Source organism: Brevibacillus sp. SIMBA_040, assembly GCF_046535075.1.
Classification (GTDB): Bacteria; Bacillota; Bacilli; order Brevibacillales; family Brevibacillaceae; genus Brevibacillus.
In genome coordinates, this window is the sequence record NZ_JAWRXI010000003.1 from 230,687 (window position 1) to 288,357 (window position 57,671).

General features: G+C 46.2%; 47 protein-coding genes, 2 riboswitches and 1 other annotated feature (2 of these 50 running past the window's edge). Of the genes, 36 read left to right on the forward strand and 11 right to left on the reverse strand.

Features of this window, described 5'->3' with window-relative positions; genetic code table 11:
* The 5 genes from SB752_RS06780 to SB752_RS06800 all read left to right on the forward strand — a co-directional run.
* Nucleotides 1-161, forward strand: partial view of a GNAT family N-acetyltransferase gene (locus tag SB752_RS06780; protein ID WP_410714926.1) — the 3' portion only. Its footprint begins 316 nt before the window's first position; only the last 161 of its 477 coding nucleotides appear in the window; its start codon lies beyond the left edge, outside the window; the stop codon is at nt 159-161.
* A 135-nt stretch (nt 162-296) separates the two neighbouring features.
* On the forward strand, nt 297-803 hold the full coding sequence (locus SB752_RS06785; protein ID WP_410714927.1) for a phage tail protein: 507 nt from the start codon (nt 297-299) through the stop codon (nt 801-803).
* A 47-nt stretch (nt 804-850) separates the two neighbouring features.
* On the forward strand, nt 851-1,351 hold the full coding sequence (locus SB752_RS06790) for a phage tail protein (RefSeq protein ID WP_410714928.1): 501 nt from the start codon (nt 851-853) through the stop codon (nt 1,349-1,351).
* Nucleotides 1,352-1,365: 14 nt separating this feature from the next.
* Complete coding sequence (locus SB752_RS06795; RefSeq protein ID WP_410714929.1) at nt 1,366-1,902, forward strand: phage tail protein; 537 nt, start codon at nt 1,366-1,368, stop codon at nt 1,900-1,902.
* 733 nt (nt 1,903-2,635) lie between these two features.
* On the forward strand, nt 2,636-7,846 hold the full coding sequence (locus SB752_RS06800; protein ID WP_410714930.1) for an InlB B-repeat-containing protein: 5,211 nt from the start codon (nt 2,636-2,638) through the stop codon (nt 7,844-7,846).
* Between the two features lie 184 nt (nt 7,847-8,030).
* Here SB752_RS06800 and SB752_RS06805 read toward each other — a convergent pair whose 3' ends face one another.
* On the reverse strand, nt 8,031-9,104 hold the full coding sequence (locus SB752_RS06805) for a hypothetical protein (protein ID WP_410714931.1): 1,074 nt from the start codon (nt 9,102-9,104) through the stop codon (nt 8,031-8,033).
* Nucleotides 9,088-9,612 (reverse strand): RNA polymerase sigma factor, encoded by a 525-nt coding sequence (locus SB752_RS06810; RefSeq protein WP_410714932.1) that lies wholly within the window; start codon nt 9,610-9,612, stop codon nt 9,088-9,090. The genes SB752_RS06805 and SB752_RS06810 overlap by 17 nt, the downstream gene beginning before the upstream one ends.
* Before the next feature lie 240 nt (nt 9,613-9,852).
* Between SB752_RS06810 and SB752_RS06815 the strand changes: the two genes are divergently transcribed.
* The 8 genes from SB752_RS06815 to SB752_RS06850 all read left to right on the forward strand — a co-directional run bounded on the left by SB752_RS06815 (nt 9,853) and on the right by SB752_RS06850 (nt 22,169).
* Entirely contained in the window at nt 9,853-10,296 is a 444-nt protein-coding gene (locus tag SB752_RS06815) for a MarR family transcriptional regulator (protein WP_410714933.1), read from the forward strand.
* On the forward strand, nt 10,274-10,519 hold the full coding sequence (locus tag SB752_RS06820) for a DUF2798 domain-containing protein (protein WP_410714934.1): 246 nt from the start codon (nt 10,274-10,276) through the stop codon (nt 10,517-10,519). Before SB752_RS06815 ends, SB752_RS06820 begins: the two co-directional genes overlap by 23 nt.
* A gap of 179 nt (nt 10,520-10,698) precedes the next feature.
* Nucleotides 10,699-13,797: an ATP-binding protein gene (locus SB752_RS06825; RefSeq protein ID WP_410714935.1), complete on the forward strand. Its 3,099-nt coding sequence runs from the start codon at nt 10,699-10,701 to the stop codon at nt 13,795-13,797.
* Between the two features lie 4 nt (nt 13,798-13,801).
* Nucleotides 13,802-14,905 carry a response regulator gene (locus SB752_RS06830; RefSeq protein ID WP_410714936.1) on the forward strand — a complete coding sequence of 368 codons (1,104 nt, stop codon included), beginning with the start codon at nt 13,802-13,804 and terminating at the stop codon, nt 14,903-14,905.
* Between the two features lie 372 nt (nt 14,906-15,277).
* Nucleotides 15,278-15,967 (forward strand): phage tail protein, encoded by a 690-nt coding sequence (locus SB752_RS06835; RefSeq protein WP_410714937.1) that lies wholly within the window; start codon nt 15,278-15,280, stop codon nt 15,965-15,967.
* Between the two features lie 195 nt (nt 15,968-16,162).
* Complete coding sequence (locus tag SB752_RS06840) at nt 16,163-20,254, forward strand: S-layer homology domain-containing protein (RefSeq protein ID WP_410715135.1); 4,092 nt, start codon at nt 16,163-16,165, stop codon at nt 20,252-20,254.
* A gap of 326 nt (nt 20,255-20,580) precedes the next feature.
* Entirely contained in the window at nt 20,581-21,588 is a 1,008-nt protein-coding gene (locus SB752_RS06845; protein WP_410714938.1) for a Gfo/Idh/MocA family protein, read from the forward strand.
* A gap of 38 nt (nt 21,589-21,626) precedes the next feature.
* Nucleotides 21,627-22,169: an RNA 2'-phosphotransferase gene (locus SB752_RS06850; RefSeq protein ID WP_410714939.1), complete on the forward strand. Its 543-nt coding sequence runs from the start codon at nt 21,627-21,629 to the stop codon at nt 22,167-22,169.
* 69 nt (nt 22,170-22,238) lie between these two features.
* On the opposite strand, the gene SB752_RS06855 is transcribed toward SB752_RS06850, so the two are convergent.
* Entirely contained in the window at nt 22,239-22,439 is a 201-nt protein-coding gene (locus tag SB752_RS06855; RefSeq protein WP_103105508.1) for a cold-shock protein, read from the reverse strand.
* A gap of 219 nt (nt 22,440-22,658) precedes the next feature.
* Between SB752_RS06855 and SB752_RS06860 the strand changes: the two genes are divergently transcribed.
* From SB752_RS06860 to SB752_RS06880, 5 genes are all read left to right on the forward strand, one after another.
* Nucleotides 22,659-23,540 carry an aminoglycoside 6-adenylyltransferase gene (locus SB752_RS06860; protein ID WP_410714940.1) on the forward strand — a complete coding sequence of 294 codons (882 nt, stop codon included), beginning with the start codon at nt 22,659-22,661 and terminating at the stop codon, nt 23,538-23,540.
* An 85-nt stretch (nt 23,541-23,625) separates the two neighbouring features.
* On the forward strand, nt 23,626-24,039 hold the full coding sequence (locus SB752_RS06865; RefSeq protein ID WP_410714941.1) for a VOC family protein: 414 nt from the start codon (nt 23,626-23,628) through the stop codon (nt 24,037-24,039).
* A gap of 180 nt (nt 24,040-24,219) precedes the next feature.
* A complete protein-coding gene (locus SB752_RS06870; protein WP_410714942.1) occupies nt 24,220-24,672 on the forward strand; it encodes a methyltransferase in 453 nt (150 codons plus the stop codon).
* A gap of 91 nt (nt 24,673-24,763) precedes the next feature.
* Nucleotides 24,764-24,995, forward strand: a binding site (T-box leader).
* Nucleotides 24,996-25,098: 103 nt separating this feature from the next.
* Complete coding sequence (locus tag SB752_RS06875) at nt 25,099-26,649, forward strand: 2-isopropylmalate synthase (protein ID WP_410714943.1); 1,551 nt, start codon at nt 25,099-25,101, stop codon at nt 26,647-26,649.
* 161 nt (nt 26,650-26,810) lie between these two features.
* Complete coding sequence (locus tag SB752_RS06880; protein WP_410714944.1) at nt 26,811-28,385, forward strand: catalase; 1,575 nt, start codon at nt 26,811-26,813, stop codon at nt 28,383-28,385.
* 84 nt (nt 28,386-28,469) lie between these two features.
* Here the strand turns inward: SB752_RS06880 and SB752_RS06885 are convergent, their stop codons facing one another.
* Nucleotides 28,470-29,093: a DUF5701 family protein gene (locus tag SB752_RS06885; RefSeq protein ID WP_410714945.1), complete on the reverse strand. Its 624-nt coding sequence runs from the start codon at nt 29,091-29,093 to the stop codon at nt 28,470-28,472.
* Nucleotides 29,094-29,285: 192 nt separating this feature from the next.
* Here SB752_RS06885 and SB752_RS06890 point away from each other — a divergent pair, with 192 nt between their 5' ends.
* Entirely contained in the window at nt 29,286-29,999 is a 714-nt protein-coding gene (locus SB752_RS06890; RefSeq protein WP_410714946.1) for a MerR family DNA-binding transcriptional regulator, read from the forward strand.
* A gap of 134 nt (nt 30,000-30,133) precedes the next feature.
* Complete coding sequence (gene htpG / locus SB752_RS06895) at nt 30,134-32,014, forward strand: molecular chaperone HtpG (protein WP_410714947.1); 1,881 nt, start codon at nt 30,134-30,136, stop codon at nt 32,012-32,014.
* Between the two features lie 58 nt (nt 32,015-32,072).
* On the opposite strand, the gene SB752_RS06900 is transcribed toward htpG, so the two are convergent.
* Nucleotides 32,073-32,810, reverse strand: coding sequence for a cyclase family protein (locus tag SB752_RS06900; RefSeq protein WP_410714948.1), 738 nt, complete (start codon nt 32,808-32,810; stop codon nt 32,073-32,075).
* Between the two features lie 191 nt (nt 32,811-33,001).
* On the opposite strand from SB752_RS06900, the gene SB752_RS06905 reads away from it, so the two are divergent.
* Nucleotides 33,002-33,778 carry a hypothetical protein gene (locus SB752_RS06905; RefSeq protein ID WP_410714949.1) on the forward strand — a complete coding sequence of 259 codons (777 nt, stop codon included), beginning with the start codon at nt 33,002-33,004 and terminating at the stop codon, nt 33,776-33,778.
* 69 nt (nt 33,779-33,847) lie between these two features.
* Here SB752_RS06905 and SB752_RS06910 read toward each other — a convergent pair whose 3' ends face one another.
* Nucleotides 33,848-35,929, reverse strand: coding sequence for a 5'-nucleotidase C-terminal domain-containing protein (locus tag SB752_RS06910; protein WP_410714950.1), 2,082 nt, complete (start codon nt 35,927-35,929; stop codon nt 33,848-33,850).
* A gap of 225 nt (nt 35,930-36,154) precedes the next feature.
* On the opposite strand from SB752_RS06910, the gene SB752_RS06915 reads away from it, so the two are divergent.
* Both SB752_RS06915 and SB752_RS06920 read left to right on the forward strand, forming a co-directional pair.
* Nucleotides 36,155-37,255, forward strand: coding sequence for a PstS family phosphate ABC transporter substrate-binding protein (locus SB752_RS06915; protein ID WP_410714951.1), 1,101 nt, complete (start codon nt 36,155-36,157; stop codon nt 37,253-37,255).
* A 161-nt stretch (nt 37,256-37,416) separates the two neighbouring features.
* The gene (locus SB752_RS06920; protein ID WP_410714952.1) at nt 37,417-38,187 is read left to right on the forward strand and encodes a hypothetical protein; all 771 of its coding nucleotides are present in this window, start codon (nt 37,417-37,419) and stop codon (nt 38,185-38,187) included.
* A gap of 6 nt (nt 38,188-38,193) precedes the next feature.
* On the opposite strand, the gene SB752_RS06925 is transcribed toward SB752_RS06920, so the two are convergent.
* The 4 genes from SB752_RS06925 to SB752_RS06940 all read right to left on the reverse strand — a co-directional run bounded on the left by SB752_RS06925 (nt 38,194) and on the right by SB752_RS06940 (nt 44,089).
* Nucleotides 38,194-39,075: a DMT family transporter gene (locus tag SB752_RS06925; RefSeq protein WP_410714953.1), complete on the reverse strand. Its 882-nt coding sequence runs from the start codon at nt 39,073-39,075 to the stop codon at nt 38,194-38,196.
* A 215-nt stretch (nt 39,076-39,290) separates the two neighbouring features.
* Entirely contained in the window at nt 39,291-40,682 is a 1,392-nt protein-coding gene (locus SB752_RS06930; protein WP_410714954.1) for an amino acid permease, read from the reverse strand.
* Nucleotides 40,683-41,040: 358 nt separating this feature from the next.
* Nucleotides 41,041-41,101, reverse strand: a riboswitch (glycine riboswitch).
* 2 nt (nt 41,102-41,103) lie between these two features.
* Nucleotides 41,104-41,202, reverse strand: a riboswitch (glycine riboswitch).
* A gap of 195 nt (nt 41,203-41,397) precedes the next feature.
* Nucleotides 41,398-43,227, reverse strand: coding sequence for an adenine deaminase (locus tag SB752_RS06935; RefSeq protein ID WP_410714955.1), 1,830 nt, complete (start codon nt 43,225-43,227; stop codon nt 41,398-41,400).
* Between the two features lie 85 nt (nt 43,228-43,312).
* Complete coding sequence (locus SB752_RS06940; protein ID WP_410714956.1) at nt 43,313-44,089, reverse strand: LysR substrate-binding domain-containing protein; 777 nt, start codon at nt 44,087-44,089, stop codon at nt 43,313-43,315.
* 329 nt (nt 44,090-44,418) lie between these two features.
* Here SB752_RS06940 and SB752_RS06945 point away from each other — a divergent pair, with 329 nt between their 5' ends.
* The 12 genes from SB752_RS06945 (at nt 44,419) to SB752_RS07000 (ending at nt 55,922) form a co-directional block, all read left to right on the forward strand.
* On the forward strand, nt 44,419-46,032 hold the full coding sequence (locus SB752_RS06945) for an ABC transporter substrate-binding protein (RefSeq protein WP_410714957.1): 1,614 nt from the start codon (nt 44,419-44,421) through the stop codon (nt 46,030-46,032).
* Between the two features lie 25 nt (nt 46,033-46,057).
* Entirely contained in the window at nt 46,058-47,002 is a 945-nt protein-coding gene (locus SB752_RS06950; RefSeq protein WP_410714958.1) for an ABC transporter permease, read from the forward strand.
* Between the two features lie 19 nt (nt 47,003-47,021).
* Nucleotides 47,022-47,942: an ABC transporter permease gene (locus SB752_RS06955; RefSeq protein WP_410714959.1), complete on the forward strand. Its 921-nt coding sequence runs from the start codon at nt 47,022-47,024 to the stop codon at nt 47,940-47,942.
* A 5-nt stretch (nt 47,943-47,947) separates the two neighbouring features.
* Complete coding sequence (locus tag SB752_RS06960; RefSeq protein ID WP_410714960.1) at nt 47,948-48,970, forward strand: ABC transporter ATP-binding protein; 1,023 nt, start codon at nt 47,948-47,950, stop codon at nt 48,968-48,970.
* Nucleotides 48,963-49,964, forward strand: coding sequence for an ABC transporter ATP-binding protein (locus SB752_RS06965; protein WP_410714961.1), 1,002 nt, complete (start codon nt 48,963-48,965; stop codon nt 49,962-49,964). Before SB752_RS06960 ends, SB752_RS06965 begins: the two co-directional genes overlap by 8 nt.
* Before the next feature lie 15 nt (nt 49,965-49,979).
* Nucleotides 49,980-50,822, forward strand: coding sequence for an alpha/beta hydrolase family protein (locus SB752_RS06970; RefSeq protein ID WP_410714962.1), 843 nt, complete (start codon nt 49,980-49,982; stop codon nt 50,820-50,822).
* Nucleotides 50,823-50,845: 23 nt separating this feature from the next.
* Nucleotides 50,846-51,913, forward strand: a complete 1,068-nt coding sequence (locus SB752_RS06975; protein WP_410714963.1) for a C45 family autoproteolytic acyltransferase/hydrolase — start codon at nt 50,846-50,848, stop codon at nt 51,911-51,913.
* A gap of 84 nt (nt 51,914-51,997) precedes the next feature.
* Nucleotides 51,998-52,570 carry an MOSC domain-containing protein gene (locus SB752_RS06980; protein ID WP_410714964.1) on the forward strand — a complete coding sequence of 191 codons (573 nt, stop codon included), beginning with the start codon at nt 51,998-52,000 and terminating at the stop codon, nt 52,568-52,570.
* A gap of 170 nt (nt 52,571-52,740) precedes the next feature.
* Nucleotides 52,741-53,067 carry a hypothetical protein gene (locus SB752_RS06985; RefSeq protein ID WP_410714965.1) on the forward strand — a complete coding sequence of 109 codons (327 nt, stop codon included), beginning with the start codon at nt 52,741-52,743 and terminating at the stop codon, nt 53,065-53,067.
* 294 nt (nt 53,068-53,361) lie between these two features.
* Nucleotides 53,362-54,105, forward strand: a complete 744-nt coding sequence (locus SB752_RS06990; protein ID WP_410714966.1) for a metal ABC transporter ATP-binding protein — start codon at nt 53,362-53,364, stop codon at nt 54,103-54,105.
* A complete protein-coding gene (locus tag SB752_RS06995) occupies nt 54,105-54,965 on the forward strand; it encodes a metal ABC transporter permease (protein WP_410715136.1) in 861 nt (286 codons plus the stop codon). Before SB752_RS06990 ends, SB752_RS06995 begins: the two co-directional genes overlap by 1 nt.
* A gap of 12 nt (nt 54,966-54,977) precedes the next feature.
* A complete protein-coding gene (locus tag SB752_RS07000; protein ID WP_410714967.1) occupies nt 54,978-55,922 on the forward strand; it encodes a metal ABC transporter solute-binding protein, Zn/Mn family in 945 nt (314 codons plus the stop codon).
* A 354-nt stretch (nt 55,923-56,276) separates the two neighbouring features.
* Here the strand turns inward: SB752_RS07000 and SB752_RS07005 are convergent, their stop codons facing one another.
* Complete coding sequence (locus SB752_RS07005; protein WP_410714968.1) at nt 56,277-57,230, reverse strand: ABC transporter substrate-binding protein; 954 nt, start codon at nt 57,228-57,230, stop codon at nt 56,277-56,279.
* A gap of 257 nt (nt 57,231-57,487) precedes the next feature.
* Between SB752_RS07005 and SB752_RS07010 the strand changes: the two genes are divergently transcribed.
* On the forward strand, nt 57,488-57,671 hold the start of the coding sequence (locus SB752_RS07010; protein ID WP_410714969.1) for a LysR family transcriptional regulator. It continues 683 nt past the right edge of the window; only the first 184 of its 867 coding nucleotides appear in the window; it begins with the start codon at nt 57,488-57,490; the stop codon falls past the right edge of the window.

The following is a 57,671-nucleotide window of genomic DNA, read 5'->3' on the forward strand; positions in this document are numbered from 1 at the left end:
CCATCCTTATACGTCAATTGCAGATGCAGGCGGAACAGCTTGCAAAGACGATCAGGCTTCACGTGATGATCACAAATGAGGCAAGGTATCTATACGAGAGACTTGGGTTTCAAGCAATTGGCGAAAATGCTCTTCATATTGAAATGGAATGGAAGAGTTAGACTCTTAGTCTCTTATAAAAAAATGAGACAAAGTTGAGACTCCGTGGAAAAGTCTGCATGCTACTATGTAAAAGTTGTGAGGTATCTATTAGTCACTACTATGCACAGGAACGTAATCTAGCTGAGGTGATAATAATGAGTGAAGCTTATTTAGGAGAAATTCGGATGTTTGCAGGAAATTATGCTCCGCAAGGCTGGGCTTTATGTAATGGTCAGCTCTTGAATATTTCAGAATATGACCCGCTGTATGCGCTACTTGGAACGACATATGGTGGAGACGGTCAGACAACATTCGGGTTGCCGGATTTGAGAGGGAGAATCCCGGTTCACCGCAGCTCAACAATTTCTTATGGCAGTAAGGCTGGTGTAGAAAGCGTGACATTAATTAATACGAATCTGCCAGCACATACGCACATAGCAAATGCGTCCAAGGATGGTGGAACGCTAACTTCCCCGGAGAATGCCGTTTGGGCAACCTCGACCTTGAAGAATTATTCGGATGGGACAAGCGGTTCCCTCGTCCCCATGAATGCCCAGATTGTATCTTCAGTAGGCGGGAATCAGCCGCACGATAATATGATGCCGTCATTGACAATCTCTTTTATTATTTCGCTGTACGGAGTATACCCGCAGCAACCATAGAGTTAGTTGCGAATCATATCCATTAATTTTGATAGAGGAGGATTCAAATGTCAGAACCATTCGTGGGTGAACTTCGTCTGTTTCCAATCAGCAATTATGCTCCGAGAGGCTGGGCATTTTGTGATGGACAAATTCTTCAAATAAATCAAAATCAAGCTTTGTATTCATTACTAGGAGCTACATACGGAGGAAACGGAGTTACGACATTCGCTCTTCCTGATTTACGAGGCAGGGTACCGATTCACGTTCATCAGTCAATCCCTTTGGGAACAACGGCAGGAGAAGAGAATCACACGCTTACGGTAAATGAAATTCCACAGCATACCCATCAAGTCATGGCTTCCTCTGCCCATGCGACAGCAACCAACCCGACAGGTAATACTTGGGCTCAAGTATCCGCTCCCTATGCGCAAGCAAATACACTGACTCCGATGAATTCAGCAGCGATAGGAACCGCTGGAAGCAGTCAACCCCATTCAAATATGCAACCCTATCAAGCCATGCACTTTTGTATTGCAACAACTGGCATTTATCCATCACGTAATTAAGGAGGAAATAAGAAATGGCAGATGCATATATAGGCGAGATTCGAGTATTTGCTGGAAACTTTGCTCCCAAAGGCTGGGCGCTATGCGATGGACAATTGTTGTCGATTATTCAAAATACAGCGCTTTTCTCCGTTTTAGGAGTGCAATATGGTGGTGATGGGAAAACGACTTTTGCTTTGCCAAACTTGAAGGGGTCTGCACCTATGGGACAAGGGGATGGCCCAGGATTGACACCGAGAACTGTCGGTCAGCAGGTTGGTTCATCAACCGTTACATTATTGACTTCACAAATACCAGCGCATACCCACATTCCAAACTCCTATCAAGCTCCAGGGGGGCTAAACGAGCCTGATAACCATTTTTGGGCCGAGACGCCTACAGCTGGAAGACCTGCTAGACAAACTGAGTTATATTCCTCCCCTCCAAATGTAGCAATGTCCCCTGTAGCTTTGTCTGTAGCTGGTGGTAGTCAGCCACATAATAATAGGCAGCCCTTTTTAGCGATGAATTACATCATATGTTTAAGTGGAGAATTTCCACCCAGAGGCTAGTAGTTTTACATTTACATGCATAAAAGCTGCGTACTTTCTAAATTCGCAGCTTCTATGTGTGTAAAGGAACGAAGGGAATAAAGGGTACTGACCAGATCATTTGAATAAGGATGCTGGTCATTTTGTGATAGACCAAGACAAAAGAAAGAATGGGAGATGAATCATGTGGGGGAATTGGAGTAGGTTAGAAGGAAAACGGTCGGTTGGTTTGGAATGGAATCAAATTTACTCTTTCTCACGTATATCATTCCTGCTTTTTTTAGCACTAGTGATATGTGTCAACATAGTTCCACCTAGAACCTTTGCGGCATCGAGCGGAACAACTGATGGTACGTACGATTTTGGTGGAACCTTAGGAGCAGATAACAGCGGGGGATCGGGATTTAAAAAGCTGAATGATAAATTTCTTGTATCAAACGGATTTGTCCAGGAAGGCACAGCAATATGGTCCGAAGATCAACAGGACATGAATACAACAGGACAACTTACCATTAAGGCAGAGGGAATAGATAAGTGTCGGACGTTTACATTTCAGAATTTGGGAATAAGCACTGTTGACGATGAGGGTCAAACAAATTTGGAATCACTGTCGATAGCCTTATATGATGTGAATCATAGCTTAATCAGAATCTTTTCAACTTCAGGAAAAAACATTCTATTAAATACGACCGTAACCCAAGTCGGAGCACTATTGAATAGCAATAACTCTTTCAACGTAGATGGTGTTGCATCGTTGGAGTTTTCATGGAAATTTACAAACGGGAGAGAACCCTCTAACTTAAACATTAACAATATCACCATCGCAAATGTAAAAGGAGTAAGCACGATTACTCCAACAACAGCTTCCTTTGATAAATACGTATCGGCTTCGAATTATAAAGATATTACGACAACGATGGATTTGAAAGGGAACGTGCTGAGTGGCATTAAAAACGGTAGCACACCCCTTGTGAAGGGGACAGATTATACAGTTCTAGATACCATAGCAACGATTAAAAAAGAATTCCTCGCAACATTGGCAGTTGGAACAAGCGATTTGACGTTTGTCTTTGATGGCGGTACGGAAAAAACACTGACCATTACAGTCAGCGATACATCCCCTAAGGACAGCACGATTACCCCAACGACAGCTTCTTTCGATAAGTACCAGTCATCAGTGAAGTATAAAGATGTCCAAACAACGATGACATTGAACGGGAATGCCCTGAGCTCTATTAAAAACGGAAGTACGCCTCTTGTGCAAGGAACGGATTATAGCGTATCAGGGAGCTTAGTAACGATTAAAAAAGAGTACTTGGCTACGCAAGCAGTTGGAACGACAAGCCTAGTCTTTGCGTTCAGTGCGGGTGCGACGCAGACACTGGCAATTACGATAAGTGATACAACGCCACAGAACAGCACGATTACCCCAACGACAGCCTCCTTCGATAAATATCCGTCAGCAGCAGGTTATAAAGATATTCCAACCACGATGACATTGAACGGGAATGCCCTGAGCTCTATTAAAAACGGAAGTACGCCTCTTGTGCTAGGAACAGATTATAGCCTATCGGGGAGCGTAGTAACGATCAAAAAAGAGTATTTGGCTACGCAAGCAGTTGGAACGACAAGCCTAGTCTTTGCGTTCAGTGCAGGTGCGACGCAGACGCTAACAATTACGGTTAGTGATACAACGCCGCCACCAACCTATATCGTAACGTATAATGGCAACGGAGCAACGAGCGGAACAGCACCAATAGATAGCGGCACCTATGAACAAGGAGATACCGTAACCGTACTGGGAAGTGGATCTCTCGTAAAAACGGGTCATACATTTGCAGGGTGGAACACCGCAGCAAACGGAAGCGGAACTGACTATGCAGCAGGATCGACGCTGACTATGGGTACAGCGAATGTCATCCTGTATGCACAGTGGACGACAGTTCAAGTACCGACCTACACCGTAACGTATAACGGAAATGGAGAAACGAGCGGAACAGCTCCTATAGACAACAACACCTACCAACAGGGAGATACCGTAACGGTACTGGGAAGCGGCTCTCTCGCAAAAACAGGCTATACCTTCGCAGGGTGGAACACAGCGGCAAACGGAAGCGGAACTTCTTATGCAGCAGGCTCGACGCTGACTATGGGCACAGCGAATGTCATCCTGTACGCGCAGTGGACGACAGTTCAAGCGCCGACCTACACCGTAACGTATGACGGAAACGGAGAAACCAGCGGAATAGCTCCTACTGATAGCGGTGCGTACGAACAAGGAGATACCGTAACGGTACTGGGAAGTGGAACACTTGCGAAAACAGGCCACACTTTCGCAGGCTGGAACACCGCAGCAAACGGAAGCGGAACGGCCTATGCAGCAGGCTCGACGCTGACCATGGGTACAGCGAATGTCATCCTGTACGCGCAGTGGACGCCAGTTCAAGCGCCGACCTACACCGTAACGTATAACGGAAATGACGAAACGAGCGGAACAGCACCAACAGATAGTGGCACCTACGAACAGGGTGATGCCGTAACGGTACTGGGAAGCGGCTCTCTCGTAAAAACCGGCCACACCTTCGCTGGTTGGAACACCGCAGCAAACGGAAGTGGAACAGCCTATGCAGCAGGCTCGACGCTGACTATGGGCGCGGCGAATGTCATCCTGTACGCACAGTGGACGCCAGATCAAGCGCCGACCTACACCGTAACGTATAACGGAAATGGTGAAACCAGCGGAACAGCTCCTATAGACAACAACACCTACCAACAGGGAGATACCGTAACGGTTCAGGGCAGTGGTACGATCGCAAAAACAGGCTATACCTTCGCAGGGTGGAACACAATGTCAAACGGAAGCGGAACTTCTTATGCAGCAGGCTCCACGCTGACTATGGGTACAGCGAATGTCATCCTGTATGCACAGTGGACGACAGTTCAAGCGCCGACTTTCACCGTAATGTATGACGGAAACGGAGAAACCAGCGGAACAGCTCCTACTGATAGCGGTGCGTACGAACAAGGAGATACCGTAACGGTACTGGGAAGTGGAACACTTGCGAAAACCGGCCATACGTTCGCAGGCTGGAACACCGCAGCAAACGGAAGCGGAACGGCCTATGCAGCAGGCTCGACGCTGACCATGGGTACAGCGAATGTCATCCTGTACGCGCAGTGGTCGCCAGTTCAAGCGCCGACCTACACCGTAACGTATAACGGAAATGACGAAACGAGTGGAACAGCACCAACAGATAGTGGCACCTACGAACAAGGAGATACCGTAACGGTACTGGGAAGCGGCTCTCTCGTAAAAACCGGCCATACGTTCGCAGGGTGGAACACCGCAGCAAACGGAAGCGGAACTTCTTATGCAGCAGGCTCGACGCTGACTATGGGCGCGGCGAATGTCATCCTGTACGCGCAGTGGACGCCAGTTCAAGCACCGACCTACACCGTAACGTATCACGGCAACGGAGCAACGAGCGGAACAGCCCCCACAGATAACGGCACCTACGAACAAGGCGACAGCGTAACGGTACTTGGAAGCGGCACATTGACAAAAACCGACCACACTTTCGCAGGCTGGAACACCACAGCAAACGGTAGTGGCACATCGTATGCCGCAGGCTCTACCCTCCCAATGGGTACATCCAATATCACACTATACGCCCAGTGGACCTACACACCAGTGCCTGTCTTTCATGAAATCGTGTCTGTCACACAGACGACGGAAATTACAGACATTCCAAACGGTACCGCCAAAACTTCCCCTGCTCTAGGACTGCCCTCACAAGTAGAGGCAAGCTTGTCCAATGGCAATACAATGAATCTGGATGTAAGCTGGGCGGTAGCAGAAGCAAGCTATGACCCTACGGTAAAGGAAGAGCAGCGTTTTACAGTAACCGGCAGATTAGTCAATTTGCCAAGCAATGTGCGCAATAGCCAAAATCATTCTGCCACCATTCGTGTCACGGTGAATGCAGCAGATGATGAAACAGATCCGAAAGACATTGTTTCCGTCCAAACGCCTGAAGAAATAACAGGTGTGGCAAATGGGACAGCCAAGACGGCAAAAGCACTGGGCTTACCTCAGCTAGTAGAAGCTATCCTTGATGATGGAAACAGCATGGATATTCGTGTAGATTGGGATGTAGAGAGCTCAGATTACGATCCCGAAAATGAAGAAGCACAGACATTTAGGGTACGTGGACAGCTGATCCTGCCGAAAGGGATTACCAATACCAAGAACCAGCGGGCAAGCATCCAAGTCAGTGTTGATGCAGCAGACACAGAGGGTGAGAAGCGGGACATCGTCTCGGTAACAGACCCCAATGACATTACAGGTGTCGAAAACGGTACCAGGAAAACTGCATCTGCACTTGGTTTACCGGATGAAGTAGGAGTCACCCTGGATAATGGAAAATCCCTTTTCGTTGGCGTTAACTGGGATTTGGATGAAGCGGACTACAATCCTAACAGTACCAAAAGGCAACGCTTTATCGTCGAGGGAGTGCTGACGAAGCTTCCTTCCGGAGTAAGTAACAGCAAAAAGCTGAGAGCAGAAATCCAGGTAACGGTAGCTGCAGCGCCTCGGGATCGTGACCGCGACGACGATGAAGATCAGGGCGGGAAGGGTTCGGGAGGCAACTCGGGAAGCAGTTCAGGCAGAAGCTCTGATTCCACACGTTCAGCTGTAGTAGAAGCAGGGACTTCCAACGGTTTGCGGGAACAGATCAAAATTACAAGAAAGCAATCTTCCAACGGCAAAAAGGTCGATGAAGTTGTGTTCGACACAAACGACGCAAAAGAAATCTTGAATCTTGCTGATGCAAACAACAAGGAAACCATCCGAATCATCATAGACGATCTACCAAAAGATCCAGCTGATGAAGTGGTCGTCAACATCATGAAAAGAGCATTGGAACGACTTCAAAACGAAGTTGCTCTGGAAATCCAGACACCGTCTCTGATCATTACGATTTCCAAAGAAATGTTGGCAACAATTTCGACAGACGAACTCTATTTCCATATCGTTCCTGTTCCTGATAAAAATAAGCAGCAAGGGGCTATTGAACGAGCTATCAACGCGAAAGAAGTGAAACAAGCAGCTGGAGGCAAGGATGTACAAATAGTTGGAGCTCCGATGGTGATCGAAGCCAACTATCAAAACCGAACCACATTGATCCTGTTCCAGTGGAAAGACTCCAGCTTGCCTACCAACCCTATTGAGCTGCAAGCCCTTCTCGCCTCCTTGTCCGTGTATGTGGAGCATACAGATGGAGAGACAGAGCTGCTAGATGGCAGGCTCAAGTATGATCAAAACGGAAATTTCTTGGGAATCGAAATTGAAATTGACAAGTTCAGTACGTTCACCATTCTGTCCTTGAAGGGCAAGAAGCAGCAGCCTTATATAACAGGATACCCTGATGGAACATTTCGACCAAACAGCCAGTTGACACGAGCAGAAGTGGCAGCTATCCTGTACAAATTACTGCAAGCAGAAGGAAAACAAGCGTCAGCTCTGGTGAGTTATCGTGATGTAGGGCCAGAACTTTGGGCAGCTGATGCGATCTCGCTGGTCTCTAGTGAAAAGCTGATGACAGGAGATGCAGACGGCAAGTTCCAGCCGAATGCCAAAGTCAGCCGGGCAGAGATGGCAAGCATCATCGCAACGTGGAAACAGCTTACTAACAGTAGTAAGACGGTAGCCTTTACAGATACAAAAGGTCTCGCACAAGAAGCGGGCATCGCTGCAGTAGCTGAAAAAGGGTATATGATCGGTTTTAAGGATGGATCATTCCGTCCGAATCAGCTGCTGACTCGTGCAGAGGCGGTCACAATCATAAATCGTTTGACCGGAAGAGCGCCATCCAACGAGACTGCAGAGCAGAGCTGGTCAGATGTTCCAACCAGTTACTGGGCATTTGCTGATATTATGGCCGCGACCGGATACAAGAATTAATGAGTAATAAACAAAACGAATACGGGTAAGAATCTCGCTCAGGTGAACCGATACGGTCGCCTGAGTGATTTTTTTGTTAATGGAAGCTGAGGCCAAAATTAAAAAACAGCGGCAGCCAAAAGGACGAAACAATATCATCCTAAGACCGTCGCTGTTTAATGGAATGGTAATTCCGTTACCGACTCTACCATTTCACAGTGATATTGCTAATATTGCCAATGTCCAAGCTTTGGAGCGTTACAGAAATTTCCGGTTTGCCCTGTTGCTTTAACACATAGCCGCCCCAGTCTCTCCCGCCATAAGCCGTATACCCCGTGATATCCAACCCAAATATGTTTTGGATAAGCGGTTTTGTCACAGAAATAGCCTCATGTATGGACTTGATTTTATAATCCGATACATAACGGGTGGAATAGATTTTTCCGGTTATTGCTCCAACTTTAACGGAATATTTGTCTTTTGTATTACTGAGCGTCCAAACCTCTTCTTTCTTATCTGTTGATTTCGTCGCCTCGGTAAAGGAGAAGCGCTTGTTATTTGATAGATGCATGAGCGATTTTTGCGCGATGGACACAACCTTTTGATCGACATCCGCAGGCTGGTAATTGATCGAGAAAGAGGTCACTTCATTTGTTTTCACGTCGACGCTAACATGCTGATTGTTGATCTGGCTCGGGTGTTTTGAATAAAAAGAAAGGGTTGTTCCTTCCGTGTCTTGAAACAGATGAGCCTGCTCTATATGCACATCTTGCTTTGCTTCCTGAAAAGCAGCTCGTGCAGTATTCGCGTACGATTGGTACATTTCCGGTAATTCATCGCCAGCTATAATTACGGAGACAGTACGAACATCCTTCGTATTCGGTAAAAAAGTTACGATGGCCTCACGATTCTTTGTCCGCACGACAAAGAAATCTGTATCTTGCTCCGTTTCCTCAAATTGAAATTTTTTCGTAATGCCAACGGCTTCAATAGCCTTTTGGGCAGCTGTACTATACGCTTGGTCCACGTTAGAAGTGCTTCCCGTTGTTTCAGCTGGAAATGAGAATGGCTTCATCCAGATAAACACAAAAAACAGTGCACATGTGACTAGTCCGTTTGCCGCCCATACTAAATATTTTCTCTGCTTTTGCTGTGAAAGCATTTTTCGGCGTTCCTCTCGTATGTTCTCTAGTATTTTTTCGTTTCGGTCACCGGCCAGAACCTGCTCAGGGAAATCTTGTAATTCATCCCAAATCATCTGCTTATCTTGTGACGGCATCTGTCATCGCCTCCGTTACAGGAGCATTCTTGCTGTTTTGAACAGCTTTCAATGCCCTATGCAAAGTAATATGTACCTTGGCTTCGCTCCATCCCAATACCTCTGCGGTTTCCGTGCTGGATAAACCCTTGATCCCGCGCAGGATTAGCACGTCCCGATACGACCTTTTCAACTGATTGATGGTGTCATAGAGAATCCGTTTGTTCTCACCAAGCTCCAAAGACTCTTCCGGTGTTTTGTCGCGTGAGACAAGATGCTGCAAGAATAGATCGGGCAACCAGTTTCGCAGTTTTTTCTTGCGTTTCTCATCGATGGCGACATTTCGCGCAATGGCAAAAAGCCACGTCTTTGGGTTCACAATCTCGGTATGCTGGTGAGCTTTTAGGGCTCGGATAAAGGTTTCTTGGACAAGATCATCTATATCCTTTCGCCCTGTGTAGTAGACAAGAAAACGATATACATCATTGCTGTATGCTCGAAACCATTGTTCGATGCGATTGTCATCCAATTGTTTTCCACCTCCAATGTCCACTGTAAAGACGCAGAAAGGGATAAGCATCTTTCAGTTTTATGAGGAAATTTTTTAACTTCACAGAAGAGAGTTGACGAATCCGGATTGGTACAGTAAAGTATGTTATTATTGTTAACTGGTTAACGATGTTGAAGGGTGGTTATATTTTTGTCACCTAGTCAGAAAGAAAAAACACTACAGGCAATTCGGTCATTCATTATACTACGAGAGAAAAAAATGAAAGAGCGCACGACGCAGCTGAGCTCTCTTGAAAATGAGTGGACAATGACACAGCTGCACATCGTCTCACTTATAAAGGAGCATTCCTCCTCGGCGAACAACACTTTTCTCGCCTGTCAGTTACGTCTATCCAAGCCAGCCATTACGAAAGCGGTAAATGGTTTGCTGGAAAAGGGGATGGTCGTATCAGGCAAAAAGGAAGATGATCAAAAATGCGTTTATTACTCGCTAACAGAGGCAGGACAAAGGCTTGCTATCATATATGACGAGCAGCACCAAAAAGTAATTCGGCGATATGAACAAATGCTGAGCTCTTTTCAAGATAATGAATTAGAAGTCATTACACGATTTATGAATGAGTGGACTGGGCTAATCGACAAGCCATTGCTTGTGGATGAAAAAGCAAATTCGGCGAAGGGTGATTGTTTTGAAGATCAATAAAAAATACGAGCATGTTTTGTTTACCTTTTTCATGGCATTCGGGATGTCTTGCCTTATCTCTTTTTTCATGATGGCAGTTAATTTTGGATTCAATTCGCTTTTACTAGAAAAATGGCTGCACGCTTGGCCTATGGCGTTTGCGCTGGCTTTTCCAACTGCCTATTTCTTGCCAAAGGGAATTAGGAAGCTCATGAAGAAAATCACGTTCGTAGAGAGCGAATGATTAGATGTCAATTTAATAAATGTTATCTCATTCATGACGCTTGGATTTCCGAGCGTATTTTTTTGCACAAAGTGCTGTTCATATGAATCTATCTAGTCGAAAATTGTTGAATCGCGCCCAATCTATAAGTAAAATCGAGAAGAAATAGAAAGACGCATCCTCATTAAGGGGCGATACGATTGCTCAAAAGGACCTTCATCATCATATTTATTAGCCTGCTGTCCTTTTCTCTTCTACCATTATCCGTTTTTTGGGATATTGATGAACCGATGAATGACTTGGTTGTTCGACATGGTGTCATGGATTTGAAGGCATGGGATTATGAACACGATAAGCGAATCAAGCTGGATGGCGAATGGGAATTTTATTGGAATCAGCTGTTAACCCCCGAAGACTTCAAGCAAAGAGATAAGCCCTCTCCCACTACTTTCATGACGGTACCCTCTCAATGGAATGGAAAAATAATCGATAACAAGCCATTGCCTGCTTACGGTTATGCTACCTACCGGATGGTCCTCAAAAATGTACCCTACAGTGGAATTTTTGCATTGAAAAAAACAAATATTCGTTTTTCAAGTGCGGTCTATGCAAATGGACATAAACTGTTTGAGGATGGCAAGCCTACTAGTGATGTCACTACATATCGTGCTGGAAATGTCCCGAAGTTCGGCTCTTTTTCAAGCGAAAAAGGAGACATCGAGATCATTGTTCAAGTTGCCAATTATGATTACATCAATTCAGGCATTCCGCTGTCGATTTATTTTGGCGGGCAAGCGGATATGAACGAAATTCAGCAGAGAAACATGGGGTACGAGCTGGGCACTTTTGTTATTTTGGGGACGCTGGCGACGATTTACATCATTTGCTTCATAACCGCGAGCCTGTACGGAAAAAAAGATTATTCCCTGCTGTTCTTCGCTATCGTTTGTTTCCTCTATGCCATATACAGCGGGTTGATCAGTGAGCGGCCGCTTTTGCTGTTTTTTCATCAAGTTTCGTTTGAAGCCATGTACAAATGGAAGGATATTGTTTCCACGATCTGCTTTATTGTTCTCGCCATTTTTTTCTATCAATTGCAAAAGAGCATTATTTCTTTGAAATTTGCACAAATCGTTTCAGCCATTTTAGGAGCCTATCTTCTGCTCATTGTTTTCCTGCCGATTCACGTTTACATGGAATTTCAGGCTTATATTATGATCTTGTACGAGCTGATGTTATTTTGGCTATTAATGAGAACAGCCATTTTATATATCAAAAAAACGAATAACAGCTCCTTTAAATCATTTTTGATGTTCATGGCGATTCTTACGATTAATCTGTATTCCCTTGACCTTATCCTGTTTGCTTTTTCTATCAAAGATAATATTTGGTTAGGGCAGCTTTATATCGTCGCGTTTAATATCATCATGGTCTTCTTGATTGTCCTTCGCTTTTTCGAAGCCTATCATACTATCGATGAGATGAAGGACCAATTGCTTCAATTAGACAAGATTAAGGATGATTTTCTATCGAACACTTCACATGAACTGAAAACGCCGCTCAATGCAATTGTGAGTATTACGGATACGCTGATCAAGGGTGTTGAAGGACCTATAACAGAAAAGCAAGCGTCCAATCTGGCAATCGTCTTAGAAAGCGGGCGAAGACTGACACATCTCGTCAATGAATTGCTTGATTACTCCAAAATGAAGCATGGCGATATTTCGTTGTTTAAAAGCCAGATTGACCTAAAGGCTGCGGTCGATTCGGTCATTGGAATTCACATGTTTTTGCTGGGTGGAAAGCCAATCACGCTGGTAAATAAAATAGCGGAAGATGCTCCACAGGTGTATGTGGACGGGAACCGCTTGATTCAGATTTTGCATAACTTGCTCGACAATGCAATCAAATTTACGGAAAAGGGTATCGTTGAGATAAGTGCCGTTGCTGTCCGCGATAGGATAGAGGTTCGAGTAGCAGACACAGGGATCGGGATTGAGAAAGCGATGCAAGAACGGATTTTCAATGCATTTGAACAGGAAGACGCTTCGGTAACGAAAAATTATGGCGGAACAGGACTCGGGTTGAGTATAACCAAAAAACTGGTAGAGCTACACGGGGGTGAGATTCGGGTAGAATCCAGTCCGGGTCGGGGCTCGGTATTCATTTTCACGATACCCGCAGCCAAAAAAGCAGATCGCACCATCAGACGGATTACGGAGCAGCGCTTGCACCAGCTTCCGCCCAAAACTCACGGAGCTTATCCGATCACTATCAAAGGGATGCGGGATGAAACTATTTTGGTAGTGGACGATGATTTTGCTAATCTGCAAGCGATGATTAATTTGCTCAAGCTGGAAGGGTATTCGATTGTTGTCGTCAATCGCGGTCGATTGGCGCTGGAGGAGCTCAGCAAGAAGACGGATTTCTTTTTGGTTATTTTGGACATTATGATGCCGGACATGTCGGGCTATGAGGTTCTGAGGTTGATTCGCGAGCGATATTCTACCTCTGAGCTGCCTGTGCTGATGCTTACGGCAAAAAATAGAGTATCTGACATGATCGTAACGATGGAAAATGGCGCTAATGAATTTGTCGGGAAGCCATTTGAAGCCGAAGAACTGATGGCGCGGGTGAGAAATCTGACCCGATTGAAAGCATCCGTAAAAATGGCCAAGGACGCTGAAATTGCTTTTTTGCGCTCCCAAATCAAGCCTCACTTTTTGTTCAATGCCTTAAATTCGATTGCGGCACTGTGCATGGATGAACCGCAAAAGGCGGAGGAGCTAACTCTTCAGCTCTCTGAGTATTTGCGAGGCAGCTTCGATTTTAAGCAGCTCGATTCTCTGACGACGATCGAAAATGAATTAAGTCTTGTAAACGCATATATTATGATCGAAAAAGCGCGGTTTGGAAGCAGGCTGCAAGTGGAATATGATATAGAGGCGAATTTGGAGTTTCAGCTTCCACCGCTGATTTTGCAGCCATTGGTAGAAAATGCAATCAGACATGGGCTGATGTCGAATTTCCGGGGTGGGACTGTAAACATATCAATAATGCAGTCGGCGGATAATGCAATCAGATTTACAGTAGAAGACGACGGATGCGGTATGAGTGATAAGAAAATAGAAGAAATCATGGCCACCGATGTTCGCAAAAAAGGAGTAGGGCTGTGGAACATCAGTCAGCGTATCAAGCTTCTTTATGGCAGCAGCATTCGGATTGAAAGCAAAGAAGGAACAGGGACAAAGGTTTCTTTTGACATACCCGCTCTGCCAAAGGTAGAAATGGAGGGGTGAAGCATTGCTGCGAGCAATTATCGTGGATGATGAAGAACTGTCCGTGAAGCGTTTGAAGAAAATATTGTCTGACAACGATATGATAGACATAAGAGAAACGTTTCAAAACCCACTGGATGCGTATGAGTATGCCAAGAACAACAAGATTGATCTTGCCTTTTTAGATATTTCCATGCCGGAAATTAACGGGATGAAGCTTTCTAGGTTGTTGCGTGAATCATATAGTGAGCTTGACATTGTTTTTGTAACTGGGTTTGATGAGTATGCTGTTCAAGCCTTTGACATGAGTGCACTGGATTATTTGATGAAGCCTGTTTCCGCTTTGCGTATGTCCAAAACGCTAGACAAGATTCGAGCAAGGCATCGGATAGAGAAGGCCTCACCGTCCTTGGCTGTTCAGTTGTTTAACGGTCTAAAAATTTATTGGAAGGGTCAAGAGGAGCAGTCCATTAAATTGAGAAGCCCGAAAACAGAAGAATTGTTTGCTTTTCTTATTTACAAAGGCACGGTTAGCCGTGAAGAAATTATCGATACGCTGTGGAGAGAGCTGAAGCATGAAAAAGCATTGAAAAATTTAAACTCCACCTTGTACTATATTCGAAAGGCAATTGGCACAAGTGAAGTGGGCGAGTGTATCCAAGCAGGCAGAAATGAGATTCGGATTGACAAGAGCGTTGTATCCTGCGATTTGTATGAATTTGAACAGGTGATGAAGCAAATCAGGCTCCAGCCATACGATCGAACGGATTTGCTGGAGCGGATCGAAGTGCTGTATACAGGACCGTTTCTAAACGGAAAAGCTTATGAGTGGGCGAGTGAAAAGACAAGACGGCTGGAACAGGAGTACATCTCCTTGTTAGAGGTTGCCGCAAGAAGTCATCTCAACCAAAATCAACTGCATAAATCATTACATTATTTTCGGGAAATTTTAAGAGTAGATGGACTAAGAGAGGATATAAGTCATGAAATCATCCTCTTGTACATCGAGTTGGGGCGAAAGAATGACGCGATCAGGCAATACCGTTTGCTAGAGGAAACCTTGCAGCAAGAGCTTGGGACGCATCCTGATCCGTATATTCAAGACATTATGATGAGCCTGACTAAGTAAATACTGGCTAGATTGAGCCTTAGGAATCGAATGGGATTCCATGGCTCTTTTTTTTTGAAAAACGTCTCGACTTTTTTCAAAAAAGTGGATGTGACCGCTCGCGGTCAAACAAGACGATCATGACCGTTTTGTTTATTCTGTGTTTATCGTAGATTCGTATACTATAGATGTTTTTGTCGAATGGAAGGAATTGGTGACACTCCAATCATTAAAAAATTCGTTAGGAGGGATCTAGCCCGAAGAGTATAAGCAGGTCAATAATGAAAAGAACGATAATCGACTTATTTATAACAATGACAATGTCGAGATCTGGGCGAGCAAGAAGCAAGAGTAAAGCGAGCAATAAACGAGCGATAAAGAGGAGGATTTAGGGTGGGAGCATTTACAGGCGCGATTGTACTTTGGCCACTGGATTGGGCGCCATATGGATGGGCGCTATGCCATGGTCAGGAGCTCAAGGTTATGGAATATCAAGCACTATATTCGTTGCTTGGAAATAAGTATGGCGGGACTGTTAATCAAACCTTTTGTTTGCCAGATTTACGTGGACGAGTTCCAGTTGGAATGGGAGAAGGGCCAGGATTACAAAATCACTCTCTTGCAGCACATGGAGGCAGTGAGACTGTTTCATTGAGCACTGCTCACCTACCTTACCATACACACGCAGCCTCTTTAGAGCAGGTGAATTTCAATGGCACGATTAGTGGAGGAAGCATCAGCGACGGAGAGTGTGAGGTCTCTGTTCCCTTGCCGAAAAATGCAGCGAATGCTCCAGCAGAAACCAACATCCCTAGTACGGATACAAGCCTTGGTATAGTGAAAGTTGGCAGCTCCAATGTGAACATTTATACGAAAAGCGCACCTACGCTTGCTCTGAATCATGAAGCGGTTTCCGCTAAAGGAACAGTAACGGGGAAAGTAACAGGCGGTGTAACAGGAAACCTGACTGGATATGTGAATGTAGAGCCGACAGGAAGTAGTGCTCCAGTTAAAAATATGCAGCCGTATCTTGTGCTGAATTACATTATATGTTTGCAAGGCAATTACCCAACGAGAGACTAGTAGAATCATTCTATCACCCAGAATAGATGGCTGCCGCCGTTTTAAGACAACGTCGGTGGCCTTGTGTATGAAACAAGGAGATTTTTATCATGGAGAGAGGGTTGGTGAATGAAAAGTAAAACGTTTTCAAAGCTCGTTGCCCTTTTTATAAGTGCACTATTACTTTTTCAATTAGTCCCATTTTCTTGGTTTTTCATGGCAGATATAGCCTTTGCAAGTTCTAATCAAAGCAATGTGGCATTGGGGAAGCAAACGACGGCATCCTCCTCTTTGTATATAGACAATGGTGATATACACTACAGCCCAGAGTACGCTGTCGATGGTAATCGGAGTCCTTTTGGTGAGACTTGGACTGAGCGTTGGGAGTCGGAACAAGTACAGTCTTGTTACCATGTGGCCTCTAATGTTTGTACCATCGAAACAAATCCGCCCTGGATACAGGTAGATCTAGGAGGCCCACACGAAATTAATCAATGGGTTGTAGTTGGATATATGGAGTCGAACGGATTTTCGCTTACCGTTAACCGAACGCAAAAAGTTACGATAAAAGGAAGTTTAGATGGCCTTCATTTTGATGAAATTGCCCATTCCAATTCTGGAACGATTGTGGAAGACGAATCTATGATAATTCATGAGGGGCAGTTTGAAGAACCGGTTACGTATCGGTTTTTCCGAGTAGAAGTCAACGAAATGTTTGATTTCGTGGATGAATATTATGCTGCCGTAGCTGAATTTGAACTATATGGCAAGCCAGTTGTGATAGACAACCCGGATACGACACCACCGGCGCTTGCAAATGATGAAATTACGCCCACAAATATAACACAGACGGCAGTAACGCTTACTTGGGAAGCTGCAACTGATAACGTGACGGATACTGAAAATCTAGAATATCGTGTCTATCAATCTACAGATAGCGACATCGATACTATTAAAAATATGGAGGATAATGGAACTTCGTTAGGAAACGGGTTTACTAAAGATATAGAGTCGTTTTCCGTTACAGACCTTGAGCCAGGTACTGCCTATTATTTTAATGTAATCGTAAAAGATGAAGCTGGAAACAAAAGGGCCTATCGAATGCAGAAGGTAAACACCGAAAGTGCAACCCCTGTCATGGGAGGTACGGCAGCTATCTCAGCTATCTCGGGAGCAGCGAAATTCGGCAGCACGCTGACAGCAGATGTGACAGGAATTACGTACACGCCAACAACAACACAGGATGTGCCGTCGTATCAATGGAAACGAGATGGAGACGCCATCTTGGGGGCAAAGAATCCAACGTATACCCTCGTCGAGGAAGACATCGGCAAAATCATCACGTACACCCTAACGGCAGACGGCACCCACGCGACAGGGAGTGTAACCAGCAGCGGCATTGGTCCGGTTGCGAAAGCAGATGGCCCAGGTGCACCGCCTGCACCCGTAGAGAACAGCAAAACAACGACAAGCATTTCGCTGATTGATTCGCCAGGGATGGAATACAGTAAAGACGGAGGAATCACCTGGCAGGACAGCCCACTTTTTGACGGATTAACCTCAGTCACAGACTACAGCTTTGTAATGAGAATCAAAGCAACTGCAACCCATGAGGCTTCTGCAACCAGTCCGGCTACGGCGATTCGGACAGCCGCGCAAATCCCAGTCACCCCTGTCATGGGAGGCACAGCAGCTATCTCGGGAGCAGCGAAATTCGGCAGCACGCTGACAGCAAATTTGACAGGAATTACGTACACGCCGACAACAACGCAGGATGTGCCAACGTATCAATGGAAGCGAGACGGAGACGCCATCTTGGGGGCAAAGAATCCAACGTATACCCTCGTCGAGGAAGACATCGGCAAGATCATCACGTACACCCTAACGGCAGACGGCACCCACGCGACGGGGAGTGTAACCAGCAGCGGCATTGGTCCGGTAGCGAAAGCAGACGGCCCAGGTGCACCGCCTGCACCGACAGAAGCAAGTAAAACAGCAAACAGCATCACATTAACATCTACACCTGGTCAAGAATACAGCAAAGACGGTGGAGTGACTTGGCAAAACAGCCCGATCTTTGAGGGACTATTGCCGAATACGGACTATCATTTTGTGACGAGGAGCAAAGAAACAGCAACCACAGTAGCTTCTCCAAGTAGTCCGAGTGTGACAATTAGAACGACAGGAACGCCGCCACAACCTGGCACTCCTGCTATGGGCGGAACAGCGATGATTACAGGAGAAGCAAAATACGGCAGTACGCTGATGGCGGATCTGACGGGTATTACTTATTCGCCAGCTACAACGCTAGATGTCCCGACACTCCAATGGTTGCGAGATGGAGTAGCGATAGCAGGTGCAACCAATTCAGCTTATAAGCTAACACAAGCGGACATTGGTACAGCGATATCATACACAGTGTCGGCAGATGGTACACATGCAACGGGAACTGTAACAAGTAGTGGGACTAGCCTGGTTGTCAAAGCAGATAGCCCAACAGTTCCAGCAGCGCCGAGTGAAGCCAGTAAAACCGCAACGAGTATTACCTTGCACGGCGTAACTGGTCAAGAATACAGCAAAGACGGTGGCATATCTTGGCAGGACAGTCCGCTTTTCGAGGGGCTTGCCCCAGATACAGACTATCAATTTATTACGAGAATGAAAGAAACAGCTACACATCACCCTTCAGCACCGAGCGCTCCCATTACTATCCGCACATCTCTTTCTTCTCAAAGCTATTCTGTTTCCTATAATGGAAACGGTCATACAGGCGGCAATGCTCCTGTTGATAAGTATGAGTATAAAGAAGGCTCGCGCGTTACAGTACTCGGGAATAGCGGGAATCTGGTGAAGGCGAGGTACACGTTCGCCGGGTGGAATACAAAAGCAGACGGAAGCGGGACTACCTACACAGCAGGGAGCACGTTCATGCTGGGAGCATCCAATGTAATACTTTATGCAAAATGGAATGCTATTTCGGGTGGTGGAGGAAGTGGCGGAGGAGGGGGTGGCAGTAGCAGCGGATCTTCATCGTCACCTGCTACGGGCTCTTCAGATTCTGCTGTAAATGTATGGGTGAATGGAAAGGCGGAAAACGCAGGAACAGTGAAGACAGCTGTAATAAATGGTCAAACTGTCCTGACGATCTTGGTTGATCAGAAAAAGCTGGATGAAAAGCTCACAGCAGAAGGCCAGCATGCGGTAGTAACCATTCCTATGTATGCCAAAAATGACAGCGTCGTGGTTAAATGGAATGGGCAGATGATTTCAAGCATGACGGACAAAAAAACCATACTTGAATTCAAAACAGAGCGTGCAACATATACCTTGCCGGCAGAACAAATCAATCTTGATGCGATCGTAGCGCAGATTGCTGAGCAAGCGGCTTTGCAAGATATCAAAGTGTTGATTGAGATCGCAATGCCATCGGCCGAAACGTTGGAAATGGTGGAGACCGCATCCCAAAAAGGATCATACACGTACACGTTTGTTGTACCTCCGATTACCTTTACAGTAAAGGCTGTATACAATGAAAAAATCATCGATGTTTCCAAATTCAGTGCCTATGTAGAACGTTCGATTGTTATACCAGAAGGGGTTGATCCGAACAAGATTACGACAGGTGTGATCGTCGAACCAGAGGGTAAGGTACGTCATGTCCCTACAAAGGTAGTTGTCAATGATGGAACGTACTTTGCGAAGATGAACAGTTTGACGAACAGTACGTATGCAATCATATGGAACCCTGTACAATTTGACGATGTTACTAGCCACTGGTCAAAACAAGCAGTGAATGATATGGGCTCTCGCATAGTAGTAGACGGAACTGGAAAAGGTGTATTCCACCCGGATCGGCAAATTACTCGCGCTGAGTTTACGGCCATAATCGTCCGTGGTCTGGGACTGAAACCAGAACAAGGCGAGATGATCTATTCAGATGTAAAAGCAACGGATTGGTATAGCACTACGATCAATGCAGCTAATTCATACCAGTTAATCAGTGGTTTTGGAGACGGTACGTTCCGTCCGAATGAAAAAATTACCCGAGAGCAGGCAATGGTTATTTTAGCAAAAGCCATGACACTCACTGGTACGAAGAAATCTGATCAGGGAGTAGAGAAAATCTCTCGAGACTATCCTGATCTAACGCAGGCAGCTGCTTGGGCACAAAAGAGTATTGAAGAATGTCTGCAAGCGGGTCTCGTATCTGGAAGGGCGAATGAGAGTCTTGCTTTAAAAGAGAACATCACAAGAGCCGAGGTAGCAGTACTCTTGCAAAGACTGCTTCAGGCAGCTGACCTCATCTAAAAGGCTAGCGCAGCAAAAAGGTCATCCCTTTAACGTGCATCGTGCTTGGGATGACCTTCTTTTTCTACATTACGTAGCATTTCTACCAGCTTCGAAGCAACAATCTCCTTGTGTGACCAATCCCCATTCCTGGTCACCATCCGAGGATAGAATCAGAAGTGGAATGTTTTTCGTGGTAAGCACGAAGCAAGGAAGAAGTCTGTCGCAATACGGCAGGCTTTTTCTATTTGATGGAAGAAGGAAGGTTCATGCAAAAAAGGAAATCTGCACCCAAAGGATAATAATAAGGAATGCAGAAAAGAAGCAGATCTCAGGGAGGAAATCATATGACCACAAAGGCGAAGCTCTGCTTCATCGGAGCAGGCTTTCATGCACAGACGAACATTTTCCCGGCGGCAGTAGAAGCCGGTGCAGAAATAAAAGCAATTGCTACGAGAAATATCGAACGGTCCGCCTCGGCTCTATTGAAATTTGGAAGCATAGGAACACCTTATGATAGCTATGAACAGATGCTAAAAGAGGAAGATTGCGATGGTGTAGTTGTGGTTGCCCAACCCGCTGACCAAATGATGATTGCCATGGACTGTATTCGTGCGGGTAAAAATGTGTACGTGGACAAGCCGTTGGGGTGGAACGCACAGGAAGCTGCAGAAGTAGCCCAGGCTGCCAAAGAAGCAGGTGTAGTGGCGATGGTAGGCTTCATGAAGCGCTATGCACCGATCTACATGAAGCTTAAAGAGTTGATCAGAGATGAAAAACTGGGGGCAGCTCGTTCGTTTGAAGCGAGATTTGCTGTAGATAGCACGCCGTTTTGTAAAACAGAAGATGAGTTTATGAAGCTGGTCGCTATCCATTTTGTTGATCTCATTCGCTTCTTGTTTGGAGAAGTCGTGCAGGTCAGTGGCTTTTCCAATAACCGAAACGAGCATATTTCGCAGACGCTTTCGGTGCAATGTGCAAGCGGAGTCGTTGGCAGTGTTCATTTTTCGGGGATGACTGCGTGGTCGCGTGAAAGCGAGCGGGTGGTGGTCACTTTTGATCACGGATTTGCCAGCGCCGAAGAGGTCACCACGTTAGCAGTTCATCATTCCCCATCGACAACAGAAAAGACATGGCAATTTCTTGGAGAGCAGGATTATGTCTATACTCCGTCGGCGTCTGCCATGTCAGGAGCATACAGAGATCTTTATTTAAGAGGATTTGTCGGGGAGATGGCTCATTTTATGGAGTGCTGCAAAAATGGTCAAACGCCTGTATCCAGCGCCGAGGATAATATCGGGACGATGGAGCTATGTGACCGGATGCTGTCTGTATTGCAAACGAACATTAGATAACCTGCACAATTGAAACGAAGAAAGGATGTGGCGGGAGAATGGATTACCAAAAATTAAGCAAGGAGCTGTCCTATGCGCTTCGTCACGCGCCGCATGAATACGAGCTTGAGCTGGACGAATACGGCTGGGTAGATATCCAGCAGCTTCTCTATTCTTTGCAGGAGCAGCACGTGTGGCGCCACTTGAACGAGAGCGATTTGCTTACGATGATCGCACAATCGGAAAAGAAGCGTCATGAAATCAAAGAAGGGAAAATCCGTGCTCTCTACGGTCACTCGATCCCGAAAAAAATCGTCAAAGAGAAAAGCGAGCCACCCGAGCTACTTTATCATGGAACTCCAAAAAGGTTTGTCGATGCGATTATGAAGCAAGGGCTTGTTCCAAAAGGAAGACAATACGTCCATCTTTCTGAAGAAACGAAGACGGCTCTGCAGGTCGGCAAAAGAAGAGATGACGCCCCAGTCATTCTGCTCATTCAGGCAAAAAAAGCTTGGGAGGATGGCATCAGCTTTTATCACGGGAATGAGATGGTGTGGTTAGCTGACAAGGTGGACAGTCGGTACATTTCCATCTGGAAATAAGGGCAGAGGTACGTGGCTAAACAAAAAAACAGACTCTAAAAATTAGAGTCTGTTTTATATGTGTGGATATTAAACTTTTTGAACGTTAGAAGCTTGTGGGCCACGTTGACCTTGCTCTACGTTAAAAGTTACTTTTTGACCTTCGTCAAGAGATTTGAAGCCGTCGCCTTGAATAGCGGAGAAGTGAACGAATACGTCTTCTGCTCCTTCGCGCTCGATGAAACCGAAACCTTTTTCTGCGTTAAACCATTTTACTGTACCTTGTTCCATTGTTGTTGCCTCCTAGTGCAATTCGCACATGTGTTACTATCCTTGCTCTTCAGGATGTTCAAGACGAATGTGTTATCTACGCTATCCTTTACTGCGAACAAAAATAATTCCTTATTAGCATAACAGGATTTTGAATGGATAGCAATTTTATTCGAAGAAATTGCGAAATAAAATTGTTGGGATAAGCATCGTGATATGATGAGAGAGGGGTGTCATTCGATGAGAAGTGAAAAAGAAATGCTTGATTTGATCCTTGGAATTGCTGAAAAAGACGAGCGTATTCGGGCTGTTTACATGAATGGCTCCAGAACAAATGCAAATGCACCTAAAGATATTTTTCAAGACTACGATATCGTGTATGTTGTGACGGAAACAGCCTCATTTATCAACGATGAGCATTGTATCGAGCAATTTGGTGATCTGATTATGATACAAGAGCCTGATAAAAATGACCAAATGGTTGGCATACAGATGGATTTTGATCGGTCGTATGGATATTTAATGCTGTTTACCGATGGTAACCGGATTGATCTACATATCGAAACAAAAGAAGCCATGCAGGAGAATTACTTTAAGGATAAGCTCTCCATGCCCCTGCTCGATAAGGACAATTGCTTGCCGCACATCCCTGCCCCGACAGATATCGACTACCATGTGAAAAAGCCAACGGAGGCGCTTTATTTTAGCTGCTGCAATGATTTTTTGTGGTGCCTGCAAAACGTGGCGAAAGGGATATGGCGAGATGAATTGCCGTACGCCAAACGGATGTATGAACTAACGAACAGGGCATCCTTGGATCAGATGGTTTCCTGGTGGATCGGTTCGCGGTATGACTTCCAAATTTCCACCGGCAAGCTGGGAAAATACTTCAAGAACGATCTTCCCGAATCATATTGGGAGATGTACAAAAAGACCTACTCCGATAGCGATTACGAGCATACGTGGGATGCCTTGTTTGTCACCTGTGAATTGTTCCGCCGACTGGCCCTCGATGTGGGGGATTCTCTCGGATTTACGTATCCTGTCAAAGACGATGAAAGCATGATGGAATATTTGAGATGCGTGCGGAATTTGCCTTCTGACGCAAAGGAAATACGGTAGTAAGCATGGAAGTAGAGAGCTATACACATACGTTCTTTTTGATGGTTTATACTACAGTCATGCTAGTGTATGGGAGGAAATGTAAATGCCAAAAGAGCTTTGGATCAACCTGCCCGTGAAAGACCTGAAAAAAGCAAAAGAGTTTTACGCTGCACTAGGATTTTCATTTCATCCACGCCATGAAAAGAGTGACGAGGTAGCTGGACTCATCATCGGAGACCATAAAGTATTGGTGATGCTGTTTCCTGAGAGAGCATTCAAAAGCTTTACACAAAACGAGCTGGCTGACACGAAACAAGGCACGGAGGTATTGTTCTCCATTGATGCACAAAGCAAAGAAGAGGTTGATGAGATGATTCGGAAGGCGAGGCAGGCAGGGGGAACGATATTCGCCGAGCCAAGCGAACAAGGCTTCATGTATGGTGCTGGCTTTGCAGATGTGGACGATCATCGCTGGAATGTCTTGTATATGGACATGAATAAGATGCCACAGGCATAAGCAGATAAGGAATGACGAGACCCTTGGATACTTGTATACCAAGGGTTTTTTGTATGAAAGACAGCCGAAACGCGTGAAAAATGTTTCAATAAAGGTTTTTTGGCTGAGAGGAAGGGGAATCGCGAGGGATGTGGAAAAATATAGAAAAAGAAGAGATGTTATGAAGGGGAGGAACTACGGGTGAGAGTCATGCTTTCCATACAAACGGCGCTATTAGTTCTATTCGTATTACTGGCCGGCTGTTCGACAAATAACAGCGAAACTCAAAATATCGTCTATGAAAATGCTGCGCACAAATTCAAGATTGAGCTTCCAACCACATGGGCTGAAAAGTATGAAATCATCGAGACGGAAAGCAGAGTTGTATTTGTAAATAAAGCGAATAAAGAGGCAGCAGGCGGTGAGCTGTTTCAAATCGAGGTTTGGACACAGGAAAAGTGGAAGGCAGAAGGAGAGGAGCTCGCCCAAATCATCCGTCTAACGAAATTGGCAGAAGCCGGCGATGAGGTCTACACGTTTCGTACACCAACGGATGTGCAATATATGACTACAGATGAGAGCCTGAAAAAAGCGTATAACGATATGTTTCAAGATGTCGAAAAAATCAAAGAGACCTTTCAACTAATCAAATAGCAGCCTAGAATAGCAGTAAAAAATTCACCTGTTGACAATACAGATCACATGCCATATAATTTCCAATAAATTAAGAGTTTCGCAAATAAATCAAAATGTTACGATTAGAAATAGTAGAAGTGCAATGATCTTTCAGAGAGCCGTTGGTTGGTGCGAAACGGTAGTAGAATTCACTTCGAACTCGTCTATGAACAGCTGCCTGACAATGTAGGGTAAGCCGGAATTCCACCGTTACAGGGATAGATGGTGATGGCCATCGAATGAGCTCATTTCGTAAATGAAATGAATTAGAGTGGTACCGCGGGTTCAACCTCGTCTCTATACATAGAGACGGGGTTTTTTTGTTGGTTAAATTCCGGGTTTAACCAACCCCGCTTGATATATAGGGCTTATAAAGAAAAAAATATGGTCTAGGAGGAAATGAAGATGAACCGTAAAATTATCGTGTTGGATACGACTCTGCGCGACGGGGAGCAAGTTCCGGGCGCCAAGCTGAACGTCAATCAAAAGGTGGAGTTTGCCCAGCAGCTAAAGCGTCTTCGTGTAGACATGATCGAAGCCGGTTTTCCTGCCTCATCTGAAGGCGATTTTCAAGCGGTACAGGAGATTGCACGCAGCGTTGGAGACACTGTTTCCATTACTGCCCTCGCACGCGCTGTTAAAGGCGATATCGATTCGGTATACAATAGCATCAAGCTCGCGCAAAATCCTTTCATTCATATCGTTTTAGGCACATCCAACATTCACGTAGAAAAGAAATTCAACCGCTCCAAGGATGCTGTTTTGCAGCAAGGGGTAGACGCGGTAAAATATGCGAAAACATTACTCCCGTACGTGCAATACTCGACAGAGGATGCTTCGCGGTCGGAGTTTGAATATTTGTGGAAAACGATTGAGGCGGTTGTCAAAGCTGGCGCAACAATTATCAACGTGCCAGATACGGTTGGCTACGCCGTTCCTGAGGAATTCGGTGATTTGATCCGCCGTATCAACGATCGTTTGAAAAACCTGAATCCAGATGTGATTCTCAGTGTCCATTGTCATAATGACCTCGGAATGGCGACAGCCAATACACTCAGTGCAGTCAAAAATGGCGCAGAAAAAGTAGAGTGTACGATCAACGGATTGGGTGAGCGGGCTGGTAACACATCACTGGAGGAAGTGGTAATGGGCCTAAAGGTGAGAGAGAACTTCTACCAAGCATCTACAGGTATTAAGACGCCTGAGCTGCTGCGTACCTCCCGTTTGCTCACATACCTGACAGGTTTGGATGTCCAGGTAAACAAAGCCATTACGGGTGAAAATGCTTTTGCCCATTCCTCCGGTATTCACCAGGATGGCTTGCTGAAGGATAAGCAGGTATACGAAATTATCGAGCCAGAAGAAGTCGGAGCAGAGAGCATGGAGCTGATTTTGACGGCTCGCTCTGGACGCCATGCCTTTAAAAATGCCGTCGAAAAGATGGGCTTTGAAATCGGCGAAGCCGAGGACTTTGAGGTGCTGTTCGATAAGTTCCTCAAACTGGCTGATTCCAAAAAAGAAGTATACGACCACGATGTGTTTTACCTGGTGACCAATCACCGGATGATGGATGTAAACAGCGGTCATTTGTATGAGCTGGAAGCCTTCCAGGTCGTAACCAATGACGTGTATCCGACAGCAACCGTGAAGCTGCGCAAAGGCGGAGAAAGCTTCAAGGACAGCGCTGTTGGCGACGGTCCAATCGATGCTCTGTACAGTGTCATCAAAACATTGGTAGGAATAGATGTCGAGCTGAAGGATTACAAAATCAACAGCTTGTCCAGGGGCAAGGAAGCGATTGGACGGGTCAACATCCGCATCGCCTACCAAGACAAGATTTACTCTGGCCGCGCGATGGACACCGATATTATCAAAGCGAGTGCAATGGCCTTTTTGAACGGAATCAATGCTGTCTTGCTCGATGTGACGAACGAGAGCCTCAGCGCTGTGAATTAGTTGATAAATAGCACACAAGACAGGACCACAAACCCGTTGGCATGCCAATGGGTTTTTTGCCTATTGAAAATGAGAGCGAACCAGAATATTTATCCAATCGTAGCGGAAAAATATGGCTTGTATCGTGTCTGTTCAACTACAACGATTCAGGAGGGTTACAGGTGACGAAAGAATCGCAAGACAACCATATTTTGACGAATCGGCAAGGGCATCCCATCACGAATAATCAAAACATCAGAACCGTCGGCAATCGCGGTCCGGGTACATTGGAAAATTACGATTTCATCGAAAAAATCAGCCACTTTGATCGCGAGCGGATTCCCGAGCGTGTTGTTCATGCCCGTGGTGCCGGGGCACACGGCTATTTCGCGGCGTATGGAGCTGTAGGCAATGAACCGGTGTCCAAATATACGCGGGCCAAGCTGTTTCAGGAAAAGGGCAAGCAAACCCCGGTATTCGTCCGCTTTTCCTCGGTTATCCATGGAGGACATTCCCCGGAAACCTTGCGTGATCCGCGTGGCTTTGCCGTCAAATTTTATACAGAAGACGGAAACTGGGACTTGGTCGGCAACAACCTGAAGATTTTCTTTATCCGCGATGCGATGAAATTCCCGGATATGATTCATGCCTTTAAACCAGACCCACTGACAAATATTCAAGACGGTGAGCGCTTCTTTGATTTTTGTGCCAGCTCTCCGGAATCTTTTCACATGGTGACCTTTGTGTATTCGCCTTGGGGGATTCCGGCGAACTATCGGATGATGCAGGGCTCTGGCGTGAATACATACAAATGGGTAAACAGCGAGGGAGAAGCGGTCCTGGTGAAATACCATTGGGAACCGAAGCAAGGTATCAAAAACCTGACGCAAAAAGAAGCAAGCGAAATCCAGGCAACCAATTTCAATCATGCCACACAAGATTTATACCAGGCGATTGAGCGTGGGGAATATCCCGAATGGGAGCTGCTCGTCCAAATCATGAGTGATGGAGAGCATCCTGAGCTAGACTTTGATCCACTCGACGATACAAAGCTATGGCCAGAGGATCAATTCCCGTGGCTGCCAGTTGGGAAAATGGTGTTGAACAAAAATCCGGAAGACTATTTTACAGAGGTGGAGCAGGTCGCATTCGGTACGGGTGTCCTGGTAGATGGTCTTGACTTTTCGGACGACAAAATGCTGCAAGGCCGGACGTTCTCCTATTCCGATACGCAGCGCTACCGCGTAGGTCCGAACTATTTGCAGCTCCCGATCAATTCCCCGAAAAAACAGGTGGCGACGAATCAGCGGGGCGGTCAAATGCAATACGTAGTCGACCTCGCACCCGGGCAAAACCCGCATATCAATTATGAACCGTCCATTTTGGGTGGGCTAAAGGAAGCGACCCAGCCTGGAAAAGAATACACCCCGTTCATTGAAGGTGAGCTGGTTCGCGCATCAATCGACCGGCAAAGCAATACGAAGCAGGCAGGGGAAACGTACCGCAAATTCGAGGCTTGGGAAAAAGACGATCTGATCTCCAATCTGGTCGCTGACCTCGCTCCCTGTGACGAGCGTATTCAAAAGAAAATAATTGCCCTCGCAGAGGAAGCGGACGAGGAGTACGGCAGACGCCTGCGAGAAGGCTTGGAAACAGCGGTGAAGAACGGCTCCAGCCAAAAGCCGCTAGGGAACCGGGGTGGGGATAAAGCGCCCGAGGAGGCTGTTCAGAAGGGGCATGAAGCAGAGCCATATTAAGAAAGTTTTTAGCAGCCAGGAGGAACAAGGCAGTCCTCTTGGCTGCTTTTTTTGTTGCTTCTATATAAAGGCAAAGCTGTTTGTTTATCCAAAGCGGTACTGACAAGATGCCGAACCCAGCCACGTATGAGGATTGCCTGCCCAACACCAGCCAAGCTTCGGCCTGCCTTCACTGATCCATAAAGCAGTCACTCTCTTATCACCGCAGCGAGAACCTAGCAGGGAAAAACCGTTATTTCTCTTTACTACCTCGGGAAAATGGGTGATCAGGGCAACTCCCTCTTCGATTGTTAACGGAGAGCGATTTTCGTTTTTGATCCTCTCCATTGCCAGATTCGGGGTGACATTTAGCGTTTCTTCCCCAGTATCAATATCGACGAGTAAATAGGCGAACCCTTCTGGCAATTCAATTCCGTCGATTGGTGTAAAACGGTTGAGTTCCTCAGAGGCCATGATACTAAACCCGGCTTTATTTTTCCTCGCGACTAGCTGCATCGCTCGTTCCGTGTCGATCCAATCACGTTTGATTACAATAACGAACGGAACCTCCCCTTTTTGCGCGGATACTCCGGCATGCTCCAGCTCCACGACTTTTTGGCAGAGAGGTTCGAACTGCTTTTGGAAGTCCTCTTCACTCTGGCCTGTGATACTGGGATAGCCTTTTTGAATGAGATTGCTGATTTGACGCTCAAATTCTTGCTGTAACATACAGCGCGTCCCTCCTTATATTCCCGTTATGAACTTTTTCTGTAGCTTTGTTGCGAATACGATTTTATCTTACAACAATGAAGCCAATTAGAAGCTTTGATGATTGAAAGTGTTTAATTAAAGAACTTATATTACAATAACCTTATAATCGAACTTTAATCTTTTGAAGAAATGGACGCGAGGTGAACACGATTGATAAGACCGATTGACATCGCGAGGAGACTTAGGCTTAGCACGAGTACCTTACGTAATTATGAACGACAAGGACTTGTTCCACCCAGTCAGCGTTCCTCAACGGGCTATCGGATGTATACACAAGAACATCTCGCTTATTTCGAATGTATTGAGGCGATGTCTCCAGGCTTCGGGATGGAAATAACGGCACAGGTAGTTCGAGGGCTGCAAGCAAAACAGGTGGATTCAGTCCTCTGGCTGGTTACGAATTCGCAAGCGGATTTGTACCGTGATCGACAGTTGGCGGAGAAGAATATTCAGATGCTGGAAAGCCAAGAGAAGGAGACGAGCAGCAGGGAAGTGAGCATAGAACAAGAGTGGATGACCATCGGTGAGGCTTCGGCAGAGACCTCGATACCCGCCTCAACCATACGGCACTGGGAAAAGATAGGGCTGATTACATTAGGGCGTGATCCGCAAAATGGCTATCGCAGGATCAATCATTCGCAGCTGCGTAAAATTTCGCTTTTGCGCACTTTGCGTTCGGCTGTTTATTCGGATACAGTTGTTAAGCTCAAAGAGGCTATCGCAGAGCTGAATCATGCAGATGTAGTCCACGCGAGAAAAATTGCCCAAGAGACAGCACAATATTTGGACAAGATGAATCAAAAACAGCTGCGTGGCATGCACTATTTATTTATCTTGTGCCAATCCCTTCAGCTGTTAGAGTAAGAACACATATTGACAGAAAAATGGAAGACTGCTATAAAAATAATGAATAGCACTCTCGGGGTGAGAGTGCTAACATAGGCATATGACCACAAAACAAACTCTTTCATGACGTAGCTGAGAAGGGAGCAATTTGAATGGAAAAGAAGCAGTTTCAAGCAGAATCTACCCGACTATTGGATATGATGATCAACTCCATCTATACGCAAAAAGAAATCTTTCTCCGTGAGCTGATCTCCAATGCAAGTGATGCGATTGACAAGATTTACTACAAGGCACTGACAGATGAGAGCTTGGTTTTTGATAAAGAAAAGTACTTCATCAAGGTGAGCGTGGACAAGGAAAACCGGACGCTGACGATTCGCGACACCGGGATCGGTATGACAAAAGACGAGCTGGAAAATCACCTCGGTGTGATCGCCAAGAGTGGTTCTTTGTCATTCAAAAAAGAGAATGAATCCAAAGAAGGCTACAACATCATCGGTCAATTCGGTGTCGGCTTTTATTCCGCTTTTATGGTTGCCGATGTTGTTACCGTAATCAGTAAAGCGCTTGGCAGCGACAGTGCCTACAAGTGGGAATCGAGCGGGGCAGAGGGCTACACGATTGAACCGTGGGAAAGTGATTTTGTCGGTACAGAAATCACGCTGAAAATCAAAGAGAATGCTGAAGAAGAAAGCTACGACGAGTATCTGGAAGAGTACCGCCTCAAAGCGATTATTAGAAAATACTCTGACTTCATCCGTTATCCGATTAAAATGGATGTCGTGCAAAAGCGACCAGTCGAAGGCAGTGAGAATGATTTTGAAGAGTATGTAGAAGAACAAAACGTCAACAGCATGGTTCCGATCTGGCGTAAAAACAAGAACGAGCTGACGGATGAAGACTACGAGCAATTCTACACCAGCAAGCACTATGGCTTCGACAAGCCGCTAAAGCATATTCATATCAGCGCGGATGGGGCAGCGGTCTATCAGGCAATTCTCTACATCCCGGAGAACATTCCGTTTGACTACTATTCCAAGGAGTTTGAAAAAGGTCTGGAGCTGTATGCCAATGGCGTGCTGATCATGAACAAATGTGCCGATCTGCTCCCAGACTATTTCAGCTTTGTCAAAGGAATGGTAGATTCGGAGAGCTTGTCTCTGAACATTTCCAGAGAGATGCTCCAGCATGACCGTCAATTGAAGCTGATCGCAAAAAACATTGCCAGCAAAATCAAGAGCCAGCTGCAAAGCATGCTGAAAAATGAAAGAGAGAAGTACGAGCAGTTCTACAAAGCATTTGGACGCCAGCTGAAATTCGGAATCTACAGCGATTTCGGAGCGCACAAGGACGTCCTGCAAGACCTGATCATGTTCTACTCTTCGAAAGAAAAAGCACTGGTCACGCTGGATGAGTACGTATCCCGTATGCCAGAGGATCAGAAATACATCTACTACGCATCTGGAGAATCGATCGAACGCATCGACAAGCTGCCACAAACGGAGCTTGTTGCGGATAAAGGCTACGAGATTTTGTACTTCACAGAGGACATCGACGAATTCGCGATCAAAATGATCATGAACTACAAAGAAAAAGAGTTCAGATCCGTATCCAGCAGCGATCTTGGAATAGAAGCAGACGAGAGCGACAAGGACGCCGATGCAAATAGCGAGGACAGCAAGGAGCTGTTTGACTACATGGCGAGCCAGCTGTCCGGTAAAGTAACCAAGGTCAAAGCGTCCAAGCGTTTAAAATCACATCCGGTATGCTTGTCTACTGAGGGTGAAGTCACGATTGAGATGGAAAAAATCTTGAACGCGATGCCAAACAACCCGAATGTAAAGGCTGATAAGGTGCTTGAGATCAATATTCAGCACGATGTATTCCAGTCGTTGAAGGACGCCTATGCTAACGACAAAGAAAAGCTGAATCTGTACACGAATCTGTTGTACAGTCAGGCGCTTTTGATCGAAGGCTTGCCACTGCAAGACCCGGTTGAGTTTACAAACGATATTTGCAAAATCATGGTGTAAAAGCGATAGAAAAACACGCCTGCGAGGAAGCGGGCGTGTTTTTAGGTTTGTACGGAGATTATGGCAAAATGGCAAAGGAGCGCACAGGGAAGCCGGATGCTTTTTCCGGTTTGGGCACGATATTAAAAATAATTGCACCTATTGCAGGGACCTTGTCTAAATTCTTCAGCAATTCTACCTGATATGTGTCTTGCTCAAGTACATAATACTCACCAAGCAGTGCACCGTTTTTCAGGTAATCGATGCTCGCGTCCGTATCAAACGTTTCATGCCCAACCGCTTTGATTTTTCTTTCCTGGAATAAAAACTGGAGGGCTTCAAGCGACCAGCCTGGCGCATGGTTATTACCGTCCGCATCCTTGTTGTTGAATGCTTCTTTATCCGGCCAACGTTTGCTCCAGTCTGTACGCAGGGCTACGAACGTTCCTTCCTCGATCTTGCCGTGCTCATCCTCGAATTTCAGAATATCGTCCACGCTGATGGAATAATCGTGATTCGCTTCGGCTTCTTTGGATTTATCGATCACAACGAGTGGCAGCACAAGCTCTTTCAAATCCAATTCATCCAAAAACCGTTTGTTCCGCACGAAATGAATCGGAGCATCTAAATGAGTGCCATACTGCCCCGCAAATGAAAAGCGTTGAGCAAAAAAGCCGTCATCATGATTAAACAACGTCGTAAATTCAGCATCGGCAAAGGCGGAAAAATGAGGAGATTCCGGACCAAATGTATGTGTCAGGTCCACCCACTCTTTTTCTTTCAATAATTGGAATGCTCTGATTAATTCGTTTGCCATAAGCTCACCTCATCCTCGTTCCCTTGTAAGATTGCTCGAAAGTGATTCACATGCTTGTTACCATTATCTTACACGGTTTTATATCCGAGTAACAAGGTGTGAATTTAAAAAGTGCCAGAAAAATATATGTAAATATGTGGCAAACGGTTGTCGGAATACGTCTTAGTAAGAGAATGTACGGAGGTGAAAGAATGAAATCTGCTCTCATTTCTTTGACGCTCATGTTTTTAGTGGAGGGAACCGCTTACTCGGAGGAGCCGCAGCAGAAGCCCCGAAAAGTGCCAATGCTGATCCAGCTTACGGAAAACTGTATCAGTAAGATGGAGGAATATGATTACGAGCTAAAATGGAATGACATCAGGTATATGTGGAATCGGGAATCAGACACGAGTGAGCTTGAGAAAGGAAAAAAAATCGCTGAGGTATCACTTAAACTGGGTGGTAATGTCTGCCCCGGATATCGAATCCAAAATGGTGATGCGACTTGGGCAGAAATTGGAACTCCAATCTCTCAAGTGAAAGGCTACGATGAAAGGTTCCGCCTCTTTGTTGGCGATGATCTATACGAAGCCCTGGATGGTCCAGATGCAAAAACAATGGGAGATTTATTCGATGTGGCTGGAAAAGTAAAAAAGGTGACACTGGAGTACACAAAAGTAAGCCAGGAAGTAGCTTATGAGGATGATCACTACTCTGTTGATTTTTCGGAAAAGGACAGTGTTCATTTTGCCGAAAGCTTTGTGAACCTGGACTATATTCCCTTTGAAGAAATGTACAAGAAGCGATCACATAATCGAGAATCAGAATATGTTGTCCGATTTTATCTTCATGACAACTCCAGCTTTACCGTATTGTACTGGCTCGATGAGAACGCCTTTACGAGAGGATATGGAGATGACACGATAAAAAGAATCGTTGAGAATTATGTAGATAGGCTTCAAAAAGTCGAACGTGATCCAGAGGGATAGAATGCAAAAAGTATCCCGTTCTCACAACCTGATGTGAAAACGGGATACCCACGAAACGAGCAGCTGCGGTTATTTTGCTTGAATAATCCCTTGCTGCAAAAGCTCATTTACATTCAAGGATTTTGCATAAGGCACTTCAATCTTGCCATTGTTTACGAGCTTGATGACTTCATCACGGTATGGACTGTCGAGGCTGATGCCGATAATTTCCCAGTTGTTGTCGACCTCTGGAGAGACTACCTTTTGCTCCTGGATGTATTCAACCAGATAGTCACGAATGCTGCGCGGAGATTCCCAGTCGCGATTTGCGCTAACGAGCTTGAGAGCTTTCAGTCCACTGCTGTAGCGGTAGTTGTTGACAGCGAGCTTTAGCTCTTCGGTATCAGACAAAGGCTTTCCTTTGTACATGACATCAACGATTCGCTCTCCGGCTGGCTTGGACAGATCAATTTTATAATCGACGCCTGCAAACATGTCATACAGATAGCCTGGTACATCCGGATTAAAGCTGATGGAAATATCGCCTTCCTTCCACTGGTTGTAGTGGCTGGCTGACCATTCCATGTACGCCTTCAGTTCTTTTCCTGTTACTTTTACGGTATACAGGGTGTTGTCGAATTTGTAGATATCAAAGATGTTAGCGTAGGTGATATCACCCTTTTTCAGGTTGGACGTATCTTTAAACAACGCTGCAGCAGAGACATCTGCACCAGTTGCTTTCAGCTGTACTTTATTGATGAGGTCAACTACCGCAGTATCTCTCAGCTTGCCCTCAGGAATTCCGTTGATCTCATTTTCAGGCTGGAAGTCTGCGCTTGCTTGTCCAAAAAGACCGCCGCTTCCGCCAGCTTCACCAGCGCCGCCACCACCAGAAATGAACGAAATCGTTGCTTCATGGGCGTCTTTGATGATATCTCTGATTTTTTGATCAGGCTCGTAGCCCGTCATTTCGATGACTTCTACCTTGCGATCAGCAACAGTAGCTTTATCAGCTTCTTTTTTCACTGTCAGATCAAAGCGAACGATATCGCGTCCCAGGTTGCGAGGACCGCCGACAACAGTTTGTCCTACTTGGTCTTTTACGATAATGTGCATATGTCCTACGAGCAGGGCATCGAGGTCAGGGACCATTTCGATGATTTTGGCTGCCGCATCTGAGCCGCCGTCTTCGTCAAACTCTGCAATCATGCCAGAGTGGGCGCTCGCGATCAGGACGTCTACCTTTTCAACTTCCCGCAGCTCTTTGGCATACTTTTTCACCGTTTCACCCATGTGCTGGAAGGAAAGACTGTCTACCTTTTCGCCGTCCCAGCGCGGAACGTTCGGTGTCGTTACGCCAATAATCCCAACTTTGATACTGTCTACAACGGCGATTGTGTATGGTTTAACAAAAGACTTTCCATCCTTGGTCGTAATATTTGCGCCGAGAACAGGGAATTTTACTTCTTTTTCGATTCGCTTGATCAAGTCGAGACCAAAATTGAATTCATGATTGCCTAAGGTCATCGCATCGTAGTTCATAGCATTCATGGCTACCGAAACAGGGTGCGTAACCTCAGGTTTTTTTCGATAAATATCATCTGTCAAAATATTACCTTGGTAAGTATCGCCGTTGTCGATAAGAAGTACATGTGGATTGGATTTCTTTACTTCATTTACATAGGTCGAGATTCGAGCAAGACCATTGTTTGTGGTTTCTTTTCCATCCTCATAAACATAACCGTACAGGTTGCCGTGAACATCCGATGTACCGAGAATCGTGATAGTGGTTGTATCTGCTTCTGTTGTTGTGACTGGAGCAGGTGCGACCGGTGCAGGTGCCACAGGGGGCTTCGTTGCCGGAACGATAGGTGCTGCAGGCTTTGAAGTATTTGCAGCTTGCTGCGCCGGTGATTGTTTCGCCGCAGGAGCTGCTGCTGCCACTGTCCCTTCTGGCAATTGAAGAACTTGTCCGATACGCAGGAAGTTCACATCAGGCAATTGATTAACCTCTTGCATGGCAGCTACAGTCGTTCCGTGATTTCTTGAGATGCGCCACAGGGTATCCCCTTTTTTCACCGCATAGGTTTGTGCGGCAGCCATACTCGCAAATAGCGTAGAGAATAGCAGTAGAAAAGATAAGAGCAGTGTAACGTGTTTTCTTTGCCTCATGAAGTCCTCCTAAAGTGAGTAATTTTGGTTACTTTTCCCATTATAAAGAAAAATAAGTATCAGAGGATTGAAAGTAAGAAAAATATAACGAAATATTTATAATCAAAACCCAAAAAATGGAATTTAAACAAAGTGGGGCGGAGTATCGTGAAAGTAAACTGGCTAGAAAAAATAATGATTTGTATTATTTTGCTCTTTTTCCTTGGGCTCTTGGGGTTCGTAGCCATGATATTCTCGTTATTTTCTGAGGATACGAAGTTTTACACGCTATTTGTCATAGTCGCAACGAGTGTGCTTGCTATATTTATCGTCTGGCGAATTTTCATCCCGGTCCGCGCGCGGATATTTAATCGCTCTCTCATTGCTTTTTTCTCTCTAGCAGCACTTACTGCAGCGGGATACGAGATCAAGGAAGCCTATGTAAACAGCATTCCGACTGTAAGCGAGCAGGATTTTGTTTTGGATGAATACCAGCCATACCGTGAGAATACAAAGGCCGCGAAGCTGGACGAGTCGTCAACGCTCAAGCTAGAGGGAGATTTGCCGAAAATGGACGGAGCGACGGCTCTGTATCCCTTGTACGCTGCGTTTGCCCAGGCGGTTTATCCGAAGAAGCAGTACAACCAATTCGATAGTGAGGTTATGGCGAGTACAACTCCAGAGGCCTATAAAAATTTGATGGAAGGAAGCGTAGATGTAATCTTTGCGGCGGGACCATCAGAGCAGCAGCTGGAAGAAGCGAAAAGCAAAGGCGTTGAGCTGAAGCTGACACCGATCGGACGCGAGGCCTTCGTATTTTTTGTCAACGCTTCAAATCCGGTAAAGGGACTGTCGATGGAGCAAATCCAAAGTATTTATGAAGGGAAGATTACAAACTGGCAGGAGGTAGGCGGCCAAAATGAAAACATTCGTGCCTTCCAACGCCCGGAAAATAGTGGCAGCCAGACGATGTTGGAAAAAATCATGGCAAATAAAAAGATCATGACGCCGCCTAAGGACGATGTGGTGGGAGGAATGGGGGGAATTATTGATAGAACGGCCAACTATAAAAATTACGACAATGCGATCGGGTATTCATTCTTGTTTTTCGCTACAGAAATGGTGAACAACGGGAATATCCGACTGCTCGAAGTAAACGGAGTCATGCCTGAAAAAAGGACAATCGTGAATAAGGAGTATCTGTTCGCGGCGGAATTTTATGCGGTGACAGCAGGAAGTAAAAATCCGAATGTCCCACGCTTGATCGAGTGGATTGTGTCTGAGCAGGGACAGTCTCTCGTAGAAAAGACGGGATATACACCTGTTGCGGCTGCAAATCGTCAATAGAAAAAAACGGGAAAAACCAATCCTACTTAATTAGAGGATTGGTTCTTTTTTTGATGAAAGCCCGTCAATGCCAAGGTTATAGGCTCATCAGTGGTGACAGCCTACGTACTTGCTTTACAATGAAGGGAAATAGAATCGTATTTACATCGGAGGTTACTGACTTGGAGTGGTTCGACGAATTTGATTGGAAAGTCGCTTTTCCAGAAAGGCGAATTTATCTCATGCGCCAGCATAACTGGGCATTTGCGGCATGGGAGATCGAAAAGCTAAAAGGAAATCTGCAGCCAAAGTCATTGCTCATGCATGTAGATGCCCATTTGGATGATACCCCGGACGGTGTCTTTGTTCCAGGCTTGCATGAGGCACAGAGTGTGGAGCAGCTAATCGCTGTGGCACAGGGACACGACTATGCGAGCGGCCGTGTATGTCCGTCAGATTGCATGCAGATTGATAATTTTATATGGGCAGCGGTCGCGAGAGACACGATCGGAGAAACCATTTTTGTGTCTCATCAGGATGACGAGGTGCTGTCACTGGATATGCTTCGCTATGATGCGGTCCATAAACGAAATGAAAACTGTCAAAACATCATCGCCAAGCTGCCCGAGGGCTGCACCTACAAGCATCAGCGCTATATGGACGTGCCTGCTTTTTTAAACGAGCGTGACTATCAGAGGTGGAGCACGGAGCAAACCAAGATTCTCGATCTCGATCTTGATTATTTCAATCTATCCGAAGACATTACGCCCAAGCTCATGCCAGAAGCACAGATTCGCGACGAATTACAGGCATTGCGAAGCCTGCATCAATGGGATGCGGTTACGGTTGCTCTTTCTCCCGAGTATTGCGGGGGAAAAGAGGAAGCCGCCTTTTTACTTGCGATATTTTTGGAGACCTTCGAGCTAGAGCTTGTGGCGGGACAACGATGGTAATGCTTTCTAGCTTTTTTCTCCTACTGCCAGAGAGATTAAAATCACGATAAGCGCGGCAATGGAGTTCCATGTTACCTGATCCCCTAAAATGAGCGTTCCAAGCAGGATGCCGAATAAAGGAACCAAATAATTGGTAAGGGATGCAAATGCGGCGTTCGTGCGCCTGATGAGCGTATTGTAGAGCATGTAGACAATTCCAGCCTGAACTACACCTAATATTACGACGTCAATCACCTGCTGCCAGCTCAAGCTGATATGAAAAGGATTTTCAAAGAGAATGGCAAGTGGCAGCAAAAGGACCGAGGCAACAAATAAAACATTGCGAATAGCTAAAATCGATGAAATGGGTGGCAGGTGCTTCAGTAAAATAAGAGAGAGTGCAAAGCTCATGGATGCTCCGACGAGAGCTAAATAGCCCATTACATTTCCGCTAAAAGAAAGAGAGGAAAGGGTAGGGCCAAACAGCAGGCACAAGCCCCCAAAGCCGATGAAAATACTGACCCTTTTCCAGGGTGAAAGCTTTTCTCGTGGTGCTGCTATTTTCATGAAAATCAGGGTGAAAATCGGCACCGTGCCAAGCAAAATGGAAGCTGTGCTGCTATTGATGTACTGCTGCCCCCAGCCGATCAAAATGAAAGGAATAACAGCCTCAAGCAGTGCAATCCAAATAAATAAGCTCCACACTTTTCGACCAAGGCGGCCAGCTGACCGTTTTTCTTTTTTTCCATTGAACAAATGGAGGATGGCTAGAGTGACAGTGCCAAGTATGGCTTTGTACGCGGCGAGCGTAACGGGCGTGATAGAGCCGATGACTAAATCGACAAAGAAAAACTGCGAGCCCCAGATGATTCCGATACCGAGCAAGAGCAAATAATTGATTGTATTCATACGAAAGGTCCTCGCTTTTTAGATGGTAATGAGTTGATAGATGTGAAAGCTATTCAGAGGTGCAGGCGCCTTGACTTCATCGTAAGTCGAGCGAGAGGCGGCTTCAATGAAGAAAAAGACTATCTGTATCGGTACAGATTTAGGAAAGAAAAGTTCCAAAACAAAAACATCCCGCTCTCACCATTTCAAGTGAAAGCGGGATGCTTGCGTTTTTTCTAGCTTACAGATTTGTTATCCGCTACGTTATTATGATTGATTTGATCAGCGTTTGGCTTGCGCATTTTATAAATCGCTACCAGCATAATAAACCATACCGGAGTGACGAACAGCGCCACACGCGTGTCTTCTGCCAGTGCCAGAACGACGAGAATAAACGCGAGGAAAGCAAGAATCAAGTAGTTGGAGAAAGGAAACAAGGGTAGCTTGAATTTGTTTACTGCTGCCAGATCCGGTCTTGTTTTCCGGTATTTCAGGTGACAGATGACGGTAATTCCCCAGATAAAGAGGAAACAAACCGTTGATACGCTTGTGATGAGGGTAAATACGCCCTCAGGCATGACATAGTTCAATATGACAGAAATCAGGATGACAATCGTGGAAAAGAACAGTGCATTGGAAGGGACTTTTCCTGCTGTCAGCTTTGTAAATGGGACAGGTGCATTTTTCTCTTTCGCCAGTGAGAAAACCATCCGGCTTGTACTAAAGATGGCGCTGTTACATGCCGAAGCTGCCGATGTGAGCACGACGAAGTTAACGATTCCAGCAGCTGCAGCGATACCGATTACCGCGAATACTTGGACAAACGGACTTTCTGTTGGAACGATGGCGCTCCATGGATAAATACTCATGATCACGATCAGTGCCCCGATGTAGAAAATCAGGATGCGGATCGGGATGTTGTTGATTGCTTTCGGAATTACTTTTTCAGGGTCTTTGGTTTCACCGGCTGTCAGTCCGACGAGCTCAATCCCAACGAACGCAAACACGACCATCTGGAATGAGAGAAGGAAGCCGTTTATCCCATTCGGGAACATACCTCCGTGGCTCCAGAGATTGGTGAAGCTCGATGGACCTGAATTAGTAGAGAACCCTTTGATAATCATGAAGAGTCCAACCACAATCAAACCGAGAATCGCAATAACCTTGATTAACGCGAACCAGAATTCCATTTCACCAAAAAGCTTGACCGTTGCCAGATTCATGATGAGCAAAACGACAAGTGCGATTAATCCTGGCATCCACTGTGGTACTTCTGGGAACCAGTATTGGGTATAGAGTCCAACTGCGGTCAAGTCAGCCATGGCAATCGATATCCAGCAAAACCAGTACGTCCAGCCAGTGACGAATGCTGCCATGTTTCCCAAGTAGTCTTTTACAAAATCAACGAAAGAATGATAGTTCAAATTCGATAGAAGCAGCTCTCCTAGAGCGCGCATAATTAAAAAACAAATAATCCCGGTAATTAGGTAGGCAAATAAAATAGAAGGCCCAGCTAAATGAATGGATTTACCTGCGCCGAGAAATAATCCGGTACCAATAGCTCCACCAATCGCGATTAATTGTACGTGTCTGTTTTTCAGACCTCTTTCTAGTGTTTGTTCTTGCATATGATCCCCCACTTTCTCGTTTGTGTAAGCAGTTTGCAATTAAGATGATTTTATATATGTTAATAATAAATATAAATCAGTGAATTGCAAATTAAATTTCCAATAAAAGTTATTTTTCTGTCTGATTTTTATTGGAAAAAACGCTTACAAATTTGAATATAACAAAAATTTAGTTTAATAAGAAATGACTTAGTCCCTACATTTGCTCGGGTCTTTTGATGCGAGTGATGCATGTAACCCCCCTTTTGATTGAGTGATTCCTATCTTTCACTGATACTTTCATCCGTTATCGCGTTATCGTAAGTGAAGTTTTTGAAAGTACAAAAAAAGGCAGAGAAAAATAGGAGTAGTCCCATTTTCTCTGTCCTTTTACCTGAGAGTATAACTCCTTTGGTGGCCGCGAAGGCTCTCTCCAGAGATGCGTCCTATTGTGGTCCTTTTACCTGAGAGATTTGCCCTATGATCAGGACTTGCTCCTTCGGTGCCGAACATTACGTCCAGTCTCTCCCACAATACTCAACCGCTTATGTTTTTCATATGTGTCCCTTACATATTAATGATTGGATAGATGAAAGTCAAACAAAAATTATGAATTAAGAAACTATTTAAAATATATCTTGCTAGATTCATCAGCTATTTAAGTAAAACGTAATAAAAAGACAGCAGGGAGATTGAGGCCCCTGCTGTCCTTGTAATAGACGTATTTACGCATGGCTTATTCAACAAAAAGGGAGACTTTCTCAAAGCCAGCATCCGAGATACGAATCAACCCGGTATCCGAAATGTGGAGGGTAGGGATGACGACGAGAGCGAGCAAGGATAGCGTCATAAATGCGTAATTCATCGTGCAGCCAGCCGAAGCAAGTGCACGGCTGATCGCCATCGATTGCTCCACGACAGTCTCGTAAGGCTCAGTCGACATCAAGCCGGCAAGACGCAGCGGCAGCTCGACCAGGTCGTTGCCGGAAGACGCGATCGCAATTCCTCCCTGCATGCTGATCACGGCGTTGGCTGCTCTCGCCATTTGTTCGTCGTCGTTTCCGATGACGAGGACATTGTGGCAGTCATGTGCAACCGTCATGGCAATCGCAGCGGGCTGGTCGAATCCGACGTTGCCAACGATCCCGATAGCAGAGCCTCCTGTTTTCCCGTGACGCTCAAAGATAGCCATTTTGCACAATGTGCTCTCAGGAGTAATAGCTAGCAGTCCGTCTTTCACTGGAACCTCGGCGAATATTTCCTCGGTTTCTACATGGTTTTCTCTCACCATCGCAACACGCGTTTTGATCGTTCCGAATTGATTCGGTGTCTGGATGTGGAAGCTGGCAGGAGTAAGCTCAGGGGTGAGCTTTACTGAGTTGATCGCATAATCGGGATAATCAAAAGCGGCCAGTTCTACCGTCATGGCGCCATTTTCCGCAACGACCTCGCCACGGGCAATGGTCATCACGACATTCACATCCGCTAAATTCCCGTCGAGCAAAATAATATCCGCAATCGTGCCAGGTGTAACCGAACCGACATCTCTTGCTACACCAAAGCGCTCAGCCGTATTGAGGGTTGCCATCTGGAAGGCAGTCACTGGCTTTACTCCCTGAGAAATGGCATGTCTCACGATAAAATTCATGTGGCCTTCTTCTTTTAACGAATCGCAAATACGGTCATCCGAAACTAGCATCATGCGCCGGGAATCGAGTCCTTGCTCGGTATGCGCTTTGATCGTAGCAGCTACGTCATGCCAGGCAGAACCACGGCGCATTTTTGCGTACATGCCGAGGCGCACGCGATTCGCGACATCTTCCTTTGTCACACACTCATGATCGCCAGAAACACCAGCGGCAGCATAGGCAGACAGTCGTGGATCGTTGGACGGCCAGGTATAATGTCCATCTACGACTTTCCCAGCCCGCAACGTAGCTTGAATTTCCCCAATCATTTTGGGATCACCATAGACGACACCCGGGAAGTTCATGACCTCTCCGAGCGCAATCATGTCTGGTCCCCAGCTCAGTGCTTCCGCCACTTCAGCGGGCCCGAATTCTGCACCAGCTGTCTCAAAGGTCGGATTCGTAGATGGAACACAAGAAGCTACTTGCATATAAGCCGCCATTGGTGTTTGGCGTGCTTCGTCCAGCATAATGCGCAAGCCGGGGAGACCAAGTACGTTCGAAATTTCATGCGCATCAAAAAAGCCGCCAGTCGTTCCGAGCGGGAGTACCGCATTGGCAAATTGTGTGACGGACAACATACTGCTTTCAATATGACAATGCCCGTCCAACAGACCGGGGGCAATGTATTTTCCGTTTGCCTCAATGACACGTGTAGCGTCATCAATCATGCCTTCTACAAATGGCCCAACATATGCGATACGCGTGCCAACGACAGCGACACAAATATCCGATAAAATTTCCCCTGACACGACGTTTACCAAGCTTCCATTGCGGATAAAGAGCGTCGCTTTCTTTTCCCCTCTGGAAAAAGCAACGAGGTCTGGGATACAATCTGCCAGTTGCGGTCTAGCGAATTTGGCTGCTACATCGTTCATTTTCTTCTACCACCTCTTAAAAATCTGGTTTGCGTTATATCATATCTTACATAGGGGATGAAACATAGTCTAGTCGATGAAAAGGCTATTCCCTGACATAATGCTCTTTCAAATACTCAACAAATCGATCAACGACATTCAAGTGCAAGGAAGCCTTCCGGTAGAGCATCCATGTTTTTCGAGTGATAGCTTGTTCGTCTAATGTGCTCAGGTCCATGCAGTACAATCCGTCCTCGGGCTTCACAAAGACGCTGGGGACAATGGCGTATCCCAACTGATTTTTGACCATTTCCGTACAGGTTTCGTAGCTGTCCACTTTCATCGTAATGTTGGGGGGAGCGAAAAATCGTTCGTTCCACCAGCTTTCGATGGTTTGGTGCAGAGAGGAGTACGTATAGTTTTTGTATTTGTGTGCTGCCTTTCGTTCTATTTTGGGAATGATTCGCGGCAATTGAGGCAGTTGATCTAACCGAATGTCTTCATTGGAAATGACGCAGATTCGCTCTTCGTCAATCAGATGCTTTTGGTCAAACCACTTGTAATCTCCTCGTATAATCGCCACATGTATATCTTCGCTTAATAACAACTCGAATATTTCTGAACTTAGTCCCGAGTCCACGTTAATATCAATTTTCGGATACTGATAGATAAATTCTTTTAAAAGAGGCGGAAGCTTGTAGCGGCCAAAATAACTGGTGAAGCCAATTCGTAGAGAGCCTTGCACCTCGTTTTGCATGTTGGCGAGATGATCTTTTGTTTTTCGCAGGTCGATCAACAGCTTGTTTGCGTACGTAACCAAATATTCACCTTCGGCAGTGAGTTTGATGCTTTTTCCCCGTTTGGAAATAATCGCAACCCCCAAAAGAGACGTTCTGCTGCCGGGTCAGATTTTGCTCTTCGTAAATGTACTGCAACAATAAACAGTCACGCTCATTCACCTAGTTCCCTCCCTGGAGCCAGCCTTCTATACTCTTTGTTTCGTCAGCGTCCTCCTTTTTCCTCTCGTATTTCTGACCATGAAGAATCGTGAAGGAGTAAATCCCAAAAAAAATTTTTGGAAAAAAGCAAAAAAAACTAAAATATACAGCGGGTATGAACGGGTGTATATTTTGAATAGATAAAATTTTTAGAAATCATAGCCGGTTTATAAGTAAATCTTACGTGTTGAATGAACAAAAAGGGGGAATTGTCATGAGTTCCAGGCGTTACGCAAAGTGGGTTGGTTTGGCGAGTCTAGTAGTGGCACTCGGAATTACCGGCTGTAGTCAGCAAGCCCAAAGCCCGAATCCAGAAGCAGCCAAGGAGCAGCCTGTCGCGACAAGCAGTCAAGAACCGCAAAAGGGCGGGATTATTAAAGTTGCCTTTGATTCTGACCCGTCCACGCTTGATTGGATGAGCACCTCTTCAAGTGCGACCAAGCTCGTTGCCTTTCATATGTTCGAGCAGTTGTTTGCGCTGGATGAGGGCATGATGGAGAAACCGATGCTGGCAAAAGAGTTCCAACTGAGTGAAGACAGGAAGGTCTATAAAATTGTCCTGCGCGATGGGGTCAAATTCCATGATGGGTCAACGATGAGCGCGGACGATGTGGTGGCCTCTTTCAAGCGGTGGGGGGAAATGTCGGCTGTCGGCAAGCGATTATTTAAAAGCATGGAAGAGGTAAAAGCAGTAGACGCCCAAACAGTAGAAATTGCTTTCAAGGAGCCGTATGCGCCGCTGATTCGTAATTTGGCTGATCCCACGCAGGCGATGGTAGTCATTCCTGCCAAAATTGCAGAGTCGGCGGGCACGGCTCCGTTGAAAGGTGAACAGCTCATCGGCACAGGTCCCTATCGCTTGGATAGCTGGAAGAGGGGACAACGGATTACGTTGAAACGCTTTGACGAGTACGCAGCCAGAGATGAAGACTGGGGCGGTCTGAGTGGGAAAAAGGTCGCGTATGCGGATGAGGTTCGCTTTGATATGGTGCCGGATGCTCAAGTACGGATCGACGGAGTGCGCACTGGTCAGTACGACTTTGCACTGAGGATTCCACAAGACTTGTATCCACAGCTAAAAGATTCAACAGAGTTAACGACACGAGTGTCCAAGCCAGATAGCTGGATGGCTGTTATTCCAGACAAATCGGAGCCTCCTTTTGATGACATCCGCATGCGCCAAGCCATTCAATATGCGTTGGATAAAGAAAAAGTCGCGATTGCAACGTACGGAAATTTTTATGAGATGGATGGTGCAATCTTCTTCCCGGATCAGCAAAGCTTGTACACCAAAGAAGGAACAGATGCTTATCTTTCCTACAGCCCGGAAAAGGCCAAGGAACTGCTGAAAGAAGCGGGATACAAGGGAGAACCCGTGCGCTTGATTGCGACCAGCAGCTACGACGACCATTTCAAGACAGCTCAAGTTGTTGCGGCACAGCTCCAGGATGTAGGCTTTACGATTGATTTGCAAATTTATGAATGGGCGACGCTGCTGGAGAAGGAGAAAAATACAGCCAACTTTGATTTGGAAATCCAAGGGTTTTCACCTAAATATGATCCGACTACCATTCCTTGGTTTTATCCGCAGTTTCCAGGCAAATATGAAAGCCCCAAAATCATGTCGCTGTTAGATGAGTGGTCAAAATCAAGCAATGAGGATGAACAAAAAAAGCTGCTTGGGGATTTCAACAAGACCATGTATGAGGAATTACCAGTCATCAAAATTGCCAATGAAGTCGGCATGAGTGTTATCGGAGCAAAGCTGGACGGGTTTGGCGAGCGAAAAAACGTAACATTCTGGAACACATGGCTGAAAGCGAAGTAAGAAACGGCGGAAAGGAGGGAAGCAATTGCTACAGTATATCGGACGTCGGTTACTTGCTTTAATACCTGTATTAATTGTGGTTGGGGTCATCGTTTTTACCATTATCCATCTGACTCCCGGCGATCCTGCATCGGTCATTCTGGGAGAGTCTGCGACACAGGAAGAAGTAGACCAGTTGCGGCAGGCGCTCGGGCTCGACCAACCGTTAATGTCCCAGTTCATCACTTGGATAGGTCAGGTCGCTACAGGCAATCTCGGCACGTCCGTTTTTTCGGGTGAGCCGGTAGCTCAAACGATTATAGATCGTCTCGGTCCAACGGTTAGTTTGGCCATCGTAGCCTGTATGGTGAGTCTGTGCATCGCGATTCCAACTGCTATTTTGGCTGTATGGAAGCGTGACAGCGTACTAGATCCAGCCTTTATGTCCGTGACGCTTCTCGGTGTTTCCATTCCGAATTTTTGGCTGGCGCTTCTGTTGATCCTTTTGTTCGCGGTTGTTTTGAGGTGGCTGCCTGTTGCCGGGTACGTCCCGATCAGTGAGGGAGTGTGGCCGTGGCTTAGCCATTTGATTCTTCCAGCGGTGGTATTGTCAGTTCAACAGGCGGGAATTATCTCCCGGATGCTTCGCGATGGCATGCTAGACATTATGCATCAAGACTTCATCCGGACCGCGCGTGCGAAAGGGCTGAAAGAGCGTGTCGTGCTGATCAAGCACACCTTGAGCAATGCGATGATACCAACGACTACGGTGATTGGCGCGAGTATCGCGGGACTTTTGGGGGGAGCGGTCGTTACAGAGACGATTTTTGCCATTCCGGGGATTGGTGGATTGATTGTCGAGTCAATTGCACGGCGGGATTATCCAGTGCTGCAAGGGACTGTATTGTTTGTAGCTACTGTGTATGTGATTGTTAATCTCCTGGTTGATTTGGCGTATGCCGTTCTTGATCCACGAATCAGGTATGACTAGAGCGAAAGGAGGACCGCGGATGGAGAGTAAACATAAAAAGGGCAAGGGACACAGTATCAGTGTACTGGCAGGTGTGGTACTGCTGCTGCTTGTCCTGATGGCGGTTTCCGCGCCACTGTGGGTTAGTGCTTCCCCCATTGAAATGGCACCGGATCAACGGTTATTGCCGCCCTCGAAAGAGCATTACTTTGGTACCGACCACTTTGGTCGCGATATTTTCAGCCGAGTCGTCTATGCAGCACAGATTTCCCTCAGCATCGGGTTCATTGTTGCCCTTTGTACAACCATTTTGGGAACGGTTACCGGATTGGTCACAGGCTATTTTCGGAAATTGGACAATGTGTTGATGCGGATTGTAGATGGCGTTAGCGCCTTTCCGTCTATTTTGCTGGCGATTGCTTTGGTAGCTGCACTGGGTGGCAACATGCTCAATTTGATCATTGCGTTAGTATTTGCCTTTTGGCCTTTCATGACGAGAGTGGTTCGCTCCACTACATTGCAGTTGTCCAAAATGCAGTATGTAGAGGCAGCGCGAGCAACTGGAACCAATCATTTTGGTGTCCTGTTCTTCCATATCTTGCCGAATGCGATGACACCCATTATTGTGCAGGCTACGTTTATCTTTGCAGAGGCGATTCTGGCAGAAGCGGCACTTAGCTTTTTAGGCTTGGGGATCGTGCCGCCTACACCGACGTGGGGGAACATGCTAGGAGAGTCGCGGATTTATTTGACGGTCTCCCCGTGGTTTTCCATTTTTCCCGGGATTGCCATTGTCATTACCGTATTATCCCTCAATCTATTTGGTGATCTATTGCGTGATTGGCTCCATCCGCATTCGAGAAGAAGGCGCAGATCAAAAGCATCGATATCGAATCGAGAACAGGAATCGACTAACCGTTTGCCTATGGCCGTCAAGATAACAAAGTGGATGGAGAGGTGATACCAGTGGATCTACTCAAAGTAACGAATCTGAAAACGTACTTTCACTCCCCGGACGGATTGGTAAAGGCAGTCAATGGCATCTCGTTCACATTGAACCGTGGCGAAATACTTGGAATCGTCGGCGAATCGGGCAGCGGCAAAAGCGTGATGTCCCTCTCCCTGATGCGTTTGAACCAAACACCACCTGCTTTTTATCCAGAGGGTGAAATTCTGTTTGAGGGGAAAGATCTGCTTGAAATCAGTGAAGACGAGATGAAAAAGATTCGTGGCAACGACATTGCCATGATCTTTCAAGACCCGATGACGAGTCTGAACCCCGTCTTTACGATAGGCGATCAGATCATGGAAGCGATCAGGGCTCATCAAAGGGTCTCCCGACAAGAAGCGCGAGAACGAGCGATTGGGGTGCTGCGGGATGTCGGAATTGCCAATCCCGAGACACGGATGAATGAATATCCACATCAGTATTCGGGAGGGATGCGCCAACGGGCGATGATTGCGATGGCGCTTGCTTGCAACCCAAAGGTACTGATTGCCGATGAACCGACTACGGCTTTGGATGTAACCATACAGGCACAGATTTTGGAGCTCATGGTGAGCCTGCAGGAAAAGTATGGGACGGCCATTATTATGATTACGCACGATCTGGGTGTTGTGGCACGCCTGGCTGATCGGATTATGGTGATGTATGCCGGGAGGGTGGTGGAGGAGGGGAGTACTGACGATGTATTCTACCAGCCTGCCATGCCGTATACATGGTCCTTGTTGCGCTCGCAGCCCCGTCTGGACACGAATGAGAAGGTGAGACTACTTCCGATAAAAGGACAGCCACCCAGCTTGATTTCGTTACCTGAAGGCTGCTCCTTTCGTCCGCGATGTCCGTTTGCGCTGGAGGATTGCTCCATTTCGGTTCCCGAGCTTGTAGAAAAGGGCACTGCACATCGCGCCGCTTGTCTTCTGAACAGGGCAGAAATGGAGCGGAACATCAAGCGGGTAGAAGCTGGAGGGAGGGGAGGCAATGAGTGAGTTTTTGCTGGAAACACGCGATCTCAAGATGCATTTTCCGGTGTCGAAAGGGATTTTGCAACGAAAAGTCGGCTACGTGAAAGCTGTAGACGGAGTGAATCTGCAGGTGCGGCGTGGAGAGACGCTCGGGATCGTCGGCGAATCGGGCTGTGGGAAAAGTACGTTAGCCAGACTGATGATGCGCTTGCTGGAGCCTACTTCAGGAGAAGTGTTGTTTGAGGGAGAAAATATTTTGAACTACAACCAAAAGCAGATGCTTCAGCTGCGCAAAGATATGCAGATCGTTTTTCAGGACCCTTTTGCCAGTCTGAATCCGCGAATGACAGTAGGCAATATTATCGCACAACCGCTGAAGGCACAACGGGCAAAGACAAATTTGAAGCGTCAGGTGCAGGACCTCTTGGAGATTGTGGGATTGAATCCAGAGCACTACAATCGTTATCCGCATGAGTTTTCCGGAGGACAGCGCCAACGGATAGGAATTGCCCGGGCAATCGCGCTGAAGCCAAAACTGATTATTTGTGATGAGCCAGTTAGTGCGTTGGACGTATCCATTCAAGCACAAGTCATCAATTTACTTGAAGATTTGCAAAAGGAATTTCAGCTTACGTATATTTTTATCGCCCATGATCTATCTGTTGTTAAACACATATCAAATCGTGTGTCGGTCATGTATTTGGGACGAATTGTGGAAACAGCAGAATGTGCCAGACTGTACGATCATCCGCACCATCCGTATACAAATGCACTGCTGTCAGCGATTCCGTTGCCAGATCCGAGACTGGAAAGGAAAAGGCAGCGCATTGTCCTAAAGGGAGATCTTCCCTCACCAAGCAATCCGCCATCGGGATGTACGTTTCATGTCAGATGTCCACGTGCAAAGGAGCATTGTCAGAGCCATATACCGACTCTCGCTTATCACGATTTGCAATCCCATCAAGTATCATGCTTCTTTCCGCTGGTGGAGGAGCAAAGACTGGAAAACTCAATTTGAGGAGGATAACACCCTATGAGTCAATCTGCAAACCGTCTTTCATTTTATGAGCGCGGTGCTACTACCATGTTTGCTTGCCAGTATGACAGCCGTTTTTCGTTCTGTGCCTACATCCCCCAAAGCTATAAGGATGAAGAAGAACAGAACTGGTCGCTTGCTGTCGTCGTTCATGGAACAGCACGCACTGCCCAAGCCTACCGGGATGCATTTGCGGATTTCGCAGAGGCAACAGGCACAATTATTCTTGCCCCTTTGTTTCCAGCCGGGATCGTGTCGCCTTGGGAAGTCAGTTCTTATAAGTACATAAAGTGGGATGACATACGCTTTGATCACATTTTATTTGCGATGATTGATCAGCTTTCCGAGAAGGTGCGGATTAAAAAAGAACGGTTCCTGCTTTTCGGCTTTTCCGGCGGCGGCCATTTTGCTCATCGCTTCTACTATTTGCATCCTGAGCGTCTTTTGGGGGTTTCGATTGGAGCGCCTGGCATCATCACTTATCTGGATTCGTCCAAACCGTTTTATGTGGGCACAAAAGACTTGGAGGAGGTATTTGGCAAAAAGCTGGACCTCGAGGAAATGCGGCGCGTTTCTGTGCAGATGGTCATAGGCAGCGAAGACAATGAAACATGGGAGATCAACAATAAAGCGTCCGCTCATTGGATGGAGGGTACGGATGCATATGGCCAGACCAGGCTCGAGCGGCTCGGCGCCCTCCGGGACAATTATGAACGGGAAGGGATTGGCGTTCGCTATGATGTAGTTCCTGGCGTTGCGCACGATGGGGGCAAGGTTCTAACAGAAGTAAAAGATTTCTTTACCCACGTTCTCGCAAAAACAAAAGTAAGCGGTCGATGAAAGTCCAAGGGAGGAGCATGAAAATGAATCAAAAAACCTTTCCATTTTACCGGTTTGAAGGCAGTCATCGTGAAATCGGCAGACAGTATGGTGAAGCTTGCGCGGACTTGATACGTAAGCATCGGGATTACGCATTGGCGCGGTTGGAATCGAAGGTCAAGATCCCGTCCATGCAAGCATTGGAAGAGGCAGCATTAACATACCGAGAATACGTACTGAAATACGCGCCCTTCTTTGATGAAGAAATTCAAGGGATTTCGGAGAGTACTGGCCTCACGCTTGGAGAGGCTTACTTGCTTCAACTTCGTGCAGAGCTTTACAACGAATTTGATTCTAATGACGAATGCACAACTTTCGCCATACAGACGGAAGCGACAGCAGATGGTACACCACTGATTGGACAAAATGCTGATCTGCCGAATTTTTACTCTGAAATCGGGATTGTCGCTGAATTTGTACCGGACGATGGTCATACATGCCTGATGCTCACTCCGGCAGGCCAGATTTCGTACATCGGGATTAACAAGCATGGACTCGGGGTATTTGCTAATTTCCTCACGTGCGACGGGTGGCGAGTCGGGTTTCCACGCTATCTTCTTTCGAGGCTGGCATTGACAAAAGAAACGGTTCCAGAAGCGATTGCCCTGGTGCGCTGTGTTCACCGAGCATCTTCTCGTAATTTGATAATGTTGGATAAAAAAGGAAATGCTGCTGATTTGGAAACAACACCGACGACTGATATGCTCATTGAGCCGGTGAATGGGTTATTGGCACACTCTAACCACTACATCGGGCAGGAGTTGCTTGCGGAGGAGAGATTGACCGGAACGCATCTGGAAAATTCGAAGACACGCTATGCTCGTATGCGCAGCTTGCTGGAAAGCCATCATGGCCAGTTGGATGCGCAGGCGATGCAGAACATTTTGCGCGATCGTGGAAGCGAGCCGTATCCACTGTGCAGAATGCCTGGTGACGATGGGACGGATTCCATTACATTTGCATCGGTTATTGCCGAACCATCCAAAGGGCAGCTATGGATCGCAATTGGTCCTCCTAATCAATACGAGTACAAGTGCTACTCCTTTTCCTAATAAAGGGAAGAGTTTCGTGTTACAATGAGCGGAGAAGAGATTGCGATGCCGGGGCATCATCAATCACTAAAGAGGGAGGACACCATGAAAGCACACGCAGCATCCATTGAAGCCATACTCATTGCTGACAATCCCGAAACATTCGTCACACGCCGTATCGAAGAAACAAAGCTAGAATTCGGAGGCATTCCAGGCGACCGACATTTTGGGGTTACCTTCGGGGCGGATTCCCGTCAAACGATGTATCCGCGCGGAACCGAAATCTTGAATCGCCGCCAAATCACGGTTGTGTCACAAGAGGATTGTGCCATTATTGCCGAAAACTTAAAGATTCCCTTTGTCTTACCCGAATGGTTAGGGGCGAATCTCTTGATAAGCGGATTTCCAGATTTGACAAGCCTGACGATGGGCTCTCGCATTTTATTGCCAAGTGGAGCGGGGCTTATTTGTATGGGAGAGAATCTCCCGTGCGTCCATCCAGGAGAAGAGATTCAAAAAAATTATCATGAACAGGTGCATCCGAAATTGGCCGCACGGTTTGTGAAGGCTGCATTTAAGCGAAGAGGGATTGTATGTGCTGTCGAATGTCCCGGAATGCTCAAGCAAGGTGACCAGGTTCAGGTACTCGTGAATAACTTTGCGAATCCGATGCAGTAAGGCTTGGGTGAAAAGCAGCGAAAGCTTCATACTCCGCTGTTTTTTTCTTTTTGTTCTGCTGATTCGAAATAGATTCCGAAGGTTGTTATATGTTAACGGTTCACTTTAATGCTTCCGATGGTTTGGAATGATGTGTAAAATATTGGTAAACAGGGAAGGGGAGAACCAATATGAATACATGCCTCACCATCAAATACATAAAAATATCTTCCTACATAAAGCTGTGTTTGCTAGCTGTGCTATCGATAGGAATTTTGGATGGGATCATTCGTTTTCTATTCAGTCTCGCAGTAGGGAGCATAGAAAGTGCCGAAGCGCAGATCGTAAATGTAAATATGACAGGAACACCAGCAGGTCTTCTGATGGCTCTGGCTGTACCATTGATGTATGCATTCTTTGCCCTGATGTTCAGTTTGATCTCGTATTTCCCGTTTATGTTTTTCCTCAAGAGATGGAAAAAATTTACCATCGAAGGAGAATTCGAAATAAAGCAATAATGAATGCACCAGAGAAAGATTTAGATGGAAAAATAAGTAAGGCATAGCTCTTTGAAAAAAGGGCTGTGCTTTTTTTGTTGCTTATCAATGAAAATGATTATTGACAAAAAGATGGGAATCCGTTATTTTTGCATTAGGGCAACTTTTTTATACGCAGGCATATTATTTTGCTTGAGTGAATATTATTGGAACAAACTCACATTGTTGTCTTTGAGCATATATGTAATGAGATTGCAAATTGGATGAAGGTCATCTTGAGAAAAATCACAATCGGGTTACTTTGGAGGGAAACTTATGGTTCAAGCAGTCAAAGTAAGTAGGCTTCACGTCTCCTATTTTGGGAATGAAGTTGTGCAAGATGTCTCGTTTTCCGTCGAGCAGGGAAGCATGGTAGGCATCATTGGCCCGAATGGAGCAGGGAAATCGACCTTGATCAAGGCGATGCTCGGGTTAATCCCAAAGGATAAGGGTGACATTCGCTTTTATGGGAAAGAGACGAATGAAGTCAGAAAGCAAATCGCTTATGTACCACAGCGAAGTCAAATTGATTGGACATTTCCAATTACTGTGATGGATACAGTCTTAATCGGGACGTATCCAAGCGTCGGATTATTCAAATTTCCGAAGAAAAAGGAGAGGGCTTGGGCACTTGAGTGCTTGAAAAAAGTCGGCTTGGAGGAATATCGGGACAGGCAAATTGGGGAGCTGTCAGGTGGTCAGCAGCAGCGTGTATTTTTGGCAAGAGCCTTGGCTCAAAAACCGGAACTACTGCTTTTGGACGAGCCGTTTGTAGGCATCGACGTTGCTAGTGAGGAAACTATTATTCGCATCTTGAAGGAGCTTCAGCTGGAGGGCAAAACAATCGTGGTTGTTCACCATGATTTGAGCAAAGCGAATACCTATTTTGATCAGCTGCTTTTGCTAAACAAGGAATTAATCAAGTTTGGTGCTGTCGATGAGGTTCTGAATCGCGAGGTCATGTCCAGAGCTTACGCCCGCGAGCTCCAATTTCTCGAGAAGGCGGAGGTAACAGCGTGATGGAATTTATTCAAGCGATTGGGCAATATGAATTTTTGCAAAAAGCGTTGTTTACGTCAGTGGTGGTCGGCATCATATGCGGGATCATCGGCAGCTTTATCATTTTGCGGGGAATGTCTCTGATGGGGGACGCCATTTCTCACGCCGTATTACCAGGTGTTGCGCTCTCTTATGCTTTTGGAGTGAATTTCTTCATAGGAGCAGTAGTGACTGGCGTGCTGACAGCAATAGGAATCGGCTATGTCAGTCAAAATAGCCGTATCAAGAACGACACGGCGATCGGGATTTTGTTTACCTCCGCTTTTGCTCTGGGGATCATCCTGATCACGATGCTGAAAAGCAGTACCGATTTGTACCACATCTTGTTTGGAAATGTCCTGGCAGTGCGTCCTTCTGACATGTGGGTGACGGTAGGCATCGGTATTGTCGTGATCGTAACGGTCTACGCGTTTTTCAAGGAGCTGCTGCTGACATCATTTGACCCGACGATTGCTGCGGCATATGGTCTGCGCAACAATCTCATCCATTACTTGCTGATGACGCTTTTGACCATGGTAACGGTCGCATCTTTGCAGACGGTCGGGATCGTTCTGGTAGTTGCCATGCTGATTACCCCGGCAGCGACTGCGTATCTGCTAACAGATCGCTTATGGGTCATGATTTATTTGGCTGCTGGCTTCGGGGTGATTTCAGCAATTATCGGACTGTACTTTAGCTTTACCTACAATCTGGCGTCTGGTGCAACGATTGTCATGGTTGCGACTGCGCTTTTCCTGCTGGCATTTCTGTTCTCCCGCAAACACGGGGTTGTATGGAAATCAATTCGAGCTCGGCAAAAACGAGTCGAGCTTTCAAATTAAAGGAGAACGACGATGAAAAAGTGGAATTTGTTTCTAGTGTTTCTCGTTTCAACTGTATTGATGGCCGCTTGCGGCACACCCCAAAATGGCGCTGAGCCCGGAAAGTCGGATAACAACAAGCTGCAGGTCGTGACCACCTATTCGATTCTGTACGACATCGTCAAAAATGTAGGGGGAGACCGTGTAGAGATTCACAGCTTGGCTCCAGTAGGCTCCAATCCGCATGAATACGATCCGCTGCCTGCTGATGTGCAAAAAACGACGGATGCAGACGCTGTTTTCTATAACGGCTTGAACCTGGAGGCAGGTAACTCGTGGTTTGAGAAGCTGCTGCATACGGCAGGAAAATCCGGTCAGGATGCCCCTGTGTTTCGGATGAGTGAAGGCGTAGCCGCAAAGCATTTGACAACTAAAGGCAAGGAAAGTGAAGAAGACCCGCACGCTTGGCTGGATATTCGCAACGGAATCAAATACGCAGAAAATGCCCGAGATGGACTCATCAAGATCGACCCTGCACACAAGGAAACGTATGAGCAAAATGCCAAGAAATATATCGAACAGCTCGATGCTCTGCACCAAGAGGCTGTCAAGCAATACAATTTGATCCCAAAAGAACAGCGAGTTTTGGTAACGAGCGAGGGTGCGTTTAAATATTTCAGTGAAGCCTACAATTTTGACGCGGCGTATATTTGGGAAATCAACGCCGAAAACCAAGGCACGCCAGAGCAGGTCAGGCAGGTTGTGGATGTGATTCGCGAGAAAAAGATTCCGGCATTGTTTGTAGAAACGAGTATCGACCCACGCAGCATGGAAATGGTATCTCGAGAAACAAACGTACCAATTGTCGGAACCGTATTTACGGATTCTCTAGGGAAACCGGGCGAGGATGGCGACACCTACATCAAAATGATGGAGTGGAACATCAAGACGATTTACGACGGATTGACGAAAAAGTAAAAACAAAAAACGGATCAAGTACAGTTCTCATATGGGAGGACTGTACTTTTTGCCATGTTAACAGTGGAGGGGAGCAGAAAACAAAAATAAAACCGCCTCCTAAAAGGAGACGGTATACATCGAGCTCGTTAGTTTTGGGGTGTTACCGATCATCACGTGCGACGCATCTACCTCCTGCTGAGTTAGAAGCTTTCTTACGTGTTGCTGCGGTTTCCCTTATTCACTAGGTGATCGTGTAAATCATCCATGGCACATCGCCTCCTAGAAGACTAAAGCCTGATTGAAAACACACCACCGAGCTCGATGAAGTTAGTATGATCCATATTCGTTTTTTGATGCATTCCACGGCCAAAATTATTTCAGAACGTGCTTTTGGAGCGCGATCAAAAACTGCTGGTTGCTATAGACAGTGCCGCCAGCCAAAACAGGATCGACTGCATTGACATAGGCTTGGTTTGCTTGTACTGCTTTTAAGCCTGTCCATGGGGAGCCATTCTGTAGCTGCTCGAATGCAGCTGCGTCGGCAGGTGCACCGCTTTTGTCCACCATGACAAACAGAAAATCGGGGTCTGCTTGTGCGAGAGCTTCCATCGTGAGTGGTGTGCGCTCGGTTGCTTTTGCGACAATGTCTGGTGCCTGTAAGGCTAATTCGGTATAGAGCAGATGGTTGTACCTCTCGTTTTGTGGGTAAACGAAAAAGGAGCCTTCTTGGAACCAGACGGTCAGGAATTGCTTGTCCTGAAAGGAAACGAGCTTGTCACGCGTATTTTGTATGTTTTGCGTCAGCTTTTGAATGAGTGTATCCACGCTTTCTTCTCTGCCCCGGACATCTGCCAGCAGACGCAAATTTTCTGCCCAATAGGCGCCGTTCGTCGAAACCGGGATAACCGTTGCTGCGCTTTGCAGCTTTTGGACGTCCTCCGCTGTAGTTTTATCCGTTGTCAGGATGACGTCAGGCTGCAGCGCTGACAATTCGCTGACGTTGTCTGCGACGTTCCACGGAAGATGCTTCGCATTTTGGGTGATAGTCGCGTACTCATGCGGGAACGTACCGTTTTTGTCCATCGTTGCCGCAAACGGTGGAATTCCGAGCAAAAGCGCATCTTCATACGAGCCGTGTGACCCGACGAAGGCAATCTGCTTGGTCCGGGCAGGAACCTTGTAGCTATTACCCAGATACTCGACTGCTCGTGTCGGTTTGGGTTCTGCGGTATTGTCAGAGGAATTTCCCGTAGGACCACCTGTGCTGCAAGCTGCCAGCAGGACGAGGAGGGCCGTCATCGGAATGGTTAATAGTCGTTTATACATGCCAGTCACTCCGTTCTTACTCTCATTGGTTTTTAAACTTGGATGTATCCTCAATGTAAATTATAGGCTACCCGAATGCTCAGATACCGTTACATTCCTGAACATTTTCAAACGATCTTGCAACCTTTTTTTACCACCCGCTGAGATTATTCAGCAGTAATGAATGGAGTTTTTCTTGTCTGTAGCGAAGAGATGTTCTACGATGGACAAAACCGACTTGGGGAGAATCCGACTGAGGGTTTCTGAGGTGATAGTAAATGGAATTACGTCATTTGAAAACATTTCACGTCGTTGCAGAATGCCTCAATTTGACCAAGGCAGCGGATAGGCTTCGGTACAGTCAACCGACGATCAGCTTGCAAATACAGGCATTGGAAAAGGACATCGGCCATTCCCTTTTAAATCGGGTAGGAAAACGAACCTTCCTCACGCCAACAGGGA

What these genes read in the sequence shown, in the direction of transcription:
- SB752_RS06785 (WP_410714927.1), top strand. Translation starts at nt 297, where the DNA reads ATGAGTGAAGCTTATTTAGGAGAAATTCGGATGTTTGCAGGAAATTAT.
- SB752_RS06790 (WP_410714928.1), top strand. Translation starts at nt 851, where the DNA reads ATGTCAGAACCATTCGTGGGTGAACTTCGTCTGTTTCCAATCAGCAAT.
- SB752_RS06795 (WP_410714929.1), top strand. Translation starts at nt 1,366, where the DNA reads ATGGCAGATGCATATATAGGCGAGATTCGAGTATTTGCTGGAAACTTT.
- SB752_RS06805 (WP_410714931.1), bottom strand. Translation starts at nt 9,104, where the DNA reads ATGCCGTCACAAGATAAGCAGATGATTTGGGATGAATTACAAGATTTC.
- SB752_RS06815 (WP_410714933.1), top strand. Translation starts at nt 9,853, where the DNA reads ATGAAAGAGCGCACGACGCAGCTGAGCTCTCTTGAAAATGAGTGGACA.
- SB752_RS06840 (WP_410715135.1), top strand. Translation starts at nt 16,163, where the DNA reads ATGGCAGATATAGCCTTTGCAAGTTCTAATCAAAGCAATGTGGCATTG.
- SB752_RS06845 (WP_410714938.1), top strand. Translation starts at nt 20,581, where the DNA reads ATGACCACAAAGGCGAAGCTCTGCTTCATCGGAGCAGGCTTTCATGCA.
- SB752_RS06850 (WP_410714939.1), top strand. Translation starts at nt 21,627, where the DNA reads ATGGATTACCAAAAATTAAGCAAGGAGCTGTCCTATGCGCTTCGTCAC.
- SB752_RS06855 (WP_103105508.1), bottom strand. Translation starts at nt 22,439, where the DNA reads ATGGAACAAGGTACAGTAAAATGGTTTAACGCAGAAAAAGGTTTCGGT.
- SB752_RS06860 (WP_410714940.1), top strand. Translation starts at nt 22,659, where the DNA reads ATGAGAAGTGAAAAAGAAATGCTTGATTTGATCCTTGGAATTGCTGAA.
- SB752_RS06865 (WP_410714941.1), top strand. Translation starts at nt 23,626, where the DNA reads ATGCCAAAAGAGCTTTGGATCAACCTGCCCGTGAAAGACCTGAAAAAA.
- SB752_RS06875 (WP_410714943.1), top strand. Translation starts at nt 25,099, where the DNA reads ATGAACCGTAAAATTATCGTGTTGGATACGACTCTGCGCGACGGGGAG.
- SB752_RS06885 (WP_410714945.1), bottom strand. Translation starts at nt 29,093, where the DNA reads ATGTTACAGCAAGAATTTGAGCGTCAAATCAGCAATCTCATTCAAAAA.
- htpG (WP_410714947.1), top strand. Translation starts at nt 30,134, where the DNA reads ATGGAAAAGAAGCAGTTTCAAGCAGAATCTACCCGACTATTGGATATG.
- SB752_RS06900 (WP_410714948.1), bottom strand. Translation starts at nt 32,810, where the DNA reads ATGGCAAACGAATTAATCAGAGCATTCCAATTATTGAAAGAAAAAGAG.
- SB752_RS06905 (WP_410714949.1), top strand. Translation starts at nt 33,002, where the DNA reads ATGAAATCTGCTCTCATTTCTTTGACGCTCATGTTTTTAGTGGAGGGA.
- SB752_RS06910 (WP_410714950.1), bottom strand. Translation starts at nt 35,929, where the DNA reads ATGAGGCAAAGAAAACACGTTACACTGCTCTTATCTTTTCTACTGCTA.
- SB752_RS06915 (WP_410714951.1), top strand. Translation starts at nt 36,155, where the DNA reads ATGATATTCTCGTTATTTTCTGAGGATACGAAGTTTTACACGCTATTT.
- SB752_RS06925 (WP_410714953.1), bottom strand. Translation starts at nt 39,075, where the DNA reads ATGAATACAATCAATTATTTGCTCTTGCTCGGTATCGGAATCATCTGG.
- SB752_RS06930 (WP_410714954.1), bottom strand. Translation starts at nt 40,682, where the DNA reads ATGCAAGAACAAACACTAGAAAGAGGTCTGAAAAACAGACACGTACAA.
- SB752_RS06935 (WP_410714955.1), bottom strand. Translation starts at nt 43,227, where the DNA reads ATGAACGATGTAGCAGCCAAATTCGCTAGACCGCAACTGGCAGATTGT.
- SB752_RS06945 (WP_410714957.1), top strand. Translation starts at nt 44,419, where the DNA reads ATGAGTTCCAGGCGTTACGCAAAGTGGGTTGGTTTGGCGAGTCTAGTA.
- SB752_RS06955 (WP_410714959.1), top strand. Translation starts at nt 47,022, where the DNA reads ATGGAGAGTAAACATAAAAAGGGCAAGGGACACAGTATCAGTGTACTG.
- SB752_RS06965 (WP_410714961.1), top strand. Translation starts at nt 48,963, where the DNA reads ATGAGTGAGTTTTTGCTGGAAACACGCGATCTCAAGATGCATTTTCCG.
- SB752_RS06970 (WP_410714962.1), top strand. Translation starts at nt 49,980, where the DNA reads ATGAGTCAATCTGCAAACCGTCTTTCATTTTATGAGCGCGGTGCTACT.
- SB752_RS06975 (WP_410714963.1), top strand. Translation starts at nt 50,846, where the DNA reads ATGAATCAAAAAACCTTTCCATTTTACCGGTTTGAAGGCAGTCATCGT.
- SB752_RS06980 (WP_410714964.1), top strand. Translation starts at nt 51,998, where the DNA reads ATGAAAGCACACGCAGCATCCATTGAAGCCATACTCATTGCTGACAAT.
- SB752_RS06985 (WP_410714965.1), top strand. Translation starts at nt 52,741, where the DNA reads ATGAATACATGCCTCACCATCAAATACATAAAAATATCTTCCTACATA.
- SB752_RS06990 (WP_410714966.1), top strand. Translation starts at nt 53,362, where the DNA reads ATGGTTCAAGCAGTCAAAGTAAGTAGGCTTCACGTCTCCTATTTTGGG.
- SB752_RS06995 (WP_410715136.1), top strand. Translation starts at nt 54,105, where the DNA reads ATGGAATTTATTCAAGCGATTGGGCAATATGAATTTTTGCAAAAAGCG.
- SB752_RS07000 (WP_410714967.1), top strand. Translation starts at nt 54,978, where the DNA reads ATGAAAAAGTGGAATTTGTTTCTAGTGTTTCTCGTTTCAACTGTATTG.
- SB752_RS07005 (WP_410714968.1), bottom strand. Translation starts at nt 57,230, where the DNA reads ATGTATAAACGACTATTAACCATTCCGATGACGGCCCTCCTCGTCCTG.